Source organism: Sphingomonas radicis, assembly GCF_051400635.1.
Lineage (GTDB): Bacteria > Pseudomonadota > Alphaproteobacteria > Sphingomonadales > Sphingomonadaceae > Sphingomonas.
The window spans coordinates 173,777-229,195 of record NZ_JBLFFG010000006.1; the positions used below are offsets into that span (position 1 = coordinate 173,777).

Genomic DNA, 55,419 nt, shown 5'->3' on the forward strand with positions numbered 1-55,419 from the left:
AGCGCGACCTCGAGCTGCGCGGCGGCGGTGAGTTGCTCGGCACGCGGCAATCGGGCGAGCAGCAGTTCCGGCTGGCGACGCCCGAGATGATGCAGGCGCTGATCGTCGCGGCCAATGCCGATGCGCGGCTGCTGGTGGATCAGGATCGCAGCCTCAAGACTCCGCGGGGCCAGGCGGCTCGCACGGCGCTCTATCTGTTCGAACGCGACGCCGCCGTGGCGCTGCTGCGTTCGGGCTGAGCGCAGATCAGTCGCGGCAGGGAAGCATGAAGACGAAGCGCGCACCCAGCCCCGGGGCGCTGTCGACGATCAGCTCGCCGCCCATCGCACGCGCCAGGAGGCGAGCGATATAAAGCCCCAGGCCGCTGCCGCCGGTCTCGTCGGGATCGAGCCTGCTGAACTTGTCGAAGATATGGTCGTGGCTCTCGGGCGCGATGCCCTTGCCCTGGTCGGCGATGATCACGCAGCCCATCTGCCCGTTGCGCTCCACCCGGATCCACACCGTTCCGCCGGCTGGCGAATAGCGTACGGCATTGCTGATCAGGTTAACGAGCACCTGGAGCGAGCGGCGGGTTTCGCCGACGACGGGGAGCCTTTCTTCCGGGCCCGGAAGATCGATTCGCACGTTGGACTGGGCCGCACGCATGGCAAGCAGCCCCGCCGCGCGGCGGGCCACGTCGGCGAGATCGATGGCTTCGTGCTTCGGTGCGAAATCGGGGCGCTCGATTGCCTGGAGGTCGACGAGATCGTCGACGATCCCGAGCAGGTGGCGCCCCGCGCTCGCGATATCGCCGGCATATTCGGCATAGTCCGCGCGCAGCGGCCCGTCGGCCTGGGCGCTGATGCTGTCGGCATTGGCAATGATCCGGCCGAGCGGTTCACGAAGCGCGCGGTCGAGCCGCTGGCTGAACGAATCGGGGAAACCGCCGAACCAGGTGCCAGCTGCCAGCTGTTGCCCCGACACCTCCGCCGATACGTCGAGCATATACGCAGCGCCCGTGAAACCGGCGAAGCGGCCCTTGGCGTCGGTGCGCGGGCTCCCTTCCAGCCGAACTATTCGGCCTGTGCCGCGGACTTCGGCCTTCTGCCCCTCGAAGCGCGTCTGCCCTGCGATTGCGTTCAGGATCGCGAGCTCGCCGTGCTCGTCCTCCGCAAGGCTGAGCAGCCGGGTAAGCGGCTGACCAAGCATCGCCTCGGCATCGAAACCGAAGCGCGTGCCTGCCTCTACCGAGAGGAAGGTGATGCGCAGCGCAGCGTCAGTTTCCCATGTCCAGTCGGCGGCGGTGCGCTGGAAATCGCCGTCGTGATCGGGTCTTGCGGCGGCGGCCCGCCAAGTGGGGTATGCGCGCCACCCGCTGACTTCGAGCAGGACGCCGCCCTCCTCGGGCTCGGCGCGTACCGCCAGGTCGAGGTCATCCTCGCCGTCCGCGGCGATCACGTTGCGCGAGATGGTGATGCCCAGCCGCTGTGCGAGGCGAGCAACCGCAGCGATCGAGGGCACGGCAAAGGGCGCGCCGATCCGTCCGCCCGCGCGCGCATTGAGCTCCAGCAGCCGCGGCTCGGCCTCGATCAGCCTGCCCCGGCTGTCGAGCCTGCCCACCGCGGCGGGAAGTGCGGGTTCCACGGCGTTCACGCCGGTGTCCCGGCGCGCCGCAGCGCCAGTGCGGCAGTGCGATAGTGCGGATCGAGCCGGATTGGCTCCACGGCAGCCCGCGCTTCGGGCGTATCGATAGTCATCACGACATCGAGCATGTCGGCGAACTGTTCGAGATCGCGGCGCCTGTCCGCTTCGCAGAGCGCATAGCCGACCTGCGCAATCGTCTCGCGGCTGAGATCCAGGCTTCGCAGCGCAAGGCACAGCCGCTCGGCGGCCGGGTCGAGCACCAGTTCGCGCGCGGCCTCGTAGCTGGTGCCCAGCGCGTGTGCGAGCAGCGCCGCGAACACGGCAGCCCGCCGGTCGCCCAGCGATTCGACGAGCAGCCCGGCAAGCTCCTGCGGGCCCGCATCGAGCGCCGCGGCGAAACGAAGCGCAGCGGCCTCCAGCCGATCGCCTTCGTCATACGCAGCCAGGCTGCGCCGCGCGCCTTCGGCAAGCACGCGGTCGAGCAGGGATGAAGCTTCGTCCGGCACGACGGTTCGTTCGCGCAGCGCCGCAGTCACCCACCAGACCAGCCTGTGCTGGAGATCGGCCGACAGGTCGGCCCGCGAAAGCTGAATCGCATCCCCGCAGCGGCGGTTTTCAGCGATCAGCACCGCCGCAGCGCTGGCCGCGAGCAGGCGATCGGCATGCTGCGCGAAGCGGTTGATCAGGCTAGGCCCCTCGGTCGCCTGGACCGGCAGCCCGGCGCTCAGCACTTCGAGACGGACGCGCGCAATGAGCTCGCCCATAAGCGCGGGGTCGCGCAACAGCCCTGCCTGGGCGAGCCGCTCGACCAGCGAAGGCCCCGGCGCCGCGAGCGCATCGGCCAGCGCCGTCTCTCCGCGCCCGGTGAGCTGGCGCACGCCATATTCGCGGATCTCGGCTTCGATAGTGTCGACGAGTTGTCGAAGCATCGTCGCGAGCGCAGCGCGCGTGCGGTCGTCCAGCCGCTCGTCCGGCGGCAGGAAAAAGTCCTCCACCACCACGCGCATCGCCGATTCGACGCGCGCGCCGGCGCCTGCCGCACGCGCGAGCAGTTCCTTGGCGCCAACAGATGCGTCGAGGGGATCGTCCGACATGGGGCCCCGGTTAGCGGAAATCTCGTTAATTCGAGCCTAAGCTTTTTGCCGCGTTCCCTCGACTGCTCCAGCCAGCGTCGCGAAGGCGTAGATCGCCACCGCGGCCAGCCCGAAGGAGGCGTATCCGGCAAGCGCGAAAGGCGTGAGCAGCAGCAGATGCGCCGATGGGCTCGCCCACCAGCGCCGGTGGCGCGACGGCGCACGCTCGACCAGCAGCTGCGCCGCGACGCCGACCAGCGCCAGCACCGGCGGCGTCGCGGAAGCAAGTCGCGCCTGCTCGACCCAGCCGCAAGTGAGCGCGACGAGCGTGAACAGCATGAGGATCGCGATTTCCAGTCCGCGCGCGCGCCGCTCCTCGCCGCGCAGCGCGGCCATCGCTGCACCGGTAGCAAAGCTCGCGCACGAGACCAGCGCGCCGATCAGGCCGGCGCCTTCCCAGCCTTTCCATATCCCGGCGAGCCCGAGCAGGCCGAACACCCCCCCGCTCGCCATCAGCGCCCAACCGGGGACGCTGCGCCGCACCAGCTCGGGCAGCACCGCGCGGGCAATGCGCGTGAACACCCAGCGGTCGGCCCAGTCGTGACGGCGCTCGGTGAGCGCGGCGAGCACGCCGGTGTTACGCGATGCGAGTCCCTCGGCGGTGCGCTCCACGCCATGGCTGCTGCGCAATCGGCCCGCAGCGAGGGGCATATGTTCGGCGCCCGATTGCGCCGCGACCCGCAACAGCGCCGACTGGAAGTCGTAATCCTCGGGCATCTGCGCGATCTGCGCGAGCTGGGTCACCGAAATCCGTGCGATCCCCGCCCAGCAGTCGCGCATGTCGAGCCGCTCGATCGCGGCCGGAGATTGCGGGTCGTCGGTCACCAGCAGCGCCTCAGGCCCCTCGGCGGCCATGCGGTCGAGCACCGGATCGGTGGTGACGAGCCCGTCGGCGATCACCAGCACGCGCGCATCGGGCGGCATCTTCTCCGCGGCTTCCTCCGCCGAACGCACGATCTCGACTCGCGTCCGGCCGCTGCCGGCGCGGTTGACCGCCGCGAGCAGGGCAGGGGTCATCCTGCCGACCGCGATCAGCACCTGCTCGGCGCCTGCCGAGGCGAGCAGCCGCACCTGATATTCGAGCAGGGTCATGCCCCCGAACGGCAGCGTCGCGACGAGCGTCCCGGGTCGGTCGCTCGCCTCCTCGATTGCGAAAATCAGCCCCGCCAGCATGTTCGGGTGGTTAGGACCTGGCATCCGCGCGTGCAATCAATAGAGAAGATGGGGGCGTCGCGTTTCGAGCCATGCGGCCTCGTCCGGCAGCGTCAGCGCGTCGAGATCGCCGGGCACGGCTGCCGGATCGTCTACCCATTCGCGCAGCCCCGGGCCGCCGTTGATCACGTCGATCGCCAGCTTGTCGAATACGTATTCATACGGGAAATCGCGCCACAGCGCATAATCGGGATAGAGCCGCCGGATCGCCTTGAACCCCAGGGCCTGGAGCCGCCACGGCCGGAAGGCGTCGTGATCATAGCCCGGCCCCTCGGCATGGATGAACACGCCCGAGCAGAGCTGGCCGACATGCTTGTGGAAGGTCGGCTGGAACCACATGCTCCGCAGCGTGCACCCTGCGAGCCATTGCGGTGCGAGCCGGCGCATCTCGGCGATCACCGCGTCCGCGTCGATGTCGGGGGCGCCGAACAGCTCGAGCGGACGGGTGGTGCCGCGCCCTTCGGACAACATCGTCCCCTCGAGCATCACCGTGCCGGCATAGGCCCGCGCCATGTTGACGTTGGCAGCGTTGGGACTCGGGTTGATCCACGGCCGCTCAGGCGGCCAGCCGAAGCCCGGCGCCGCCTCCGGCTGCCAGCCTTCCATCTCGATCACGCGATAATCCACGTCGAGGCCGAAGCGATCGATGAACCAGTGCCCCATCTCGCCCAGCGTCATGCCGTGCCGCATCGGCATCGGCCCCGCACCGACGAAGCTCTCCCAGCCGGGAAGCAGGGTGAGCCCTTCCACTGGCCGCCCGGCCGGATTGGGACGATCGAGCACCCACACGCTCTTGCCGTGCTCCGCCGCGGCTTCGAGCACGTAGAGCAGGGTGGTGACGAAGGTGTAGATGCGGCAGCCCACGTCCTGCAGATCCACCAGCATCACATCGAACGTGCCCATCGACTGGCCGGTGGGGCGCCGCACTTCGCCGTAGAGGCTGAACACGGGCACGCCGTACTGGGGATCAGTGAAGTCCGGCGACTCCATCATATTGTCCTGCAGGTCGCCGCGCACGCCGTGCTGCGGCCCGAACACCGCCGAGACGTTGAGCCCGGCCGCCATCAGCGCGTCGAGCGAATGCGTGAGGTCCGCCGTCACCGAGGCGGGGTGCGCGAGCAGCGCGACGCGCTTGCCTTCCAGCGGGGCGCGGAGACTGGGGTCGGCGAGCAGCCGATCTATGCCGAATTTCATGCCTGCCTCGCTGCCGGGAGTTCCAGCGCGAAGCAAGCCTCGTGATGGAAATCCGGTTTTCCCGGCGGGTGGGCGAGCGCCCAATAGGATTTGGTGCCGTCGATCTCCTCGATCACCGCGGAGAGGGCGATGCGCCAGTTCCCGCCGGGCAAGCTTCCCAGATCGACGTGCACTCGAATCCCGTCCTCGATCGGCTCGATCAACGGCGCAGCGAGCGGCAATTCGGCCATGCCTTCGCGGTAGCCATCGAACCGATAGGCGGCCCATTGGGTCGAGGGCGAGAAATTGAATTCGAAATAGGCTTCGGCATTATCGGGCCTGACGAACAATTCGAAGCAGGTCGTCTTCCACAACCCATCGGTCCGTATGGATTCGGCATGCGCGGGAATCATCGGTGTGGCTCCCGTCACGCGGTAGGTCAGCAGCGTGGGTCCGCGGCGGATGTCGACGACCACTTCGATCTCGTGGATCGCCCGCGGCGGTGCGGACGGGTGCGAATTGAGTTCGGCCTTCATCTCTACTCCCGTTCGCGTCAGCTTGTCCAAAGGGCCCATCCATAATCCGTTCGTGCTGAGCTTGTCGAAGCGCGCTTTGGAACGGGTTTGTGTGTACCGGCACGCATGCTAAGCGCCGCCGCATCATGACCGAATACCAGTCCGATCTGCTCCGCCTTCTCTCGTCGCGCGGCTATATCCACCAGGTCACCGACCCGGAAGGGCTCGACGCGCTTGCGCAAAAGCAGGTCGTCCCCGGCTATATCGGCTTCGATCCAACCGCGCCGTCGCTGCACGTGGGTAGCCTCGTCCAGATCATGCTGCTGCGCCGGCTCCAGCAAAGCGGCCACAAGCCGATCGTCCTGATGGGCGGCGGCACGGGCAAGATCGGTGATCCGAGCTTCAAGGACGAAGCGCGCAAGCTCATGACCGACGAGGTGATCAAGGGCAACATCGCCTCGATCAAGACGGTCTTCCAGAATTTCCTCACTTTCGGCGATGGCCCCACCGATGCCGTGATGGTCGACAATGCCGATTGGCTCGACAAGCTCGAATACATCCCGTTCCTGCGCGACATCGGCCGGCATTTCTCGGTCAACCGGATGCTCAGCTTCGATTCGGTCAAGCTGCGGCTCGATCGCGAACAGTCGCTCAGCTTCCTCGAATTCAACTACATGATCCTCCAGGGCTATGACTTCCTGGAGCTGGCACGCCGCGCCGGCTGCCGCCTCCAGATGGGCGGATCGGACCAGTGGGGCAACATCGTCAACGGCATCGAGCTCGCGCGCCGCGTCGATGGTGCCGAGGTCTACGGTGTCACCACGCCGCTGATCACCACTGCCGACGGCGGCAAGATGGGCAAGACCATGTCGGGCGCGGTGTGGCTCAACCCCGATCAGCTCTCGCACTATGATTATTGGCAGTTCTGGCGAAACACCGACGATCGCGACGTGGGCCGTTTCCTGCGGCTGTTCACCGATCTGCCGCTCGACGAAGTGGCGCGGCTCGAGGCGCTGGAAGGCGCCGAGATCAACGAGGCCAAGAAGATACTGGCCAACGAGGCGACCGCGATGTGCCGGGGCCCCGAAGCCGCGGTGGAAGCCGCCGAAACCGCGCGCCGCACTTTCGAGGAAGGCGCTGCGGGTGAGGCGCTACCGAGCCTTGCCGTCCCCGGGGGCAGCATCGCGGTGGTGGATGCGCTTGTCGGGCTCGGGCTGTGCGCCTCCAAGGGAGAAGCCCGCCGGCTGATCAAGGGCGGTGGCGCGCGCGTCGACGGCGAGAAGGTGGAGGACGAGGCGCTGGTAGTGGCGGTGGCCCAGCCGGTGCGCCTCTCCGCCGGGCGCAAGCATCACGGAATCCTTAACCCCGCGTAAGCCTTTATCAGGCAGCTTTGTTCGCCTCACTTGGGGGGCCGGGCTAGTCCGGCCTTCTTATGCTTCGGGGGGAGCCGGGTATGAGCCTTGGGACGGAAAGTCTGGCGCGCGCCGATCCGAGGCGGGCCGAGCGCGAAGAGGTCGGCTATCGCACGAGTGCGATAGCGCTGGACGGCGGACATCACACGCTGCTGGTCGTCAATATTTCGCCCCACGGGCTGATGGCCCGCTGCGAAGAGCCGCTCGCAGCGGGGAACCGCATCCGGGTGCGCTTGCCGGAAGTCGGCGCGATCGAAGCGCAGGTTCGCTGGTCGCTCGGCGGCGGGCTGGGCTGCGAATTCCCCGAACCGATCGATCTCGCCCCCTATTATGACCTGCTCGCCGCGCTGGTTCGCGGAGAATAGAGCGGCCGTTCTCCGGCCAGCGGTAAGCTCAATTCCTGCTGTCGGGATGTGACGCCAGCAATCCGTGCTCGGATATGTTAGTAGGGGCTTGCAGAATAGGATTTCGCCTGCTTCGCTCGATCCGGGCTTGGCTACGCGCTCTTTGACATCGCAGGGCAATGCGCACGCGGCGCGTAATAAAGTTGCGAGATTGAGCGCGTTTCCGTGAAAAGAGTCAAATTAGCGTTTGGCCCGGTCGAACTGAAGGAGGCGATGCCCCGGCCTCGCCGGGGCACGCCGGATTGGTTCAGCGCTTCTCAACCGCGATGTAGTCGCGCTGCGTCGGGCCCGTGTAGAGCTGACGTGGGCGGCCGATCTTCTGCTCGGGGTCCGAGATCATCTCGTTCCACTGCGCAACCCAGCCGACGGTGCGGGCGAGCGCGAAGAGCACGGTGAACATCGTCGTCGGGAAGCCGATCGCCGAGAGGATCACGCCCGAATAGAAGTCGACGTTCGGGAACAGCTTCTTCTCGACGAAATAATCGTCCTTGAGCGCCATTTCCTCGAGCTGGAGCGCCACCTCGAACACCGGATCGTTGACCTTGAGCGCCGCGAACACCTCGCGCACCGTCTGCTGCATCACGGTCGCGCGCGGATCGTAGTTCTTGTAGACGCGGTGGCCGAAGCCCATCAAGCGGAACGGATCATTCTTGTCCTTGGCGCGCGCGATATACTCGGGAATGCGCTCGGGACGGCCGATCTCGTGGAGCATGTTGAGCGCCGCCTCGTTGGCGCCGCCATGTGCCGGGCCCCACAGGCAGGCGATGCCCGCCGCGATGCACGCGAAGGGGTTCGCGCCGGACGAACCGGCGAGCCGCACGGTCGAAGTCGAGGCGTTCTGCTCGTGGTCGGCGTGGAGGATGAAGATCCGGTCGAGCGCCTTCTCTACCACCGGGTTCACTTCATACTCCTCGGCGGGAACGCCGAAGGTCATGCGCAGGAAGTTGCCGGTATAGGACAGGCTGTTGTCGGGATAGAGGAACGGCTGGCCGATGCTGTACTTGTACGCCATCGCCGCAATCGTCGGCATCTTGGCGATCAGCCGATGGCTGGCGATCATCCGCTGCTGCGGGTCGGTGATGTCGGTCGAATCGTGGTAGAAGGCCGAAAGCGCGCCGACCACGCCGCACATCACCGCCATCGGGTGCGCGTCGCGGCGGAAGCCGCGGTAGAAGGTCGCGAGCTGCTCGTGCAGCATCGTGTGGCGGCTGATCGTGTAGATGAACTTGTCGAGCTCGTCCTTGCTCGGCAGCTCGTGGTTGAGCAGCAGATAGGCGACTTCCATGAAACTCGACTGCTCGGCGAGCTGGCCGATCGGATAGCCGCGGTGGAGCAGAACGCCTTCGTCGCCGTCGATATAGGTCAGGCCTGATTCGCACGACGCGGTGGAGGTGAAGCCGGGATCATAGGTGAAGAGCCCGGTCTGGCCATAGAGCTTGCGGATATCGACGACGTCCGGCCCGACGCTGCCTGAGAGGATCGGGTATTCAACATCCTTTCCCGGAACCTGCAGCTTTGCCGTGTCGCTCATAATCGTCGTCCTTGTTCCTGTGACCCTCAGGCGGTTTTCGTCATCTGGTCGGCGATACGCCCCAGGCTCTCCTCCCGTCCCAGCAACGCCAGAACGTCGAAGATGCCGGGAGAGGTACGCCGCCCGGTGAGTGCTGCGCGCAGGGGTTGCGCGACAGCCCCCAGTTTGACCCCCGCATTGTCCGCGACGGTGCGTACCGCCGCTTCGAGCGTCTCCGTATCCCAGCTTCCGCTCGCGTCAAGCGCAGCGTGGATCTGGGCCAGGAGGGCTCGCGCGTCGCCCTCTAGCAGAGCCGCCGCGCCTTCGTCCAATTCGAGTGGGCGAGTGCGAAAAAGGAACGTCGCTCCGTCGGCGAGTTCGAGGAGATTCGCGGCGCGCGGCTTCAGGAAAGCCATGCTGCGGCGCAGAAGTTCGCGCTGCGATTCGTTGATTCCGAAGCCGAGTCGCGCCGCCACCAAATCCGCGAGTCGATCGTCGTCGGCGATGCGGATATAATGACCATTCAGGTTCTGGAGCTTCTTCAGATCGAACCGGGATGGTGATTTCCCCACGCCCTCGAGCTCGAACCACTCGATTGCCTGCTCCCGGCTGATGATCTCGTCGTCGCCGTGGCCCCAGCCGAGGCGGAGGAGATAGTTGGACAGCGCTTCCGGCAGGATGCCGAGCTCGTCGCGATAGGCATCGACACCCAGCGCGCCGTGGCGCTTGGAGAGTTTGGCTCCATCCGCGCCGTGGATCAGCGGGATGTGGGCATACACCGGCTCGGGCCAGCCCATCGCGCGGTAGATCGGCAGCTGGCGGAAGGCGTTGTTGAGATGGTCGTCACCGCGGATGACGTGCGTCACGCCCATGTCGTGGTCGTCGACCACAACCGCCAGCATGTAGGTGGGTGTGCCGTCCGAGCGGAGCAGGACGAAATCGTCGAGCTCGGCATTGTTGACCGTGACGGGGCCCTGCACCCGGTCCTCGATCGTGACGCTGCCCTCGCGCGGCGCCTTGAGGCGGATGACGAAGGGCGCATTTTCGGGGACCTCGGAGGGGTCCCGATCGCGCCAGCGGCCGTCGTAACGAAGCGGCTGCTTGCTGGCGCGCTGCTCGGCGCGCATCGCCTCCAGCTCTTCCGCCGTGGCAAAACATTTGTAGGCGTGGCCGGCGGCGAGAAGCTGGCGTGCGACCTCGGCGTGGCGCGCCGCGCGGGCGAACTGGTAGGTGACCTCGCCGTCCCAATCCAGGCCGAGCCAGCGCATCCCGTCGAGGATCGCCTCGATCGCCGGCTGCGTCGAGCGGGCCCGATCGGTGTCCTCGATACGCAGCAGGAACTTGCCGCCATGGTGGCGTGCGAACAGCAGGTTGAACAGCGCGGTGCGCGCGCCGCCGATGTGCAGGAATCCCGTGGGGGAAGGCGCGAAGCGCGTGACGACAGCCTTGCCGGCGCCGGTATCAGATATTGCGCTCAACCGCGCGTGCTCCCAGAGTTGAAAATCGATGGCCAGCTCAGCCGCCGAGGCCCCTAGCACGGGCTCATCCTCCCTTCAAACTGGAGTCCGAAGTGCATTGCGGCAAGCCGCAACCACAACCGAACTCTGGTTAGAGGCAGAGCGCGAGCAACTGGTGCTGTGGCTGCCGGTGATGCTTGCAGCGGGGGTTGCAGCTTGGTTCCTGCTTCCGGATGCGCCGCGCTGGCTCGCGGCGATTTGTGCTGGAGCAGCGTTGGGACTGGCGGGCTTCGCTCTGCCCGGTTCCGGCCGGGCGTCCAGGGCGATCGCAACTGCGGCCTTGGCGCTGGCAGTCGGTTGCGCACTGGTCTGGTGGCGCGCCGAGCGCGTCGCGGCGCCCGTGCTCGCGCGACCTGCGCTGGTCACCTTCGAAGCGCAGGTGGAACGAGTCGAGGCTCTTCCAGCGCGCGATCTCGTGCGTCTCGTCCTGGTGCCACGCAACCGCCTCGATCTTCCGCCGCGGCTGCGGGTGAACCTGGCGCAGAAGGATGCGCCGGCAGGGCTCGCTCGGGGAGCCGTTATCCAGCTGCGCGCCCGTCTGGTGCCACCGCCGTCACCTGCGGTGCCCGGCGCCTATGATTTCGCCCGCGTCGCCTGGTTCGCGGGACTAGGCGCGACTGGGAAGACGTTAGGGGCCGTGGAGCTGGTGCAGGGTGGAAGCGCGCCGGGCAGCGATCTGCGTGCAAGGCTCTCCACGCACATTCAGTCGCGGATTGCCGGAAGCGGCGGCGGAATTGCGAGCGCGCTGGCAACCGGAGATCGCGGCGCAATCGCCGACGACGATGCCGAGGCGATGCAGCGCTCGGGCTTGGCGCATCTGCTGTCGGTGAGCGGGCTGCATGTGAGCGCCGTTACCGCTGCGACGATGCTGCTCGTGCTGCGGCTGCTGGCACTCAGCCCGACGCTCGCGCTTCGCTGGCGGTTACCGCTGGTAGCAGCGGGCGCTGCGGCGCTCGCGGCGATTGGGTACACGCTGCTCACAGGTGCGGAAGTGCCAACCGTCCGCTCGTGCATCGCCGCGCTGCTCGTGCTGCTGGCGCTCAGCCTGGGGCGCGAGGCGATCACGCTGCGACTCGTAGCAGCCGGAGCGATGCTGGTTTTGTTGTTTTGGCCCGAGGCGGCAGCAGGGCCCAGCTTCCAGCTCAGCTTCGCCGCAGTGACTGCGATCGTGGCACTGCACGAGAGCCCCAAGGTCCGCGGCTGGTTTGCGCGGCGGGAGGCGGAGTCGATCGGAATGCGGATCATGCGCGGCATCGGATCGCTGCTTCTCACCGGGATTGTGGTCGAGCTGGCGCTGATGCCGATCGCATTGTTCCACTTCCACCACGCGGGCATCTACGGCGCGCTCGCCAACATTGTCGCGATACCGCTCACCACCTTCGTTATCATGCCGCTGGAAGCGGGAGCGCTGCTGCTCGATACCTTGGGTGCCGGCGCGCCGCTGTGGTGGCTCGTCGCCCGCGCCCTCGATCTGCTGCTCTGGCTCGCGCACCGTACTGCCTCGGCACCGGGGGCGGTTGCCGCGCTGCCGGCGATGCCTACGGGTGCCTATGCGGCGATGCTCGCAGGGGGGCTGTGGATGGCGCTCTGGCGGACGCAGTTGCGTTGGGCCGGCGTCGCTCCGCTGACCTTGGGATTGGCATGGGCGCTCCTCACGCCCTCGCCCGATCTGCTCGTGACCGGCGACGGCAGGCACTTGGCGATCCGCACCAGCGACGGCGGCTTTGCGCTGCTTCGGGAGCGGGCGGGCGACTACACCCGCTCGATGCTCGGCGAGAACAGCGGGGCGGGGGATGCACTGGCCGAGCTGGCGACGAACCGCGATGCGCGATGCAGCCCCGATCTTTGCCTGATCGACTTCGCCGCAGAGGGCCGGAAGTGGCGGGTTGCGGCGACGCGGAGCAGCTATCTGGTGCCCTGGCAAGAGATGATGGCCGTGTGCCGGAACGCGGACATCGTCGTCAGCGACAGGCGGCTTCCGCCCGGCTGCGCCCCACGCTGGCTCAAGCTCGACCGGGAGACGCTGGCGCGCAGCGGTGGTGTCGCGATCAGCTTTGCGGGGCCCAGTCTCCGGACTGTCCGCGAGGGCGGTTCGCACCCCTGGATCGATCCGCCGAAGGTCCAGCCGGCGTCGCGCGAACGCTGAGCGCCGGCGAACCGATCAATATTTGCGCAGCAGTCCGGCGAGCCGGCCCTGCACGCGGATCTGGTCCGGACGGTAGCGCTGCGGATCATAAGCGCGGTTGGCCGGATCGAGTCGAACCATCGCGCCTTCCTTGCGGAAATATTTTAGCGTTGCCTCGGCATCCTCGATCAGCGCCACGACGATCTCGCCGTCACGTGCGACCTCGGTACGGCGGATGAGGGCATAGTCACCGTCGAGGATACCCGCTTCGACCATCGAATCGCCGGCCACTTCGAGCGCATAATGCTCGCCGGCGCCGAGCAGCGCGGCGGGCACCGGAAGCATCGTCGAGCCTTCGAGCGCTTCGATCGGCGTACCCGCGGCGATGCGGCCGTGGAGCGGAATCTCGACCACGTCATTGGCCGGCGACGGCAAAGTGGCGGGAGTGGGCTTCGATTCTTCCACTTTGGCGCTCGGCTTTTTCGCATCGCCACGTTCGGGGATGCGGAGCACTTCGAGCGCGCGGGCACGATTGGGCAAGCGGCGGATGAACTCGCGTTCTTCCAGCGCGCTGATCAGCCGGTGGACGCCGGACTTGGATTTGAGATCGAGCGCTTCCTTCATTTCCTCGAACGAAGGCGAGACACCTGTCTCATTCAGGCGATCGGCAATGAAGCAGATGAGCTCGTGCTGCTTGCGCGTGAGCATCCAGGTCCTCCTGTCTAGAACAGACTGGGAACGTTTACGCAATGTTCCCCACGCTTGTCAAGCGATGTCGAGGATTTCGACTGCCTGCCCCGGCGTAGCGGCCGGAGTGTGCGCGGGCCGGACGATCAGGCAGTCGGCGCGGGCGAGCGTGCCGAGCATTGCGCTGTCCTGAAGCGCGGCGGTGAAGACGCTGCCGTTGCGAAGTTCGGCGCGGAGATAATCGGTGCGGGGACCGTTCGCAGCCAGCGGCTCGCCGAGCCGGACCTCGCGTGTGCGGGGCAGGGGATCGGCCGCGCCGCCAAGATGCGCCGTCAGCGGGCGCACGAAGAGCAGCGTCGTGACGAAGGCGGAAACCGGATTGCCGGGCAGCCCGACGACGATCATTCTCCCCAGCTTGCCCGCCATCATCGGCTTTCCGGGTCGCAGGGCGATCCGCCAGAAGTCGATCGTTGCCCCCGCGGATTCGAGTGCAGGGCGAACGAGGTCGTGGTCCCCGACCGAGGCACCGCCGGTAGTGACGAGGAGATCGGCATCGACGCTGCGAAACGCCGCTTCGAGCATATCCTGCCGATCGGGCAGGATGCCGAGATCGATGATCTCGACAGGCAGGTCGGCGAGCTGCGCCGCGAGCATCAGGCGGTTGGTTTCGGGAAGTTGCGCCTCACCGATCGGTGCCCCGGGCGATACGAGTTCGTCGCCCGTCGCCGCCAGCGCAACCCTGACCTTCCGCCGTACAACCAGACTGCCATGGCCCGCTGCCCCGGCAAGGGCGAGCCGGGCGGGCGTCAGCCGCTCCCCCGTGGCGATCAGCGTGTCGCCTTCCAGGAAGTCGAGCCCGCGGCGGCGGACGTTGCGGCCCAGAGAGCCGGGTCCTTCGCCTTCGAGCGTAAGCTGCGTGCCTGCGCGACCCGCTTCTTCCTGGACCATCACCGTGTCCGTGCCGGGCGGCAGTGGGGCGCCGGTGAAGATCCTCACCGCTTCACCCGCGCCGACGCTGCCGGCAAAGCCGCGGCCGGCAGCGCTCTCGCCGATCACCTGCCACGGGCCGGGGAGATCGGCGAAGCGGATGGCATAGCCATCCATTGCCGAGATGTCCGCCGAGGGCTGGGTGCGGCGGGCGACCACGGGTTCGGCGGTCCAGCGGCCTGCGGCCTGCGCCAGCGGCACCGTCTCGGGCTCCACGGCGCCAGACAGGGCGAGCAGGCGCGACTGGGCTTCGGTGACCGGCAGCAGGGGTTCCATGACGAGGCGATTGGCGCCGCCAGAGGGATCAATGCAAGGATTTTCGTCTAGCTCGAACCGCGCCCGCCGGTGATCAGGCCCAGATCCGTCGGACGCAGCGGCAGGCGGAATTCACACAGGATGCGGCCGCCGCGCGTCTCGATCACATTGGCGGGGCCTCCACCGACGTTGGGCAGCGAGATCCAGAGCTGGGTGCCGGTCGTGACTGAAGCACGGGTGTCGAGCTCGATGAGGTGGGGCGTGAGTGCGCGGATGCGTGCGTTCCACCAGCGGACGCCTTCGCGGATGCGGGCAGGTGCATCGATCCGCACCGCATGCTTGTCCGGGATCAGCCCTTCCATTTCGATGCCGGTGGAGGCGCGGGCGCCGTTCTGCTGCAGCTGCCGCAGCCAGGGCATCAGCGTCTGCCAGGCAAGCTCCTCGCCGAAGCGCACCCCGGCAAGCCCGTCCTGGACCCAGCGCACGACGCCGTCGAGCGGGCGGAGCCCGTCGAAGGTGAGTTGCACCGCGTCGCCCGCGGCGAGCGCCAGCCGCGTCTCGATCCCGGCGCCGCCCTGCGAGATGTTGCGGCTCCGTGCCAGCTCGACCCTGCCATTGTGGCGGATCGAAACCGTCTGCTGCGTCTCGACCCGGGGAACGCGGCGGCGGTCGGCGGGGAGGCTGGCGAGGTTGCGGGCGAGCGCGCCGATGACGTCGATCGGCTGGTCGAAGACGAAGCCGACCTCGCGGTCGCGGTGCCAGGCTAGCCGCCCGTCCATGCTCTGGCCGTTGGCGAGTTCGAGGCGCATCGGAGCGTCCTGATGCAACGGACCGGCCGCCCGCAGCGTCGCGCCGAGGGCGCTGAGCTTGTGGAGCGAGCAGGGGTGGCGATCGGCCCCGTCGATCAGATGTGCGGCGTCGAATTCGGTGGGCGCCTCCGGATCGTGGACGAGCGAACGGGGCAGGTCACCGGCCAGGCTGAAGATGGTCGCGGACGCAACTAACTGTGACATTTCCATTTCCAGGCCGAATGGCCGCGACCTTGTGCGCCGCGCTTGACGAATCGGTTAACCGCGAAGGCTGTAGAAATCCCTAATCCCGATCGGGTGCGCCCAAGGGAAACAAGGGACGATAGGGCCGAGCTTCGTCGACCGCCCGGGCGAAGGATGGGCGGGCGAGCAGGCGGGCGCGATAGGCATGCAGGCTGGCACGCGCAGGCGCGATCGGATGCGCCCAATCGGCATAGAAGAGCGAAGGCGCCGCGGCGCAATCGGCGAGAGTGAAATGCTCGCCCGTCGCCCAAGGATGCGGGGCGAGTCGCTCGTCGAGCCAGGCATAGACGGTGTCGAGCATCCGCCGAGCCTCGGCGACGCCGAACGGGTCGCGTGCGTCTTCGGGACGGATTGCGTCGCCCACCAGCTTCTGCACTGGCGTCATGACGTAATTGTCGAACACCCGGTCCATCATCCGCGCAGTGATCGCGGCCTGAGGCGCATCGGGGATCAGCGGCACCGGGCCGCCATAGCGGTGCTGGAGGTGCTCGATGACGATGCTCGTCTCGAGAAAGGCCTCGCCCTCATCGACCAGCACCGGGAACTTCTTGAGCGGCCAGAGCGCCTCGAGCTCCTCCACCACGTCGCTGTTGTCGATGACGCGATATTCGAAATCGACGTCGTTCTCGTACAGCGCGACCAGCACCTTCTGGCAATAGGAGGAGAAGGGGTGGGCGTAGAGCGTCGGCTTCATTCTGCTTCTCCCCCCGGGGCGATCCAATCGCCGGACTTGCCGCCGGTCTTAGAAAGCAGGCGGACGCCGGAGATCACCATCGCCTTATCCAGCGCCTTGGCCATGTCGTAGAGCGTGAGCAGCGTGACGCTGGCTGCGGTGAGCGCTTCCATCTCGACGCCGGTCTTGCCCTCGGTCGCCGCGGTGGCGGTGACGGTCACGCCGGTTTCGTCGGGCACGAGATCGACCGCGACGCGGGTGAGGGGAAGCGGATGGCAGAGCGGGATCAACTCTGCGGTCTTCTTCGCGGCCATGATCCCGGCGATGCGCGCGGTGGCGAGAACGTCGCCCTTGGCCACGCTGCCTGCGCGGATCGCTGCGGCGGCTTCGGCGGACATGGCGATGCGGCCGGTGGCTACGGCTTCGCGGTGCGTGACCGCCTTGCCCGCGACATCGACCATGCGTGCAGCGCCGGTTTCGTCGAGATGGGTGAGACTCATATCTCCCTCTCCCCTTGTGGGAGAGGGAGGGAGCCGACGTAGTCGGCGGAAGGGTGAGGGGGCGTGAGCTGCATATCCCCCTCATCCTTCCCACGCCTTCGGCGCGGGCCCCTTCCTTCTCCCACAAGGGGAGAAGGAGTCTGGGTGCATAATTCCCTCACCCCACCAGCTCCCGCGTCGCCGCGGCGATGTCGGCCTGGCGCATCAGCGCTTCGCCGATCAGGAAGCAGCGCACGCCGTGCTCGGCCATCGCGTCGAGATCGGCGCGGGTGGTGAGGCCGCTTTCGGCGACGAAGGTGCAGCCCTGCGGGGCGAGGCGGACGAGCTCGTAAGTGTTGTTGAGATTGACCGTGAAGTCCTTGAGATTGCGGTTGTTCACACCAATCAGGCGCGATTTGAGGCGCAGCGCGCGTTCGAGCTCCTGCGCGTCGTGGACTTCGACGAGCACGTCCATGCCGAGTTCGATCGCCGCGGCTTCGATATCGGCCATCGCGCCGTCCTCGAGCGCGGCGACGATGATCAGGATCGCGTCGGCGCCGATCGCGCGGGCTTCCTCGACCTGCCAGGGATCGACCATGAAATCCTTGCGCAGCACGGGCAGATCGCAGGCGGCGCGAGCGGCGATCAGATACTGCTCGTCGCCCTGGAAATAGTCGCGGTCGGTGAGCACCGAGAGGCAGGCGGCGCCGCCGGCGGCATAGGCGCGGGCGTGCGCGGGGGGATCGAAGTCCGGGCGGATCAGCCCCTTGGAGGGGCTCGCCTTCTTGATCTCGGCGATCAGGCCATAGCCGCCCGTGGCCACGCGCGTGTCCAGCGCGGCCTTGAACCCGCGCGGCGCGGTGGCCTCGGGCCAGGCGTGCGGGTGCGCGCGGCGCTCGGCGATCTCGGCGCGCTTGGTTGCGAGGATACGATCGAGGACGTTGCTCATGCGCCAATACTCATGCGCCAAATACTCATGCGAACGCGATCCAGCAGTCGAGCAGCGTGTTGGCAAGCCCGTTGTCGAGGACTTCGGCGGCTTCCTCGGCGCCTTCGCGCAGGCTGGCGGCACGGCCGACGACCATCAGCGCAGCGGCGGCATTGAGCAGTACGGCGTCACGATAGGGGCCGTGCTCGCCCCGGAGCAGCCGGCGCAGCGCGAGGGCATTATGCTCGGGATCGCCGCCGCGGATCGCGGCGAGGGGGTGGCGCGGCAGGCCGGCGTCGTCAGGCGTGATCCGCGTGGGGAGCCCGGCGCAGCCGACGTTGACGATCACGCTCGCACCCTCGGTCGAGAGCTCGTCGAGCCCTTCCTCGCCCGAGACGACCGCGGCCGCCTCGGCGCCGAGCTGGACGAGCGCCTCGGCATAGATCGGCGCATAATCGGGGCGGGCGATGCCGATGAGCTGGCGCGTGACGTGCGCCGGATTGGCGAGCGGGCCCATCAGGTTGAAGATCGTGCGGCGGCCGATCCGGCGGCGCAGCGGCCCGATCCGCGCCATCGCCGGGTGGTGATGCTGGGCGAAAAGGAAGGCGATGCCGAGCTCGTGCAGGCTCTCCTCGGCGCGGGCGCCGGCGCGATCGAGGTTGAGGCCGAGCGCTTCGAGCGTGTCGGCCGCGCCCGATTTGGACGATGCGGCGCGGTTGCCGTGCTTGGCCACCGGGACGCCGGCCGCAGCCACCACGAGGCTGACTGCGGTGGAGACGTTGAGCGTGTGGTGCCCGTCACCGCCGGTGCCGCAGACGTCGATCGCGCCTGCCGGTGCGGTGATCGGGATCAGCCGCTCGCGCATCGCCCGGGCGGCCTCGGCGATCTCGATGCTCGTCTCGCCGCGGATCGAGAGCGCGATCAGGAAGCGCTCGATCGCTTCCTCGGCGACGCTGCCGTCGAGGATGTCGGCGAAGGCTTGCGCGGCATTCTCACGGCTGAGCGGCGAGGCGGGATCGGGGAGGGCGGTGTAGGTGGTCACCCTGCTTCTATCCCGGTGACGCGCGCCCGAGTCGAGCAAATCCTGCTGGCGCGAAGGCAAGCTGGGCTGCGGCGGGTGGTTGACTCCGCTTGACTCGATCTCGTGTTTTCGGCCGAAGCGACAGAGAAGCTACAGCGAAGCGGCAGCGAAGCTACACCTACGCTACAGTGACGCGCCACCGACGCTACACCCGCGCGGCGGCGACGCGGCAGCGATGCAGCACCCACGCTACAGCTACGCGCCACCGACGCGGCACGTACGCGGCGCCCACGCAGCAGCGACGCGGCGGCGGGGTGGAAGGTGGGGTTCTGCTGCTCGGCATGAATGAAACGAAAGCAGAACAAATCCTATTTTACTAGCCCAATCAGCGGTGCGCGGACCCTACGTTGCCAGCGGCTTCGCATATCGGCATGACTCGAGAACATGAGAATGATCGCAATTGCGCTTCAGTTGTTCTTTCCCGCGGCAGGAGCTTGGGCGCAATCGCAGCCGGCGCCCAAAGCCGGGGAAACGTTTGAAATCATCAGAAGCTATGAAACGTCCGAGGAAACGAGCGGGGGTTCCTCGGGGAGTTCGAGAGGTCACTCTACCCTCTACGAGCGGGTGATTGCGGTGCGCGACGGCGGGTTGGAGCTGGAGTATGACCTGGAAGAAGACGCGACCCCGGAAGAAAGGCGGCGTAACTGGCAATTGCCAGCCCGCGTGTTCAAGCCCTCAAGCGGACCGATGCAGTTGCTCAATGTCAGCGAACTGGAAATGCGCCTCGATGGCTGGCTGAAGGCCGGTGAATGGGATCGCTCGGTTTGCGGACGCTGGATCTTCACCTGGACTGCATTCCACATCGATTGTGACCCGCAGTCGATCATCGGAACCATAGAAGAAGTGGACCTGAGATCGCATGAGCTCCGCGAGGGCGCATTGTTCCACGACCCCATGGCTCGAAAGCCCGGAATCCTGACGGCCAAACCAGTTGAGCCCGACGGCATGCTTTTCACTACGCTGTTGGAAGTCGATCCGAACGCCATGCGACGTGAACGTGCCGAGGCGGATGTGATAACGGGAGAAATCCTGCAAAAGCCGACCACCTTGGATGCAGCGCTTGGTGAGCGGGCGAAGGAACAGGTTTCGGGAACGATTTCAGTGACGCTGGAAGCGGATGCGGCCGGTCAGGCATGGAAGCGGACGAAGGTGAGCAAGGTGCAAACAGCTCGGCCCGGTGGCGAGTCCGAAAATCGGACCGCCAAGGAGATAGTCGAGCGGCGGCGTATTCCTACCGTGCCCGTTCAGAAATGAAGTCTCGCTAGCGGCGCTCGCCGCCCTACGCCAGCGCCTTCGCCTCGATGCCCGCGATCCGCAGGAAGTTCGCCAGCATTGCGTGGCCGTGTTCGGTGGCGATGCTTTCGGGGTGGAACTGGACGCCGTGGATCGGCAGCGTGGCGTGGCGGACGCCCATTACCGAGGCGTCGGCGGCGGTGGCGTTGACGACCAGGTCCTGGGGGATGTCGGTCACGATCAGCGAGTGGTAGCGCGTCGCGGTGAAGGGGGAGGGAAGTCCCTGAAAGAGGCCGGTGCCGTCGTGCTCGACCGGGCTGGTCTTGCCGTGCATCAGCCCGCCGCGGACGACCTTGCCGCCGAAATGCTGGCCGATCGACTGGTGGCCGAGGCAGACGCCGAGCAGCGGCTTCTTCAGATCGGCGCAGGCGGCGACGAGATCGAGGCTGACACCGGCCTCGTTGGGGGTGCACGGGCCCGGGGAGATCAGGAACGCCTGGGCATTGGATGCGATCGCGTCGCGCGCGGTGAGCGCGTCGTTGCGCACGACCTGTACCTCGGCACCCAGCTCCATCAGATAATGGACGAGGTTCCAGGTGAAGCTGTCGTAATTGTCGATGACGAGGATCATGGAAGCGAACTAGGGGCTTTGCGGCGTTACGACAATCGTAACGAACGACCGTTCTGCCTTGGCGCCGCCACAGTGGCAGGCGACGGAAGGCGATCCGGCGCGTTGACCCGGGACGTTTATGGAGTTCGCATGATCGCAAATCTGCTCATCGCCGCCTCGCTGCTTGCCGTGCCCGCGGCGGCGCAGGACCAGTCGACCCCGCAGGCGCCGCCGAACCGGGTGCGATCGGTGATCCTCTATGGCGACGAGCAATGCCCGAAGCCCTCGGGCCCCGATGAAGTGGTGGTCTGCGCGAACGCAGGCGATTCGCCGTACCGCATTCCCAAGCAATTCCGCGACCAACCCGACGAGAGCTCGGCGGCGTCGGCGTGGACGCGGCGCGTGGAGACGGTGGAGGAAGTCAACCGCGCGGGGCTGCCGAACAGCTGCTCGCCGGTGGGCACCGGCGGCCAGACGGGCTGCTCGCGCCAGTTCCTCCAGCAATGGGCGCAGGACCGGCTCAACCGGCGAGTGAAGGAAGGGCAGGTGCCCTAAGCCAGGGCGACTTTCGACCGCTTCGATCAATCTCCGTTCGCCCTTCGACAGGCTCAGGGCGAACGGTGGCTCCTACTGCCCGAAGCCTGCCTCCGCCGCGCGGGCTACGGCTTCGCAGGCGGCGGCGAAGAGTGCGCCGGACTTGGCTTCGCATTCGCGCTGTTCATAGGCGGGGTCGCTGTCGGCGACGATGCCGGCGCCGGCCTGGACGTGCATGACGCCGTCCTTCACCAGTGCGGTGCGCAGGACGATGCAGCTGTCCATCGATCCGTCGGGTGAGAAATAGCCGACGCCGCCCGCATAGGGGCCGCGCGTCTCTGGCTCGAGCTCGGCGATGATCTCGCAGGCGCGGACCTTGGGCGCGCCGCTGACGGTGCCCGCCGGAAAGCCTGCGAACAGCGCGTCGAGCGCGTCGCTGCCGGGGGCGAGGCGGCCGACCACGTTCGAGACGATGTGCATGACATGGCTGTAGAATTCGACCGTGTAGCTGTCGGTGACGCGGACGCTGCCCGCCTCGGCGGCGCGGCCGACGTCGTTGCGGCCGAGATCGAGCAGCATCAGGTGCTCGGCGCGCTCCTTGGGGTCGGCGAGCAGGCTGGTGCGGTTGGCTTCATCCTCGGCGGCGGTCTTGCCGCGGGGCCGCGTGCCGGCGATCGGGCGGATCGTGATCTCGCCGTCGCGGGCGCGGACCAGGATCTCGGGGCTGGAGCCGGTGAGCGCGAAGCCGGGCAGATCGAGGTGATAGAGGAAGGGCGAGGGGTTCACGCGGCGGAGCGCGCGGTAGAGCTCGAACGGAGGCAGCGCGAAGGGCGCCGTGAAGCGCTGGGCCAGGACGACCTGAAAGATGTCGCCGGCGGAGATATAGTCCTTGGCGCGCGCGACCATCTCCGCATAGCGGCCGGGCGCCAGTACCGGCGTGGGCACCACCTCCAGCGGATCGGCGCGGACGGGGGCGGGGAGCGCGGCGGTGGCGAGGCGGGCGGCGACGGCGTCGATCCGCTCGGCGGCGACCTCCACCAGCGCTTCGGGGCTGCGGCCTTCGTCAGGCCAGACGGGGGCGACGAGGAAAAGCGTGTCGGCCAGCCGGTCGAAAATCAGCACCACGGTGGGGCGCACGAACATCATGTCGGGCACGCCGATCGGGTTCGCGGGCGGGCGCGGCAGCTTCTCGACCAGGCCGACGGTCTCGTAGCTGAAATAGCCGACGAGGCAGGCGAGTGCGCGCGGAAGCTCGGCGGGAACTTCCATCCGGCACTGGGCGACGAGCGCGCGGAGCGCGTCGAGCGCGGGATCGGCGCAGGGGGCGAAGGCTGCGCGGTCGCTGAGCCAGTGCGGATTGATCTCGGCTTCGCCTGCGGTCGCGCGGAAGACGAGGTCGGGGGCGAGGCCGATCAGGCTGTGGCGGCCGCGGACCGATCCACCCTCGACCGACTCCAGCAGGAAGTCGCCGCGCCCGGGCTCGACGAGCTTGAGCGCGGCGGCGACCGGCGTTTCGGTATCCGCGAGCTGGCGGCGCCACAGCAGCGCCGGCCGCCCCGCGGCGAGCGCCGCGCGCGCGGCTTCGACGCCCTCCGTCACCTCAGCGTGCCGCCGTGCCCTGGCGGCTCAGATCGGCGCGGAGTTGGGCGATTGCCTTGTCGTTGCGCGTGACCTTGAGGTGGTTGCGGATCGACATGATGAACTGGCGCGCCTGCTCGGCACCGACCTGCGGGGCGATTTCGCCCCGCACCCGTGCGATAGCGGCCTTGTCGCCCGCGGCGCTGTGCTCCTCCACCACGTCGAGCTGGACGATGTAATAGCCCATGCGATCGGGCCCCTCGACCAGCTTTGCGGTCTTGGGCGCCATGCTGAAGGCCATCTGGATGAACGGCGGCACCTGCCGGCCGACGACTTCGGAGCGCTTCATGTCGAAGGGCTTGGGCGGCGGGCCCTTGGTGACGCCGGCCTCGGCCAGCGCCTGCTGCATCGGCACGCCCTTCTGCACCTTCTGGACGATCGCCGTCGCGGCGGCGCGCGCCTTCTGCAGCGCCTTGTCCATCAGATAATCGCCCTTCACCCGATCGCGGATCTGCGCGAGCGGACGCGGCGCGGCCTGGACGATCTGGTCGAGCGCGACCAGCGCGAAGCTGCCGTCGGGCGCGACCGGGACCAGCTCGGGATCGCCGCCGGTCTGCTCGATCGCGAAGGCACCGCGCAGCACCGGCGCGAGCAGCGGATCGGGCTGGAAGGCGGGATCGTCCGGATTCTGGCCCTGCGCGGTGAGCGCGGGGGTGCGCGCGGCGGTGAGCTTGGCGTCGCGGACCGTCTCGTCGAAGGTCTTGCCGTCGGCGATGCCATCCTCGATCGTCTGGCGCGTGCGGGCGAGCGCCTCGGCGGTCTTGCGCTGGGTGATCTCGCTGGCGAGCTCGTCGCGGACCTGATCGAGGGTCCTGGCGGCGACCTTCTCGATCTTCTCGACCTGGAGCAGGTGCCAGCCGAGCGGGCTGCGGACCGGACCGACCACACCGCCCTGCGCAGCGGCGAAGGCGGCATCGGCGATCGCGGGCGAAGTCTGGCGTGCGAGCTCGGCCTTCTCGGCCCCATCGAAATTGGTCGGCTCGAGGCCGGCGGCGGCAGCCGCGGCGGCGATCGTCTTGCCGCCCTTCACTTCGGCGGCGATGCGGTTGGCCGCGGCCTGATCGAGCACCACGAGCTGGCGGACGCTGCGCTTCTCGGTGGCGGCATAGCGCGCGCCGGCCTTCTTGAAGGCGTCGGCGATCTCCGCATCGGTAGCAGCCATGGTGGCGCGGATCGCATCGGGCTTCACCAGCGCATAGCGGACGATCCGGCGCTGCGGGATCATGTAGCGGGCGCGGTTGCTGGTGTAATAGGCCGTCAGGGCCTTGTCGTCGGGATCGGGACCCGGGTCCATCGCGATCGACTGGACGAGGCCCACCACGCCGGTGCGGCGCTCGAGCATCAGCGAGGCATAGGGAAGCGCGACGCCCTCGGGCACCTGCGTGCCGATGCTCGCGCGGTTGATCAGCCAGTTGCCGTAGCGCTCCTCGGTCATGCCCTCGCGCAGCAGCGCGGGCGAGAGGCGGTTCTGCGAGAGCAGGTCCTCGAACGTCTTCTGGCTGAACTTGCCGTCGAGCCCGAAGAACGCCGGATTGCTGGCAATCTCACCGTCGATCAGCCGCTTGCTCACCTGCATGCCCGAATCCTTCGCGAATTCGGACAGGGCGGCGGCGTTGATCATCTCGTCGAGCGCAAGATCGAGTCCGCCCTGGGCAAGGAACTGCTCCATCGTGACATTCTGTCCGTCGCGCTGCGCGTTGCGGATGAAGCGATCGATCCGGTCACGCACCTGCGCATCGGTGATCTCGGTATCGCCCACCTTGGCGAGCACGCTTCCGCCGGAGCCGCTGCCCGTCGTGCGGATGCCGGTGATGTCGCCGGCGGCGAAGGCGAGTGCGATGATCGCGAGGAAGATGAACACCACGATCAAGCCGTAACGCGACTTGGTGAAGCTCCGGAAGAAACTGAGCATGAAGAGCCGTTCGTAAGAGGAAGTCCGGGGTGCTTTAGGGCGCTGGATCGCCGCCATCAAGCTTGTGCCGCGCGGCGGGATCGCTATCGCGGTGCACAAAGAGGGAGGACGGAATGCGGCGCAAGCTGGTGGCCGGGAACTGGAAGATGCACGGGCTCAAGGCGCAGCTCGGCGAGATCGAGGCGATCGCGGCGGCGGCACGGGCGCACCCGCAGGTGGACGTGGCGCTGTGCGTGCCGTTCACGCTGATCGAATCCGCAGTGCGCGTCGCAAACGGGCTGCCGATCGGTGCGCAGGACCTGCACGAGGCCGACAAGGGCGCGCATACCGGGTGTATCTCTGGCGAAATGCTGAAGGAGATCGGCGCGACTCTGACCATCGTCGGCCATTCGGAGCGCCGCGCGGACCAGCACGAGACCAGCCACGATGCCTGGGCCAAGGCTGCGGCGGCGCACCGGCACGGGCTGGAGGTGATCCTGTGCTGCGGCGAGACCGAGGCCGAGCACAATGCCGGGCGCGCCGAGCGCATCGTTCAGTCGCAGATCGAGAAGTCGCTTCCCGACGGAGCGGCGCCCGACTGGCTGACGCTCGCCTATGAGCCGCGCTGGGCGATCGGCACCGGCCGCACCCCGACGCTGGACCAGATCGAATCGATGCACGCCATCGCCCGTGCCAAGCTGAAGATGATGGTGGGTGACGCCGCCGAGGGGATCCGCATCCTCTATGGCGGATCGGTGACCGGCGCTAACGCAGAGGCGATCCTGGGTGTGGACAATGTCGACGGGGCGCTGGTGGGCGGCGCGAGCCTGACGGCGGAGAAGTTCGTGCCGATCATCGAGGCTGCGGCTCGGGTTTCGCGCTGATCTCGCCAAGCGTCAGATAGGCGATGACGCCCGAGAGCGCGGCGAGCACGGCGCACACGATCGCGGCGAAGTGGAAGGCTGTGATGAGCGCTGCGCCGGCGGTGGCTATGACGGCGCCGGCGATCGCCGTGGCAATGAGCCCGCCGGTGCGCGCGATTGCGCTGTTGAACCCCGAAGCGGTGCCGGCGTGGCGATCGTCGACTGAGGCGAGCACCGCAGTGGTGAGCGGCGCGGCGACGCACGACATGCCCACTGCGATCGCCACCGCGCCGGGAAAGACGGTGGTCCAGTAATTGCCCTGCTCGCGCAGCAGCAGCAACGCCAGGAACCCGCCCGCCACCACCAGCGATCCGATCGTGAGCGGCAGCCGTGGGCCGACGCGCTCGGTGAGGCCGCCCGTCAGCCGCGAGGCGATCGCCAGCCCGAGCGGCATCGGCAGCAGGGCAAGCCCGGCATCCAGCGCCGAATAGCCGCTCGCCTGGATCAGCACATAGGGTAGCAGCAGGAGCAGCCCGCCGAGCGCGCCGTAAAGCAGAAAGGTCAGCAGCGTGAGGCCCGCGAACGCGCGCGAGCCGAACATGGCCAGCGGCATCATCGCCTCGGCGCCGCGGCGATGCTCGATCCGCAGGAACAGCGCGGCGAGCAATGTTCCGACGGCCAGCCCGAGCGCGGTGGGCAGATCGAAGCGACCGCTGCTCGACCAGAGCGTGAGGCTCCAGGTGAGCGCGGCGAGCGCCAGCGTCGCGGCGGTCGCGCCCAGCCAGTCGAGCGGCTGCTCGCGCGTTGCGCTCTCATCGACGAAGCGCCAGGCGAGCAGGATCGCCGCGAGCGCGACGGGCAGGTTGACGAAGAAGATCGCGCGCCAACCGATCGCGTCGACGAGCCATCCGCCGAGCGGTGGACCGACTGCTCCGGCGACCGCCCCCGCCGCCGCCCAGGTGCCGATCGCACGACCGCGCGCTTCGCCTTCGAAGCTGTTGCCGAGCACCGCCAGGCTGTTGGGCAGGAGGATGGCGGCGCCCACACCCTGCACGGCGCGCGCGGTGAGCAAGAACGCCAGATCGGCGGCGGCGGCGCAGGCGAGCGACGCCAGCATGAACAGCGCCATCCCGCCGATCAGCAGCTTGCGGCGCCCGAAATGATCGCCCGCCGCGCCGCCGATCAGCAGCAGCGCCGAGAGCGGCAGCAGATAGGCATTGACTGTCCATTGCAACTCGGCGGGCGTGGCCGAAAGGTCGCGGCCGATCGCCGGAAGCGCGACGTTGGTGACCGAACCGTCGATGAAGGCCAGGCTGCTGGCAAGAATGCACGCCGCGAGCGCGAGCCGGGGATGTGCGGCGGCCATGCGTTCGACATAGCAGCCGCGCGGTGCCGATGCGAGGATCGCGGCGTGCTCTTTCTTCGCCCGCAAGCTGGCGCTTTGATATCCCCCGTTTGCCCTGAGCCAGTCGAAGGGCGGCCATCCACGGACCAACGCTCATCGCACCCTTCGACAAGCTCAGGGCGAACGGTTCAGTATCGCGCGCTCATGCTGCGTAGCGGTCCTTGAGCACCTTCCAGGTGGCGCGCAGGCTCACGGCCTCGGCGCCTTTGGGACGACCGGGCTTGGGCGAGCCGTTCCAGCAGAAGATGTCGAAGTGCGCCCACCCCGCCTTCTCGGGGACGAATTCCTTGAGGAACAGCGCTGCGGTGAGTGCGCCGCCGAAGGGTGCCTCGGCCGCGTTGACCATGTCTGCCACGTCGGACTTCAGCATTTCCTTGTACGGATCGTAGAGCGGCAGGCGCCACATCGGATCCGCCTCGCTCTCGGCGGCGGCGAGCAGTTCGGTGGCGAGGGTGTCGTCGTTCGCGAATAGCGCCTGGAGATCGGCGCCCAGCGCGACGCGGGCCGCGCCGGTGAGCGTGGCGAAGTCGAACACCAGCTCCGGATCTGCCTCTGCGGCCTTGGTGAGCGCGTCGGCGAGGATCAGCCGGCCCTCGGCATCGGTGTTGCTGTTCTCGACGCTGATCCCCTTGCGCGAGATCATCACGTCGCCCGGCCGCGTCGCCTCCCCCGATATCGAGTTCTCGACCGCGGGGACGAGCATGTGGAGCCGGATCGGCAGGCGATTGAGCATGACGAGCTCGGCGAGCGCGAGCGCGTGCGCGGCGCCACCCATGTCCTTCTTCATCAGCCGCATGCCGGAGGCGGGCTTGATGTCGAGCCCTCCCGAATCGAAGCACACGCCCTTGCCGATGATCGCGACGCGCGGGTGCTCGGGGTTGCCCCATTCGAGCTCGATCAGCCGTGGCTCGCGGCCTTCGCCGGCGGCCTTGCCGACCGCCCAGATCAGGCCATAGCCCTTGGCGATCTCGTTGCCCTTGGCCACGGCAAGCGTCGCGCCATGCGCCTTGGCGAGCTCCGCGGCGGCGGCTTCGAGATCGGCGGGACCCATGTCGTTGGCGCCGGTGTTGATCCGGTCGCGCAGCTTGAAGGTGACGTCGGCGAGGCGCAGCGCCTCTTCCATCTTCGCGGGATCCGACGTGAGCAGGACACGCGGGCCCTGCGCCTTGTCATCCTTCTTGCGATAGCGATCGAACTTATACTGGGCGGCGAGCCAGCCGTAGAGCGCCTTGCCGGGCTCGTGGCCCTCGACGCGATAGGTTCCTTCGGGAAGAGTCTCCGCGAGCTTGGCGAGGCACCAGGGAGTGAGCTTCTCGACATTGGCGACGACGGTCACGACCGACCAGTCCTCGGGTCCGTCGCCGGGGAGGATCGCGCTCGAATAGCCGCTGGGGGCGAGCTTCTGCGCCTGCGCGGCGGTGCGGTGGCGCGGAGGCTGGGCCGAGAGCCAGGCGTCAAAGCCCTTGGCGTCGATCAGGTGGATGGTGCGCGCGGGCTGGCCGCGGTCGGGCTGAATCAGCGAAGCGAGATCAGGCATAGGATGACGATCTAGGGTCCGATGCGGCGCAGGGCTAGACCGGGCACCCGTAGTTTTTCACGGCAGACGGCGAACGGCGGGCGCACACATGGCCAGCGCGCGGTCGATGATGTGGACGAGCCGGTCGCGGCTCTGCGCCAGCGCGGCGGGCTCTACACCGCGTTCGAGCGTCTCGAAATTGAGATAGTTGATGCCGTGGAGCACGGCGTAGTTGGACAGCGAACGATCGCTGGTGACGACCCGTTCGAACACCACGTTGAAGTCCGCCTGCATCATCTGCCTGCCGCAGAAGGCCGAATTGGGTCCGGCCGCAGGGCGATAGGGGGCGAAGGCGACGGTGTCCGGATCGTCCCACGGCCAGGCGCGCCTGCGCGACGGGCTGGGGGTCAGCACATCGTCGCAGTAGCGGATCGAGATCACGCCGTTGCCGGGCGGATCGGACCTGTTGCAGCGCGATTCGGAAGTGTCGAAGCCGCGGCCGTTGGTGTGGAGCGCGATCACCGGCATGCCGGGCCGCAGATCGGCGAGGATGCGACGGGCATAGCCGGGCAGCGCGGTGTCGAAATTGCGGTTGGGATCGACCGCGCGGCCGTAATCGACCGCGCGGTTCATGCGGATGCCGTCGTCGGCGACGCCGGCATCGACTGCAATGATCGTTCCGCCATAGCGGCGTACCGCGACCAGCGCGGCCTCGAATCCGGCATTCTCATTGTCGTGCGGCACGAACCAGAGCGGACCGCGGGGCTGGCCAATGCTGGCGATGCGCCAAAGCCGCCAGGCCGCGCGCTCCTCGCGGAACTCGAGCTGGCTGACCTTCAGCCCTTTCCACTCGGCTGCCGCGCGGTGGCGGGCGAAGTCATCGTCCTGCACCGTCAGCGGATCGATGGAGGTCGTGCCCGTGGCTTGCGGCGCCGCGCTCGCCGGAGAAAGCGCGGCGGGTGCGGCGAGCAGGAGCAGCGCGGCGCGCATCAGCTCGCCGGGGTGATCATGAACTGCTCGACCTTTCCGTCGCGGCCGGGCTCGGCATAGGTGATCAGCGTGAGCGAGCGGCCCGGATAGCCGATCCGGTAGTTGCGATTGACGAAGCCGCCGCGCAGCCGCGGGCCTCCCAGGGCCTCGAAGCTGGTGGGGACGCCTAGCGGGCCGAGGCTGTCGCGATAGTCGGCGAGCGTCTCGGCGGTGAAATAATAGTTGGCGTTCTCGGTCAGTCGCGACCGATCGAGCTCGCCGCGCTGGATCGCTGCGTAGACTTCGCGGGCGAGGGTGGCGCGGTATGCGTCGTCGTCGTTTGCCCTGGCGGCGGGGAGGACGACGTCGAGGATCTTGTTGGCTATGCTCGAATGCGCGTTGCCGAAATCGCCGTTGACCAGCGACACGACTGCGATCCGCGCGTCGGGGATCACGATGTTCGAGCTGAGGAAGCCGACCGCCGCGCCGCCATGGCTGACCTGCTTGTATTCGCCGCGCGTGCCGAGCGAGACGCCGAGGCCGTAGTTGGCGGGGCTGCCGTCCGCGAGGCGGATCATCTTCTCCTGCTCGATCCAGTCGTCGGCGGGGAGCAGTTTCCGGTCGATCCGGGCGATGTCCCATTTGGCGAGGTCGGTCGCCGACATCGCGAGCTCGCCGGTGGCGAACATCCAGTCGGGGGCGGGAACCTTGATCGGGCGCACGGGGCCGAGCGCATTGCGGCGATAGCCGGTGGGATAGCCCTTGCCGGTGGCGACGTCCTGATCGAGCGGCTTGATGCCGAGCGGCTTGAAGATGCGGCGGTCGAGGAAGGCGAGCAGCGGCTCGCCGGTCACCTTCTCGATGATCATGCCGGCCGCGACATAGCCGGTGTTGGAATATTGCCACTGGGTGCCGGGCGCGAAATCCAGCGGCTTCTTGCCCCAGCGGTCGAGGATCGCCTGCGGGGTCGCGGGCTGCTCCATCGCTGCAAAGCTGTAATCCTGCGGCCAATAATCCTGCAGCCCCGCAGTGTGGCTGAGCAGCTGGCGGATGGTGACGGTAGCGCCGCCCGAGACGCCGGGCAGATATTTGCCGATCGTGTCGTCGAGGCTCAGCTTGCCCTCATCCTCGAGCAGCAGCATCGCCGCGGCGGTGAACTGCTTGGAGATCGAGGCGATGTGGTAACGCGCGTCGGGCGTGGCGGCGGGGAGGGTCGGGCCCTGGTTCCCGTAAGCTCTGGCGAACACGATCCTGCCGTCGCGGACGATCGCGACCGATGCCGAGGGCACCTGGGTGGCGGCGAGCGCGTCAGCGACGATCTTGTCGACACTGGCGGTCTCGTCGGCGGTGAGCGGCTGGGCCGCGACCGGGGCGGCGAAGAGGAGGGCGGCGGTTAGAAAGAGGCTGCGCATGGCGTCTCCGGTGGCGTTCGGCTCGGGCGCACCCTAGCCTCTAAGCCACCGGAGTCGAGGCGGTTCAGCGGCCGAGAACGCGGGCCTTGCGGGCAGCGTAGCGCGCGTCGCGAAGTGCCTTGAGCTCGGTCGCGGTCGGCGGCGCCTTGGCCTTGCGCTCGGCTTCGAGGCGAGCCTTCTCCTCCTCGGCTGCTGCTTCGGCGGCCTCGGCGGCGGCGATCCTGGCGGCCTTTTCCTCCTCGATCGCGCGGCGCTTGGCTTCGCGCTTCTCGGCTTCGGCTGCTTCCTTGGCGGCGCGGCGGGCCTGACGCTCCGCGACCACCGCAGGATCGAGCGCAGGCTTGGCGCGCAGCTTCTCCAGCGCCTTCTTCTTGGCTTCGGCGCTGCTCTTCATCCGGTCTTGAAAGGTGCTGTTATAGCTCATGCAATCTCGCTGTGAGGGGTTAAGGAAACGCCGAACAAATCATGCTCGTCGGCGTCTTCGATGTGAACCTGGACGATGTCGCCCTGCTTCAGGTGGCCGGCATCGCGCAGGAAGACTTCGCCGTCGATCTCCGGGGCATCGGCCTGGCTGCGGCCGGTGGCGCCGCCTTCCTCGCCGACTTCGTCGATGAGGACTTCGAGCGTGCGACCGATCTTGGCCTGGAGCTTGGCGGCGGAGATCGCCGCGGTCTTCTCCATGATCCGGGCGTAGCGCTCTTCCTTGATTTCCTCGGGCACGGCGCCGGGGAGATCGTTGGCCGGGGCGCCTTCGACCGGCTCGAAGCGGAACGCGCCGACGCGGTCGAGCTGAGCTTCGTCGAGCCAGTCGAGGAGGTACTGGAAGTCCTCCTCGGTCTCGCCGGGAAAACCCACGACGAAGGTCGAGCGGATCGTGATGTCGGGGGCGATCGCGCGCCAGCCCTTGAGGCGCTCGAGCACCTTGGCTTCGTTAGCCGGGCGCTTCATCGCGCGCAGCACGCTGGGCGAGGCGTGCTGGAAGGGGATGTCGAGATAGGGGAGGATCAGCCCTTCGGCCATCAGCGGGATGACCTGGTCGACATGGGGGTAGGGGTAGACATAGTGGAGCCGCACCCAGGGCGCGATCTTGCCGAGCTCGCGGGCGAGATCGGTCATGTGGGGGACCACTTCCTGGCCTTTCCACATGCGCGGCTCCTTGCGGATGTCGACGCCATAGGCCGAGGTATCCTGGCTGATGACCAGTAGTTCCTTCGTCCCCGCCTCGACCAGCTTCTCGGCTTCGCGCAGGATCGCGTCGGGACGCCGGCTGACGAGATCGCCGCGCAGGCTCGGGATGATGCAGAAGGCGCAGCGGTGGTTGCAGCCCTCGGAGATCTTCAGATAGCTGTAGTGGCGCGGCGTGAGCTTGAGCCCAGCATCGGGGACGAGATTGACGAAGGGCGAGGGCGGCATCGGCGCCGCTTCGTGCACCGCGCCCACGACTTCCTCATATTGGTGCGCGCCGGTAACCGCGAGCACATTGGGGAAGCGCGCGCGGATGACCTCGGCTTCCTTGCCCATGCAGCCGGTGACGATGACGCGGCCGTTCTCGGCGATCGCCTCGCCGATCGCTTCCAACGACTCCTCCTTGGCCGAGTCGAGAAAGCCGCAGGTGTTGACCAGCACGACGTCCGCGCCGGCATAGTCGGGCGACATCGCATAGCCGTCGCTGCGCAATTTGGTGAGGATGCGTTCGCTGTCGACGAGGTTCTTCGGACAGCCGAGCGACACCATCCCTATGCGAGGGGACTCGGGGAGTTTGGTTGCCATGATTGGCGCGCGACATAGGGATTTTCGCGAAAATTGCTAGCGAATGTCGAAAGGCGTATCCTGCCGCCACCGTAACAAACGGGAGGGGAAAGCCGATGGGTACGGATATTCACTGGGTAGCGATCCTGGTCGCAGCCGTCACGGGGTTCGGCGTGGGCGCCGTCTGGTACAGCGTATTGTTCGGCAAGGCATGGATCGAGGCGCGCGGCCTCACCGAAGAGCAGATCAGGGCGGGCGGGGGCAACCCGGCGGTGTTGTTCGGGCTGACGTTCCTGCTCGATTTGCTGATGGCGTTCGTGCTCGATCATGTGCTCGGCACCTATGGCAGCACCAGCCTCGGCACCGCGACGATGGTGGCGGGCGGGATCGCGCTGGGCTTCGTCCTCCCCGCGATGGCGGTCAACTATCTCTTCCAGCAGGCGACGCTGAAGCATTTCCTGATCGACGCGGGCCATTGGTTCGCAGTGTTCCTGGTGATGGGCGTGGCGCTCCATCTGCTCAGCTGACGGGCGTGATCACGCGGGCGTTCGGAACAGGAACCACGCGCCCGCCGCGATCAGCGCGAAGCCGATCAGGTGGTTGGCGGTGATCTTCTGCCCCAGGTAGAGGATCGAGAAGACGGCGAACACGCTGAGCGTGATCACTTCCTGCATCCCCTTGAGCTGGGCTGCGGAATAGACGCTGCTGCCCCAGCGGTTGGCAGGTACGGCGAGGCAATATTCGATGAAGGCGATGCCCCAGCTCGCGACGATGACGAGCGCGAGCGGCGCGGCCTTGAACCGCAGATGGCCATACCAGGCGAAAGTCATGAAGATGTTCGAGCCGAGCAGGAGCGCGATCGGCAGCAGGCGTTCGGTCATCGCGCGACCATTGCCGGCCGCGCGGCGGCGTCAAGTGGCGGTGACGATCTCGATGATCGTGTCGTCTGCCGCCAGCGAGGCCGCTTCGGGATCGGCGAAGCTGTAGGGCTGGCCCTGGCGATAGATGCGGAGGCCGAGACCTGTCGCGATGGCGGACAGCGGCTTGCCCAGTTCATGCTCGCGCACCGGACGTTCGGTGAGCTGGACGCGGCCGTGGATCGAGGCGAGGTCCATCAGATAATCGGACAGATGCGTGCCGTGGCACGAGCTGGCGAGCAGCAGCCCGGCGAAGCTCACCGGATTCACCACCGTGGTGGCCCCGGCCGCGCGCGCGGGAAGCTCATTATCCTCGTTGCGGACGATCACGCTGATCGGAATCGCGGGGGCCAGATGCCGCGCGGTGAGGGTGATCAGGATCGAAGTGTCGTCGCGGCCCGCGCAGACGATCATCGATTGGGCGGTGCCGATGTGGACGTCGTTGAGCACCTGATCGCGAGTCGCATCCGCCTGGAGGACAATGCAGCCGCATGCCTGGGCGCGGGCGATGTGCTCCTCGTGGAGATCGATGACGACGATGTCACCCGGCGCGGTGCCGCGCGCGATCAGCTCGTCGACCGTTTCCGATCCCGTGGTGCCGAAGCCGGCGACGATGATATGTCCCGAAAGGGATCGCTGGATCAGAGCCATGCGCCATTTGTCCCAGGTTCGCTTGAGCACGAAATTATACGCCGTGCCGAGGAAGAGAAGCACCACGAACACGCGGATCGGGGTGACCACGAACGCGTCGAACATCCGCGCCGAATTGCTGACCGGAACGATGTCGCCATAGCCGGTGGTGGTGACCGAGATCGACGTGAAGTAGAGGATGTCGAGGAAGCTGACGTGCCCGTCGGCAGTGTCCTTGAGCCCGTCGCGCTCGATCCAGTGTACGCCCACCGCCAGCGCGAGCAGCCCCAGCACCGTGAGCACGCGCCAGGCGATCGAGACCCATACCGGCAGGCTGGACTTGCGCTTGAGCGTCGCGGGTGTGGTGATCGCCATGGCCTAGCGGGCAGGCGGCTTCGAAAGCGGATTGCCGGAAAGCGCGATCATCAGCCCCTCTTCATTGCCCGATTCCGCTCTACGGGCAACGGGCCGGCGTGACCAGAGATAGCCGTCGCTGCGAGCGTTCAGCCGTAAGCGGCCCGGAGCGTTTCGAGCGACGCGCGATGCGTGAGATCGAGGTGGAGCGGGGTGACCGTGACATAGCCCTGCTCGATCGCCTCCAGATCGGTGTCGGGCTCGGGAGAGTGGGGCAGGCGCGCCATCGCGAGCCAATAATAGGGAAAGCCGCGTGGATCGACGCGCTTGTCGAGCCCGACGCGGCCATAGTCGCGCAGCCCCTGCGACACCGCGCGGATACCCTTCACTTCGCCGGGATCGACGGGCGGAAAGTTGATGTTGACCAGCGTGCGCGGTGCCCAGTCGAGATCGAGCAGCGGACGCAGCACCCGCTCACCCCACGCCTCGGCAGTGTCGAACGAGACGCGGTCGCCCATGCCGGTCTGGGCGTAGCGCTGGCTGAGCGCGATCGAACGGATGCCGGCGAGCGCGCCTTCCATCGCCGCGGAGACGGTGCCCGAATAACTCACGTCCTCGGCGAGGTTGCCGCCGCGGTTGACGCCCGAGAGGACGAGATCGGGCTTGCCATCCTTCATCGCCTCGGCGAGCGCGAACATCACGCAATCGGTGGGCGTGCCGCGCACCGCGAAGCGCTTGTCGCCCAGGCGGCGGACGCGAAACGGCTCGGTGAGGGTGAGCGAGCGGCTCTTGCCCGATTGCTCTTCGGCCGGCGCGACGACGGTGACGTCGTCGGAGAAGGCGGCTGCGATCCGCTCGAGCACGGCGAGGCCGCGGGCGTGGATGCCGTCGTCGTTGGTGACGAGGATGCGCATCAGCGCGCGGGTTCGAGCCGGTTGAGCCCGCCGAGATAGGGCTGGAGCACCTCCGGCACCGCGATCGAGCCGTCCTCCTGCTGATAGTTCTCGATCACGGCGACCAGCGTGCGGCCGACTGCCAGCCCCGAGCCATTGAGCGTGTGGACGAAGCGGGTGCCCTTCTCGCCCTCGGGCCGGTAGCGCGCGTTCATGCGCCGCGCCTGGAAATCGGTGCAGGTCGAGCAGGACGAGATTTCGCGGTAGCGCGCCTGGCCGGGCAGCCAGACTTCGAGATCGTAGGTCCGCGCCGCGGAGAAGCCCATGTCGCCGGTGCAAAGCTTCATCCGGCGGAAGGCGAGGCCGAGCTTGGCGAGTATGTCCTCGGCGCAGCCGGTCATCCGCTCGTGCTCGGCGTCGGACTGGTCGGGAGGGACGATCGAGACCATCTCGACCTTCTCGAACTGGTGCTGGCGGATATAGCCCCGCGTATCGCGGCCCGCGGCGCCCGCCTCGGAGCGGAAGCAGGCGGTGAGCGCGGTCAGCCGGATCGGCAGCGCCTCCTCGCTCAGGATCTGCTCACGGACGCTGTTGGTGAGGCTCACTTCGGAGGTGGGGATCAGCCAGCGGCCGTCGGTGGTCTGGAAGCTGTCCTCGGCGAACTTGGGAAGCTGGCCGGTGCCGAACATCGCCTCCGAACGGACGAGCACGGGGGGCACCGCCTCCTCATAGCCGTGCTCGCGGGACAGCGTGTCGAGCATGAACTGGCCGAGCGCGCGATGGAGCCGGGCGGCATGGCCGCGCACGAAGGTGAAGCGCGAGCCGGAGAGCATCGCGCCGGTTTCGAAGTCGAGCCCGAGCGCAGGGCCGATCGCGTCGTGCTCCTTCGGTTCGAAGCCGAATTCCGGACGGGTGCCGCGCTCGTGAACCAGCGCATTGTCGTTCTCGTCGGCGCCTTCGGGCACGTCGGCGAGCGGCAGGTTGGGGAGGGCGGCAAGGCGCGATTCGAGATCCTCGCCGACTGCCTTTTCTTCCGCTTCCAGCGCGGGCAGGCGCTCCTTGAGCGCGGAGACTTCGACCATCAGCGAAGCCGCGGTCGCCTCGTCCTTCTGGGCCTTGGCCGCGCCGATCGCCTTCGAAGCCTCGTTGCGGCGCGCCTGGCCGGTCTGGATCCCGGTCACCAGCGCGCGGCGGCGCTCGTCCAGCGCGAGCAGCGTGGCGGCGAGCGGCTCGAGCCCACGCCTGGCGAGGCCGGCGTCGAAAGCCTCGGGATTCTCACGGATGGAGCGGATGTCGTGCATGGCGCCTGCCTATGACGGCGGGGCAGGGCCCGCGCAACCCTGAGCCGAACCGCGGCGTTCATGTCCTGCGAACGAGAAGAGGAGACGTGAAATGCAGGTTCCGCACGATGCCGTCGTGATGGTCGCGGATGGCCGGAAGATGCTGTTCCTGAGGAACGAGGGCGATGCCGAGTTTCCGAACCTGCAGGTCGAGAAGAAGGTGATCGACAAGCACAATCCCGATCACCACGAGCAGGCGACCGACCTTGCCGGCGGCGCGATGGGGACGCGGACCTCTGGCGCGCAATGGGGCGCGGGGAACATGGAGGAAGTCGACTTCCACCAGCTCGAAGAGGACCGGTTCGCCGCCGAAGCCGCGGAACTGCTCAAGGATCGCGCGCTGCGGGGCGAGTTCGAGTCGCTGATCATCGTCGCGCCGCCGCGCACGCTGGGCGAGCTCAGGAAACATTACCATGCGGAAGTCGCCGATCGGATCACCGCCGAGATCGACAAGAATCTAACCGGGCACACCGTGCCGCAGATCGAGGAAGCGCTGCTCAAGGCGGATTGAGCCCGGCGATTTGCGCCGGGAGCCAGGCGTCGGCCGCTGCTTGCGCTGTTCTTCGATCCTTTTCAGCCGCCCGCTCCGGAGCGCTCCGGAGCGGGCGTTTGTCTTTGTAGACAGGGGGTTTAGCACGACTCGAATATTGGCCGGCAACTTGCCCGTCCGCCGTAAAGCGGCCGCGATTGGTTCAGGAATCGTCAATATCCCTCTGAATATGGGGGATTTGGCGGAGTCGGTTGCAAATCCTGCGCTTGTTTACCGGCTCGCGCGAAAGTATAGGGCGCTCGGGCAGACAGGCGGTCATCTGGGGCTTGGCTACTGGGCGACCGGTGCGTGGAGAGTGGGGATGGCGACAGTTTTGGATCGTTTCGAGGAACCCAACAAATTTCCCGATGCGGCGAACGACGGTGACGACGGATACCGGCCGCACAACGACGAACCGTTCATGAACCCGCGGCAGCTCGAATATTTTCGCGCCAAGCTGCATGCCTGGAAGGATGCGATCTATCGCGAGGCAGCGGGAACGCTCAATCAGCTCCAGGCAGATTCGCTGCGCGAGGCCGACCTCACCGATCGCGCTTCGAGCGAGACCGACTGGTCGATCGAGCTGCGGACGCGCGATCGCCAGCGCAAGCTGATCTCCAAGATCGACGCAGCGCTCCGCCGTATCGACGAAGGCGAGTACGGCTATTGCGAAGTCACCGGTGAGCCGATTTCGCTGGCCCGCCTAGAGGCGCGGCCGATCGCCACGATGACGGTCGAGGCGCAGGAGCGCCACGAGCGCAACGAGAAGGTCTCGCGCGACGAATAGCGGGACCGGTCATGTTTGATCCGCATGCTCCTGCGGGAGCGGGTTAACGGATTGGGTAAGGATTGCAGGCCTATAGCCGGCGCGAGATAATTGCTTGCGGCGGCATCGATGGACCAGCGTGATCAGCACTTCACGGCGGCACTTTCGGCCGAGGATTTCGGCGAACAGCGCGCCGCTCCGCGCGCCAGCCTGCTGCTGGTCGCGCAGTTCCGAGTCGGCGAGAACCCGCCAGAGCAGGTGCGCGTGCGCAACCTTTCTGCCGGCGGGCTGATGGCCGAACACGCCGAGCCGCTCGCGCGCGGCACGGCCGTCGCGGTCGAAGTGCATGACGTCGGCTGGGTCAGCGGCCGCGTCGCCTGGTCCGCCGAGGGGCGAGTCGGCGTGGGATTCGATGACCCGATCGATCCGCTGCGGGCACGCAAACCCGCAAGCAGCGGCAAACGGGCTGCGGATTCCGCCGTCCCGGCCGCCAAACGCCGCTGAACAGCGGATTTTCGGCTCTCAGGGTGCGGCCTTGCGGCCACACCCCACCACAAAGCTGTGGGTAACCGCCTTAGCGGGCCAGCGCTTCCTTGACGCGCAGCTTCTGTTTCTTCAGCTCCGCCAACAGCATCTGGTCAGGAAGAGGTCGCTGCGATTCGCTGGCGATTCGCTGGTCCAGCATCGAATGCTTGGCATTGAGTGCTGACTGATGCGCGTTCTGCATGGAAGCAGTCCTCCTTCAGGGTTCGCTGGGGGAACGGATTAGACCACGATTCGCCGCGTTTGTCGCGAGTCGAATCTTGCCCCAATCGACGGTTTGCGGAAAAGGCGCGATGGCCCGTTGCGGAGGCCTTGTAGCTCGTGCACGAGAGCCGGTGAGGGGGATGTGCCATGGAAGAGGGCGAGATCCGGCGGAAGCTGGAAGCGCTGCGATCGGAGCACCGCGACCTCGATGTCGCGATCGATGCGCTGCTTGCCGGCAGCGGTGCGGATCAGCTCCGGATCGCGCGCCTCAAGAAGCGCAAGCTCAAGCTGCGCGACGAGATCGCCCTGCTGGAGGACCAGTTGATCCCGGACATCATCGCCTGATCCCGCGCCGCGGCGCGGCACGCCGCAATCGGCGAAATTAAGCATTTTGTTGCCTAGGCGCCTGTGGCACCTAGAGCGCGCCATGGACAGCAAGGCCGCATCTCGAATCCACCGCCGCCTGATCGACTCGCTCTATGTCGACGCGATGCTGCTTGCCGATGAGGCGCGCGGCTATTTCGACCAGCTGGGGCGCGACGATCGCGAGACGATGGACGGTCTCGGCCGGGTCGCCTTTTCGTGCGAGTCGCTCAAGGTCACCACGCGGCTGATGCACGTCATCGCCTGGCTGCTCACCCAGCGTGCGGTCGACGCGGGCGAGCTCGCACCGGGCGAAGCGCGTGCCCCCTCGCGCCGGCTGGGGACCGCGCCCGAGACCGACGAGGAGACGGTGGCGGCGATGCCCGATCAGGCGGCGAGCATCATCCGCACGAGCATTGAACTCCATCGCCGCGTCGCGCGGCTCGACCAATCCCTGGACGAGCCCGAACCCGTGTCGAGCCCGGCGCGCAGCATGTTCGAGCGGCTCGCCACTTCTTTCTGACCGCGATCCCCGGGCGGATCAGGCAAGCGCCGCGCGTGCGGCGGCATATTCGGCCTTGAGGCGCTCGATCCTAACCGCGGCGGGTTCGACGGCGTGGACGGCGCCGATGCCCTGGCCCGAGCCCCAGATGTCTTTCCATGCCTTGGCCCCGCCGAAGTTCATCGCGCTGGGATCGCTTTCGGGAAGCTTGTCCGGATCGAGCCCGGCGTTGAGGATCGACTGGCGAAGATAATTGCCGTGCACGCCGGTGAAGAGGTTCGAATAGACGATGTCCTCGGCAGTGCCGTCGACGATCGCCTGCTTGTAGGCGGGGATCGCATTGGCCTCTTCGGTGGCGATGAAGGGCGAGCCGATATAGGCCAGGTCGGCACCCGCGGCCTGCGCGGCAAGGATTGCGCGGCCCGTGGCGATCGCGCCCGAGAGAACCAGCGGCCCGTCGAACCACTCGCGAACTTCGTGGACGAAGGCAAAGGGATTGAGCCGCCCGGCATGGCCGCCTGCGCCCGCTGCGACCAGGATCAGCCCATCGGCGCCTTTCTCGATCGCCTTGTGGGCGAAGCGATTGTCGATCACGTCGTGGAGCGTGATGCCGCCCCAGCTGTGGACGGCGTCGTTGAGCTCGGGGCGGGCGCCGAGCGACGTGATCACGATCGGCACCTTCCACTTGGCGCAGACCGCGACGTCGTGCTCGAGCCGCGGGTTCGAGCGATGGACGATCTGATTGACGGCGAAGGGCGCGGCGGGCGTATCGGGATGTTCGCGGTCCCAGGCCGCCAGCTCCTCGGTGATCCGGTGGAGCCATTCGTCGAGCAGGCTTTCGGGGCGCGCGTTGAGCGCGGGGAAAGATCCGACGATCCCTGTCTTGCACTGGGCGATCACCAGATCGGGAACCGAGATGATGAACAGCGGCGAGCCGATCACGGGAAGCCGCAGGCGATCGAAGAGCGGAGGAAGAGCCATGCCGAAATGTGTAGCGGTGCGCGGACCGCTGTCGAGAGCGGCGAACGGGACGCTACGGCAGGCGGGCGATGCGACGCGGGGCAAATCGGCCGGAATGCCGGCTCCGGGCGAATCGGGTGCTCAATCGATTCGCTTGAGCCCCGCGGCATATTCGCGCTGCTTGGCGGCGTAGAGCGCAGCCGAGGCCTTGAGCAGCGCCTTCTGGGCGTCGTCGAGCGGCCGGACGGCACGGGCAGGGGCGCCGACGATCAGATGCCCGGGCGGGAAGACCTTGCCTTCGGTCACCAGCGCGCCGGCGCCGACCAGGCAATCTTCGCCTATCACAGCGTGGTTGAGCACGGTGGCGCCCATGCCGATCAGCACGCGATCACCGATCGTGCATCCGTGGAGGATCGCGTGGTGGCCGACGGTCACGTCCTCGCCCAGCGTGCACGGCGCGCCGGGATCGGAATGGAGCATCGCTCCTTCCTGGATATTGGTGCGCGCGCCGACTCGGATCGGCTGTTGTCGGCGCGGATAACGGCGCCGAACCAGACGCTGGCAAGCGCGGCGAGCTCGACCTCGCCGATCAGATCGGCGCTGGGCGCCACCCAGGCGTCCAAAGCGATCCGGGGCGTTTTTCCGCCGATTTCGTAAAGCGGCACGGGGCCTTAGAAGATCGGCGCTTCGAAGCCCGCCGGGAGCTGCATATGCATCCCCATCGCAAGCGCCAGCGCCACGGCGCCCAGCAGCAACGCCAGCGTCGAGGAAAGCGAGAATAGGCCCCAGCCGACCATCGTCACCATCGGCGAGTTCGGGCGCTGCTCGCGCTTGTTGCGCTGCATCGCGAAGATCACGAACATCGCCAGCAGCGCGTAGACGAAAATAAAGAACTCGGCCATCTACTCCCACCCCGATCGGCTTGCCCCGATGGCGTGGTAACCAGCCCGGCTTCGCGGTTCAATGCAGGGAAACTGCGGATCGTCGCAGTGCAGCATCAGCCCGCCGAGAGCTAAGGCCAAGCGGATCAGGAATGGAGCCGCTAGCAGCGCCCATCTGTGTGCCGTTGGTCGTAAACGCCGGCCGGTGCGGGTTTTCATCCCGGCCCAAATGGGCCAGAGGCATTCCGTGCCTGCGAAAGAACTCCTCGCTCCGCCGCCGCCTGCCGATCTGCTCGATGGCGCCAGTCTCTTCCTCGATTTCGATGGCACGCTCGTCGAAATAGCCGAGCGCCCGGATGCGGTCGCCGTAGACGCACGGCTTCGCGCGCTGATGCGCCGGCTGATCGAGCGCCTCGACGGCCGTGTCGCGCTGATCAGCGGCCGCCCGGCCGGGGAGCTGGTCGCGTTCTTCGGCGAGCCGATCGTCAATGTGGTGGGAAGCCATGGCATGGAATACCGCTGGATCGACGGGCGCAGCGCCCCCGTCGAGCGCCCCCCCGGACTCGATGCGGTGCTCGACGCGATGCGCCGCCTCGCTGCGGAGCGGCCCGGATTGCTGGTGGAGGAAAAGCCGCTCGGCGTGGCGCTCCACTTCCGCGAAGCGCCGCACGAGGAAGGCGCTTCGCAGGCGCTTGCCGAGGCGCTCGCACGTGCGCACGGCCTGCATCTCCAACCGGGCAAAATGATGGTCGAGGTCCGGGCATCGGGAGGTGACAAAGGCACGGCGATCCGCACACTCATGACGGAACCGAAACTGGCCTCCACGCGTCCGGTCTTCATGGGCGACGATCTTACGGACGAACCAGGCTTCGCAGCCGCCGAAGCGCTGGGCGGGGCCGGAATTCTCGTCGGGCCTGCGCGCCCGACTGCCGCGCGCTATCGGCTCGACAGCGTAGAGGCGACGCTTGGCTGGCTCGAGGCTGCCTGCGGCAAGGCGGCGTGACCGATCTCGATCTTTGGCCGATCGGCAATTGCCAGGTCAGCGCCCTCGTCGATCGTGCCGGCCGCTTCGTGTGGGGCTGCGTGCCGCGCGTCGATGGCGATCCGCTCTTTTCCGCACTGGTGGGCGGCGTCGAACCGACGGCGGATGAGGCGACGGGTTTTTGGGCGATCGAGCTCGAAGGCTGCGTGAGTGTCGAGCAGAGCTATCGCCGCAACACGCCGATCCTGGTCAGCCGCCATACCGACGGCGACGGCAATGCGATCGAAGTGATCGACTTCTGCCCCTATTTCCGCCGCAAGGGACGGACCTACCGGCCGGTGGCCTATGCCCGTATCGTCCGGCCGCTCGCCGGCAGCCCCCGCATTCGGGTGCGGCTGCGGCCCACCTGCGGCTGGGGCGGGGGCTGCGGACAGCGGATCGGCGGGTCCAACCATATCCGTTACCAGCTCGCCCAAATGACGATGCGCCTCACCACCACCGCGCCGGTGGGTATGGTGCACGAGGAGCGCGCGTTCCGGATCGAGCGGCCGCTGCATTTCTTCCTGGGCCCCGACGAGAGCTTCGACAGCGACATCGCCGCAACGCTCGATGCGATGCTGACCGAGACCGACGGCGAATGGCGCGAGTGGGTGCGCGGCCTCGCTATCCCGCTCGAATGGCAGGAAGTGGTGATCCGCTGCGCGATCAGCCTCAAGCTCTGCCAGCACGAGGAGACCGGTGCGATCGTCGCCGCGCTCACCACGTCGATCCCCGAGCACGCCGGCTCGCAGCGCAACTGGGATTATCGCTACTGCTGGATTCGCGACGCCTATTACACGGTGCAGGCGCTCAACCGATTGGGCGCGCTCGACGTGCTCGAAGGCTATCTGGTCTATTTGCGCAACATCGTGGACGGCGCCCGCGGCGGACACATCCAGCCGCTATACGGGGTGCTGGGCGAAGCAGTGCTCGAGGAGCGGTTCGCCGAGGCGCTGACGGGGTATCGCGGCATGGGGCCGGTCCGCGTCGGCAACCAGGCCTATGAGCAGGTCCAGCACGATGCCTATGGGCAGATCGTGCTCTCCAACACCCAGGCGTTCTTCGATCAGCGGCTGTTCCGCATGGCGGGGGTCGAAGATTTCGAAGCGCTGGAGAAGGTCGGCGAGCGGGCCTGGGAATATCACAACCAGCCCGACGCGGGCCTGTGGGAGTTGCGGACGCGGCAGAGCGTCCACACCTATTCGGCGGCGATGTGCTGGGCGGCGTGCGACCGGCTGGCCAACGCGGCGCAGGCACTGGGAATCGAGGCGCGTCGTGCCTTCTGGCAGGACCGCGCCGATCTGATCCGGGTGCGGATCGAGAAGGAGGCGTGGCGCGAAGGCACGCGGCGCATGTCGGCAACCTTCGCGGGCGACGATCTCGACGCGAGCCTGATCCAGCTTCTCGACCTGCGCTTCTTCTCGCCCGACGACCCGCGGTTCGTGGGAACGCTGGAGGCAGTCGAAGCGGGGCTGCGCCGCGGCTCGCATATGCTGCGCTATGCGACCGAGGACGACTTCGGCCTGCCCGAGACTGCGTTCAACGTCTGCACCTTCTGGCTGATCGAGGCGCTGCACTTCACCGGCCGTAGCGCCGACGCCCGTGCGTTGTTCGAGGAGATGCTGAGCCGGCGGACCGCGGCCGGGCTGCTGTCGGAGGATATCGACCCCCTAACCGGGGAACTATGGGGCAACTATCCCCAGACCTATTCGCTCGTGGGCATGATCAATTGCGCGGTCCTGCTGAGTAAACCGTGGAGTTCGATCCGTTGAGCCGTCTGATCGTCATATCCAATCGCGTCAGCGCGCCGCAGGGTTCGCACTCGGGTGCCCAGGGCGGCCTGGCGGTCGCGCTCCAGGCGGCGCTGCACGAGATGGGGGGCATCTGGTTCGGCTGGTCGGGGGAGCAGACCGAGAGCTTCAACGGCCACGTCAACCTGCAGCGCGGCGACGGCTACACCACCGCAACCGTCGATCTCGAAGAGCAGGACATCGACGAATATTACAACGGCTATGCCAATCGCACGCTGTGGCCGCTGTTCCACTACCGGATCGACCTGGCCGAATATGAGCGGGGCTTCGCGGGTGGCTACCAGCGCGTCAACGAGCGCTTCGCCGAGACAGTGCGCCCGCTGATCGAGGCCGAGGACGCAGTGTGGATCCAAGATTACCATATGATCCCGCTGGGGCAGGAGCTGCGCAACCGCGGCTGCCGCAACCGCATCGGGTTCTTCCTCCACACGCCCTGGCCGCCGCGGCGGCTGCTCGCCACGCTTCCCGAGGCGAACGAGCTCGTCGAGACGCTGTTCGCCTATGACGTGATCGGCTTCCATACCGACGAATGGCTCCAGTCCTTCTGCGACTTCGCCAGGCTGGAGATGGGCGCCGAGGAGGAAGACGGCGTGATCCGCTACCGCGGCCGGAGCGTGCGCGTGATCACCTGCCCGATCGGAATCGACGCGACCGAGTTCCGCGCGCTCTCGCACAGCGATACCGCGCAGCGCACTTTCGAAGACATGCAGCGAAGCGCGGTGGGCCGTGCGATGATCGTCGGGGTCGACCGACTGGACTATTCGAAGGGACTGGAGGAGCGGTTCCTGGGGTATGAGCGCTTCCTGCTGGAGCATCCCGAGACTCGCAAGGAAGTCTTCCTGCTCCAGATCGCGCCGCCGTCGCGCGCGTCGGTCCAGAGCTACCAGCAGATCCGCAACACGCTGGAGGGGCTCTCCGGCCGGATCAACGGCGCGCACGCCGATCTCGACTGGGTGCCGATCCGCTACGTCAACCAGGGCTATGCGCGCGACGTGCTCGCAGGCGTGTTCCGTGCGTCCAAGATCGGACTGGTGACTCCGCTGCGCGACGGGATGAACCTGGTCGCCAAGGAATATGTCGCCGCGCAGGATCCCGAGGACCCGGGCGTGCTGATCCTCTCGCGCTTCGCCGGCGCCGCCGAGCAGATGCAGGAAGCGGTGCTGGTTAATCCCTATAGCGCGGAGGAGATCAGCGACGCGATCCTTCAGGCGCTCCGCATGCCGCGCGAGGAACGCATCCGGCGATGGCGGGCAATGATGGATGGCGTGGAGCGCGAGGACGTGATGTGGTGGCGCAAGCGCTTCACCGACGCGCTGATGGCCGCGCCCGCGATGGCGGAATAGGCGGATCGCCATTCCCCTCCCTGCACGCAGGGAGGGGAGGTAGACATGCGCGTCAGAAGCGGAAACGGCCGCCGAGCGACAGCACCACGGCGCTCGCGTTGGTTAGCTGGCCCGAGGTGATGATCGGAGTCTGAGCTGGGGTGCCGGCGAAGGCGGCGGTGGGGCGATCGATCGGGGCATTGTCGAAGCTGACATAGTTGACGCCCGCGTCGATCGCGAATTTGGGCGTGATGTTGTAGGTCGCACCCGCGCCGAAATTCCAGCGGTCGGAATCGGGGACGCGGGCGTCGCGCTCGCCGTCCTGGGTGGGTGTGAGCGCGCGCTGGACGCCTACCCGCACGGTCAGCTTGGACGAAGCCGCATAGTCGATGCCGCCCGCCACGCTGAAGCTGTTGCGGTAGTTTTCCGGGATCGCGGTGTTGAGCGGCTCGCCGATGCGGATCGCGTCGAAGTCCGCCCAGGTGTAGCGCACCGCCTGGGCGTTGAGGGTCAACTTCGGCGTGGCGCGGACGCGCGCGCCGACGATGATCTGCGCCGGGGTGCTGAAAGTCGCTTCGACGCCCGAGAGCTGGGTGTTCGAAGCGGCAAGCGGGCCGACGAGGCCGCTGATCTCCAGGTCGCCCTTGAGCGTGTGCTTGATGCCCGACTTATAGGCGACGCCCACGGTCAGGAAATCATTGTGCATCTGGAAACCCGCGGTCCAGCCGAAATCCCAGCCATTGCCTTTCAGCGTCTGCTGGCCATCCGGCAACGTCGCGAGCACGTTCGGAAGCGCATTGCTCAGGCTCGCGTCGGTATATTCGACGTTGAGCGCGGCGCCGACGCGCAGCCAGTCGGTGAGCGCCACGGCGACCGAGGGCTGGATGTCGACGGTGAGCAGCTTGGTGCGGTCCGCAGTGTAGCGCGCCCAGCTGGTCGAGTCGTAATCGGTGGTGAAGCTGTAGGGCGAGGTGATCGCGAGGCCCACGGCGATACGATCGTTCAGAGGCACGGCGATGGCGCCCGAGGGCAGCACGCCGTTGTTAATCGGATTGCGCGCGATCGCGTCACCGCCGACCGGCGCAAAGGGCTGGCCGGGCCGGCGGATCAGCGTGCCGGTGTCGACCACGTCGCCCCGCGGCAGGATCGCCGCGGCGGCGATCGCGGCTTCGCCCTCGGTTGTGCCTGCGATCGCGGCGGGGTTCCACCAGAGCGACTGCGCGCCGGTGTCGGCAGCTTCACCCGAGAAGGCCCGGCCGGCACCGCGCGCGGACTGTTCCTGAAGGTAGAAGGCCTGGGCGTTCGCGGTGCCCGAGAAGGCGAACAGCGAAGCGAGGGTGGAAGCGGCAGCGAGCGAAGCCTTGCGATACGACATGATACTATCCTGTAAGCAGTTACTGAAAGCGGGTACGGGCGGCGCGCTCAGCGCACGCGGGTCCAGGTCTGGGTCTTGCAGAAGGGCTTGAACACGCAGCCGCGCAGCTTGAGCTGGTTGGCGCCGGCGAGCGTCACTTCGGCGTTGTAGGTCTTGCCGTCCTCGGCATTGTAGATCTTGCCGCCGTACCAGCCATCGCCCTGCTGCTTGAAGCCGCTGAGGATCTGGAGGCCGCGGAGCGGGCGGTCGCGGAGCGCCGCGTTGCTGTTCTTGGCGTCCTTGAGATTGGGGTTGGCGCGCAGCCCGTCCGACGAGAGGATGCGCCCGCAGATCGAGGGGCCGCAGCGCTGGATCTCGATGATCCCGCCCCGCGTCTCGGTCTTCCATTGGCCGACGGCGGCGTCAGCCTGCGGGGGAGCGGCCGCGAGGGCAAGCCCGGCCAGAAGCAGCATCATGATTATGTCCTCTCCTTGTCACACGGGCCGACGGGTACATCGCCCGCCGGGTCTCCTGCGCGTCGTTTGTGTCTCCAATTCGTCAAAAATCGAACGCAAAGAGCCGAAATGTGACGTATGCGGTATGTGCCGTGCCTCGCGATCTGCGAAGCGCGTCAGAAGGCGTCTGGTTCCAGGGCCATCACCGATCGCTTGCCGGACTTGATCGCGACGAACAGCGCCGTCGCCTGCGGCAGCACCCGATCGAAGAAGAAGGCGGCGGTGGCGAGCTTCGCCTGGTAGAAGCCTGATTCCTGGGTGCCCGCTTCGAGCTTGGCCTTGGCGATGCGCGCGGCCTTGAGGAAGGTGAAGCCCATGCCCACGAGCCCGAGCATCCGCAGATATTCGGTCGCCGCCGCGCCGGCTTCCTCCGGGTCCTTCATCGCCTTCTGCGCGATCGTCGCGGTGGTGAGCTGGAGCGCGCCGAAGCTCTGGTAAAGTCCCGCTGTGAAGGCGGCGAGCTGCTTGTCGGTGCTGCCGGTCATCTCCTCGCACAGGCCGGAGACGGCGTGGAAGAAGGGGCGGAGCGCGCGGCCCATGTTCGCTGCCATCTTGCGGCCGACCAGGTCGAGCGCCTGAACGCCGTTGGTGCCCTCGTAGATCTGGGTGATGCGCGCGTCGCGCACGAACTGCTCGACGCCGTGCTCGCGGATATAGCCGTGGCCGCCATAGGTCTGGACCGCGAGATTTGCAGCTTCGGAGGCGAGATCGGTGAAGAGCGCCTTCACCACCGGAGTCATCAGCGCGACGAAGTCCGCGGCGCGGGCCTTCTCGGCGGGGTCGATCGCATGCTTCTCGGCGTCGAGCGCGCGTGAGACCCATTGGCCGAGCGCGCGGCAGCCCTCGGCATAGACGCGCATCGTCATCAGCATCCGGCGGACGTCGGGATGGACGATGATCGGATCGGCGGGGAGATCGGGGCGGGCAGGGCCGGCAAGCGCGCGGCCCTGGAGCCGCTCGCGGGCATAGGCGACTGCCGACTGGTAGGCGATCTCGTTCACGCCCAGCCCCTGGATGCCCACCGAGACGCGCTCTGTGTTCATCATCGTGAACATCGCCGCGAGGCCCTTGTTGGGCTCGCCGACGAGCCAGCCGGTCGCGTCGTCGAACGCAAGCTGGCAGGTGGCCGAGGCCTTGAGGCCCATCTTGTGCTCGATCCCCGCGACCGAGACGCCGTTGCGCGGCCCCGGCGTGTCGTCTGCATTGGGCAGGAACTTGGGGACGAGGAACAGGCTGATGCCCTTCACGCCAGCAGGCGCGTCGGGGAGGCGCGCCAACACGAGGTGGACGACGTTGTCGGTCAGGTCGTGGTCCCCGGCCGAAATGAAGATCTTGGATCCACTGATCTTGTAGCTGCCGTCTTCCTGCGGCACCGCCTTGGTCCGCAGCAGGCCGAGATCGGTGCCGCAATGCGCCTCGGTGAGGCACATGGTGCCCGACCATTCGCCGCTGACCATCTTGGGCAGATAGGCGCGCTTGAGGTCCTCGGCGCCATGACCCTCGATCGCCGTCGTCGCGCCATGGGTGAGGCCGGGATAGAGGCTGAACGACAGATTCGCCGCGCAGATCATCTCCTCAACGAGCTTGTTGACGCTTTCGGGCAGGCCCTGGCCGCCCCATTCAGGATCGGAGGCGAGTGCTGCCCAGCCGCCTTCGCGGAACCGGTCATAGGCAGCCTTGAAGCCCTGCGGCGTGCGGACGACGCCATTCTCCAGCGTGCACCCTTCGATGTCACCACTGGCGTTGAGCGGCAGCAGGACTTCCTGCGCCATCCGCGCGGCTTCCTCCAGCACGGCGTCCACAAGGTCGGGGGTGAATTCGGCAAACGCCTCGATCCCGCCGAACTCGCGCTCGTCGAACAGCTCGTGCAGCACGAAGCGCATGTCGCGCAGCGGGGCGGTATAGACTTGCATTTAACTCTCCAAATCGCGCCTGACGCCATCCACCGTTGGTGCTGAGCTTGTCGAAGCACCGCCCTTCGACAAGCCCAGGGCGAACGGTGGATGGGCAGGCGCCATCATTCTCAGTTGCGCAGCGGCTTGCCGGTTTCGAGCATGTGCTCGACCCGCGCCTGGGTGCGGCTGTCTTTGACGCTGGCCATGAAGGCCTGGCGCTCGAGCTTGAGGATCTGGTCCTCGGTGACGGTGTCGACCAGATCGGCCTCGCCGCCGGTGAGCACTTCGGCGAGCCGGCTCGCGACGACTTCGTCATAGGGCGTGGCTACCCCCTTCATGCGGAAGTCGTGCACCACGCCGGCAACCGCAGTGCGGCCGCTTTCGCCCGGCAGGCGGAACACCGGCTTCTCGGGCGGCGCATAGCCATCGACCAGCGCGAGCGCCTTGGCCTTGGCATCGGCGAGCAGCCGGTCGCGGTTCATCGTGATACCGTCGTTGGCGCGCAGGAAGAGCATCTCCTTCGCTTCGGCGGCCGACTTGGAGACCTGCGCGGTCGAGACCATCTCGAACACCTTGGCCACCGCCGGCATCGGCCCCCTGGGCATCATCGGCGCCTTGGCGTAGCGATCGAGCATCTCGCCGTTGCCGCCCCAGCCGGGGATCAGGCCCACGCCGGTCTCGACGAGACCGATATAGCTCTCGGCATGCGCCTGAATGGCATCCGAGTGGAGCAGGATCTCGCAGCCGCCGCCCAGCGCCATTCCTGCAGGCGCGGCGACGACAGGGAACGGCGCGTACTTCAGCGCCTTGTAGGCCTGCTGTCCCGCGGCGATCAGCTTGTCGATCTCGCTCCAGGCGGCGATGTTCACCGCGAACATCGCGAGGCCGAGGTTGGCGCCGGCCGAGAAGTTCGAGCCTTCGTTGTAGACCACCAACGCCTTGAACTGTGCCTTCACCAGCGGGATCGCCTGCTGGATGAGCTTCATCACCTCTTCGTCGAGCGCGTTCATCTTGGCAGTGAACTCGATGCAGGCGACGCCGTCGCCCACGTCCCAAAGGGCAGCGGACGCAGTCTTCGCGAGCGGCTGGCTGGCGAGCTTGACGTCTTCGAGCAGCAGCACGCCGTCGGGACGCACCACGTCGCGATATTCGCCCGCGGCGGTGAGATATTGCCGCTTGCCGTTCTCGACGCGGTAGAAGGGACGATCGCCCGCAGTCTCGAGAATCGCGGGCACGGGGCGGCCCTCGGCCTCGAGCCGCTCGGCGAGCTTGCCGGGCCCGAGCCGGTCGATCAGCTCGAACGGGCCGAACTTCCAATTGTAGCCGAGCTTCATCGCGTCATCGATCGCGACCACATCGTCCGCGGCTTCGCCGACCAGCTTGGCGGCATAGGAGAGGACGTTGCCGATGATCGTCCAGGCATAAGTGCCGGTCTTGCCCGGCGCGCTCACCAATGCGGCAAGGTCCTTCTCGGCAGCGGAGGGAAGCCGCTCTGGCTTCTGCTCGGGGCGATACTCGCCGGTGGCGAGGTCGAGCGACAGTTTGGCGCGAGTACCGTCGGGCTTTTTGTCGAGCCGGTAGAAGCCGCCCTTGCCCTTGCGACCGGTGAACCCCTCGGCGATCATCTTGTCGACCAGCGGCATCGGCCGGACGGTATCGAAATAGGGATCGCCCGCCGGGAGCGTCGAGGAAAGGCTCTTCGAAAGCAAAGGCATCAGATCGACGCCGACCAGGTCGACCAGCCCGAAGATGCCGGTCTTGGGAACGCCCATCGGGCGGCCGCCGATCTGGTCGGCCTCCTCGACGGTGAGCCCCTGGTCCATCGCCGCGTTGATCGCGACGGCGAGCCAATAGGTGCCGATGCGGTTTGCGATGAACCCCGGCGTGTCCTTTGCCCGGACGATGCGCTTGCCCATCATCCGATCAACGAAATCCTCGACTTTCTCCGACACTGCAGCGTCCGTGTCGGCGCCGCGGACGATCTCGATCAGCCGCATGTAGCGCGGCGGATTGAAGAAGTGCGTGATCAGGAAGTCGCGCTTGAACTGGTCCGAGCGACCCTCGACCAAGTTGCCGAGCGGGATGGTCGAGGTGTTGGACGAGACCGCCGTGCCGGGCCGCTTGAGCGTCTCCAGCCGGGCGTAGAGCGCCTGCTTGATGTCGAGCCGCTCGACCACGGCCTCTACGATCCAGTCGCACTCGGCGACACGATCGAGATGGTCGTCGATGTTGCCCGTCTCGACCAGCTTGGCCGCGGCCTTCGACATGAAGGGGGCGGGATCGGTCTTGAGCATTTTCGCGACCGCGCCCTTGGCGATCGCATCGCGGTCACCGCCTTCCTTGGGCACGATGTCCAGCAGCAGCACCGGCACGCCGGCATTCGCCACCTGCGCGGCGATCCCGGCGCCCATCACGCCGGCGCCGATCACGCACACTTTCTTGATAGACTCGGGCTTGGCGCCCTCCGGCTTGATCGGCTCAACCATCATGCGCGCTCCAGCACCGTGGCGATGCCCTGGCCCCCGCCGATGCACTGCGTGGCGAGCGCATATTTGCCGCCCTCGCGCGCGAGCAGCGCCGCGGCCTTGCCGACGATGCGCGCGCCGGTGGCGCCCAGCGGGTGTCCGATCGCGATCGCGCCGCCGTCGAGGTTGATGGTGTCTTCCTCGAGGCCAAGGTCGCGGATGCAGGCGATTGCCTGGCTGGCGAAGGCTTCGTTGATCTCGACCACATCTAGGTCCGAAGCCTTGAGCCCCGCGCGCTCGAGCGCCTTGGTCGAGGCTGCGATCGGGCCAAGGCCCATCGTCTCTGGCGCGCAGCCGGAAACCGCGACCGACTTGATCCGCGCCAGGATCGTGAGGCCGTGCTTGTTGGCGAATTCCTCGGAGGTCACGAGCACCGCGCTTGCACCGTCGGTGAGCGGCGAGGAAGTGCCGGCAGTGACGGTGCCTTCCTGGCTGAACGCGGGCTTGAGGCCGGCGAGGACTTCGGCGGTGGTCTCGGGGCGGATCGTGCCGTCCTCGGTAACGGTGCCGGTCTTGGTCTTGATCGGGATGATCTCGTCGGCGAGCTTGCCAGCGGCGCGCGCGGCGCCGGCCTTCTGCTGGCTCTTCACCGCAAAGGCTTCCTGCTCGGCGCGGGTGATCTGGTACTTGGTCGCGACATTCTCGGCCGTCTCGCCCATTCCCATATACGCGCCGGCATTCTTCTTCGCGAGCACGGGGTTGGGGAGGGGGTTGTAACCGCCCATCGGGATGCGGCTCATCGACTCGAGCCCAGCGCAAATGAAGGCTTCGCCTGCGCCGATCTGGATCTGGCCGGCGGCGATGTGGATCGAGCTCATCGACGAGCCGCAGAAGCGGTTCACGGTCATGCCGCCCACTGAAAGCGGCAGGTCCGCCAGTAAACCGATCAGGCGCGCGACGTTGAGACCCTGTTCGCCTTCGGGGAAAGCGCAGCCGAGAATGATGTCCTCGATCGCGGCGGGATCGACCTTGGTCTTTTCCAGCAGCCCGCGAATCACCTGCGCGGCGAGATCGTCGGGGCGGACCCGGGCGAGATCGCCCTTGCCGGCGAGGTGGAACGGCGAACGGGCGTAGCCCGCGATCACGACATTGGTCATGTTTTCCTCTCAGTCGATACCAGCCAGGGCTTGCTGCATCACCTAAAGGTGCGCTACCTGACGTTTACGTCAACGGTATAGGGCGGCGCATCGGGAGGGGCAACGGGGCGCCGCACAAAAATTGGAAGGATGGCCGCCGAAATGCAGATCGCACGCGCCGAAGGTGAGTCGCTCCACTCGCCGCCCAGGCTGCTGACCGACATGTTCGAAGACACGGTCGCGCGGCAGGGTTCCCGGCCCGCGATCGATTTCATGGGGCGCATCACCCGATATGATGCGCTGGCGCAGATGGTGGATCGCGCAGCCGCGGGGCTCCAGGCTTTGGGTGTCGAACCGGGGACGCGCGTCGCACTGTGCCTACCGAACATCACCCATTATCCCGTGCTCTTCCTCGCCACGCTGAAGGCAGGCGGAATCGTCGTCAACGTCAATCCGCTCTATGTCGAACGCGAGCTGGCGCATCTGCTCGAAGACTCGGGCGCCGAGATCATCGCCACCTGCGACCTGCCGGAGATCCATGCGCGAGTCTCCGCGGTGGCGCAGCGGATGGGCGTGCGGCATGTGATCACCTGCCCGGTCGCCGACGCACTGCCGCCGCTCAAGGGGCTGGCCTATCGGCTGCTCAAGCGCCGCGAGATTGCGCGCATCCCGGCCGATCCGCGGCACCTTGCCTTCGCCGAGCTGCTCAAGCAGGGCAGCGCGCCACGCGCCGTATCTGTCACACCCGATGCCACGGCAGTGCTCCAATATACCGGCGGCACCACGGGCGAACCAAAGGCGGCGATGCTGAGCCACGCCAATCTGGTCGCCAATGCCGATGCCACCGTCCAGCATGCCGGCGGCGAGCGGGACGAGCAGGACCGCGTACTGGGCGTGCTTCCGCTGTTCCACGTCTTCGCGCTCACCACCGTGCTCGGCTTCGGCATCCGCACCGGTGCCGAGATGATCCTCCTGCCGCGCTTCCAGCTCGATCAGGTGCTGAAGACGATCGCGCGGACGCGGCCGAGCTATTTCCCCGCCGTGCCCACCATCTATGGCGCGATTGCCAAGGCTGCGGCGGAGCGACGGGTGGACCTCTCGCAGATACGCGCGTGCATCTCGGGCGGCGCGCCGCTGCCAGAGGAGGTCCGCCTCGCCTTCGAGCGCACCACCGGCGCGACGGTGGTGGAGGGCTATGGCCTGTCCGAAGCCTCGCCGATCATCTCGTGCAATCCAATCGGCGGCGTCAACAAGCGCGGTTCGGCCGGCCGGCCCTATCCGGGCACGATCATCGAGATCCGTGACCGCGACGACCCGGCGCGCATCGTCGAGCCGGGGCAGGTGGGAGAGGTCTGCGCGCGCGGGCCGCAGGTGATGCAGGGCTATTGGAGCCGGCCCGAAGCCACGGCCGAGATCTTCGTAGAGGGTGCGCTGCGCACCGGCGACGTCGGCTATCTCGATGCCGAGGGCTATCTGTTCATCGTTGACCGGATCAAGGACGTGATCCTGTGCGGCGGCTACAACGTCTATCCGCGCGTGATCGAGGAGGCGCTCTACGAGCATCCCGCGGTCGCCGAGGCGATCGTGATCGGCGTGGCAGACGCCTATCGCGGCCAGGCACCCAAGGCCTTCGTCACGCTCGCCCCCGGCGGCACCGCCACGCCCGAGGGGCTGCGCGCGTTCCTGAAGGATAAGGTGAGCAAGATTGAGCTTCCCCGCGAGATCGAAATTCGCGAAACACTCCCCAAGACGCTGATCGGCAAGCTCTCCAGGAAGGAGCTGGTCGAGGAGGAACAAGCCAAAGCGTCGAAAAGGGAGGTCGGGGGTTGAACGAGGGCGAGCAGGAGCTTCGCGGAATTCAGGAAGTCGCGGACAGCCTGGGCATCACGCCGCGCACCTTGCGTTTTTATGAGGACAAGGGGCTGATCGAGCCGCGGCGCGTGGGCAACGCGCGTATCTACACCAGGCGCGAGACGGCGCGGATGCAGCTCATCCTGCGCGGCAAGCGGCTGGGCTTCTCGCTGCGAGACATCCAGGAGTTCCTCGATCTCTACGATGCCGACCCGCAGCATCTGGAACAGATGCGCGCGCTCGCCGCGCGCTGCCGCGAGCGGATGAAGGAACTCGAAGCGCAGCGCGACGCGCTCGATCAGACGCTCGCCGAGCTTGCCGCGATCGAGCGCGAGGCGCTGGAACGCGTTGAAAAGGTGCCCCGCGCGCGCTGAGCGCCGCGAACTCAGGCGATCACGCGGCGCACAATCCGGCTGCGCTGCGCTTCGGCTTCGGCTTCGGCGCGCTGGAGGAGGTCCAGCTTGGTGGCTTCGAGCAGGTCCTCGGTTACGCGTGACAGGTGCGCGCGCATCGCCTCTCGCGCGCGCTGGGGATCGCGGGCTCTGAGCGCCTCGACGATCAGCCGGTGCTCGTCGGCGCGC

The 55,419-nt window shown here is 67.3% G+C and carries 54 protein-coding genes and 1 pseudogene (2 of these 55 only partly in view); 18 read left to right on the top strand and 37 right to left on the bottom strand.

Going from position 1 to position 55,419, the window contains the following annotated elements:
* Positions 1-239 carry the 3' end of an ATP-dependent DNA helicase RecG gene (gene recG / locus ACMGDH_RS17765; RefSeq protein WP_436829308.1) on the top strand. Its footprint begins 1,825 nt before the window's first position, so 239 of the gene's 2,064 nt are visible here — the last part of the coding sequence; its start codon lies beyond the left edge, outside the window; it ends in the stop codon at positions 237-239.
* Between the two features lie 7 nt (positions 240-246).
* Here recG and ACMGDH_RS17770 read toward each other — a convergent pair whose 3' ends face one another.
* From ACMGDH_RS17770 to ACMGDH_RS17790, 5 genes are read right to left on the bottom strand one after another with little or no spacing between them, the layout of a single operon-like run.
* Positions 247-1,632, bottom strand: coding sequence for a sensor histidine kinase (locus tag ACMGDH_RS17770; protein ID WP_436829309.1), 1,386 nt, complete (start codon positions 1,630-1,632; stop codon positions 247-249).
* Positions 1,629-2,717 (bottom strand): DUF2336 domain-containing protein, encoded by a 1,089-nt coding sequence (locus tag ACMGDH_RS17775; RefSeq protein ID WP_436829310.1) that lies wholly within the window; start codon positions 2,715-2,717, stop codon positions 1,629-1,631. The genes ACMGDH_RS17770 and ACMGDH_RS17775 overlap by 4 nt, the downstream gene beginning before the upstream one ends.
* A gap of 36 nt (positions 2,718-2,753) precedes the next feature.
* Entirely contained in the window at positions 2,754-3,953 is a 1,200-nt protein-coding gene (locus tag ACMGDH_RS17780; protein WP_436829311.1) for a hypothetical protein, read from the bottom strand.
* Positions 3,954-3,965: 12 nt separating this feature from the next.
* Entirely contained in the window at positions 3,966-5,162 is a 1,197-nt protein-coding gene (locus ACMGDH_RS17785; protein ID WP_436829312.1) for an exo-beta-N-acetylmuramidase NamZ family protein, read from the bottom strand.
* The gene (locus tag ACMGDH_RS17790; RefSeq protein ID WP_436829313.1) at positions 5,159-5,677 is read right to left on the bottom strand and encodes a DOMON-like domain-containing protein; all 519 of its coding nucleotides are present in this window, start codon (positions 5,675-5,677) and stop codon (positions 5,159-5,161) included. Before ACMGDH_RS17790 ends, ACMGDH_RS17785 begins: the two co-directional genes overlap by 4 nt.
* A gap of 125 nt (positions 5,678-5,802) precedes the next feature.
* On the opposite strand from ACMGDH_RS17790, the gene tyrS reads away from it, so the two are divergent.
* Positions 5,803-7,029, top strand: a complete 1,227-nt coding sequence (gene tyrS, locus ACMGDH_RS17795) for a tyrosine--tRNA ligase (RefSeq protein ID WP_436829314.1) — start codon at positions 5,803-5,805, stop codon at positions 7,027-7,029.
* An 80-nt stretch (positions 7,030-7,109) separates the two neighbouring features.
* Complete coding sequence (locus tag ACMGDH_RS17800) at positions 7,110-7,433, top strand: PilZ domain-containing protein (RefSeq protein ID WP_436829315.1); 324 nt, start codon at positions 7,110-7,112, stop codon at positions 7,431-7,433.
* Between the two features lie 286 nt (positions 7,434-7,719).
* Here ACMGDH_RS17800 and ACMGDH_RS17805 read toward each other — a convergent pair whose 3' ends face one another.
* Both ACMGDH_RS17805 and gltX read right to left on the bottom strand, forming a co-directional pair.
* Positions 7,720-9,003 carry a citrate synthase gene (locus ACMGDH_RS17805; RefSeq protein ID WP_436829316.1) on the bottom strand — a complete coding sequence of 428 codons (1,284 nt, stop codon included), beginning with the start codon at positions 9,001-9,003 and terminating at the stop codon, positions 7,720-7,722.
* Positions 9,004-9,029: 26 nt separating this feature from the next.
* Entirely contained in the window at positions 9,030-10,460 is a 1,431-nt protein-coding gene (gltX, locus tag ACMGDH_RS17810; RefSeq protein WP_436829317.1) for a glutamate--tRNA ligase, read from the bottom strand.
* Positions 10,461-10,488: 28 nt separating this feature from the next.
* Between gltX and ACMGDH_RS17815 the strand changes: the two genes are divergently transcribed.
* Positions 10,489-12,645 (top strand): ComEC/Rec2 family competence protein, encoded by a 2,157-nt coding sequence (locus tag ACMGDH_RS17815; protein ID WP_436829318.1) that lies wholly within the window; start codon positions 10,489-10,491, stop codon positions 12,643-12,645.
* A 15-nt stretch (positions 12,646-12,660) separates the two neighbouring features.
* Here the strand turns inward: ACMGDH_RS17815 and lexA are convergent, their stop codons facing one another.
* The 7 genes from lexA to trpD form a co-directional block, all read right to left on the bottom strand.
* Positions 12,661-13,332 (bottom strand): transcriptional repressor LexA, encoded by a 672-nt coding sequence (gene lexA / locus ACMGDH_RS17820; RefSeq protein ID WP_436829319.1) that lies wholly within the window; start codon positions 13,330-13,332, stop codon positions 12,661-12,663.
* A 57-nt stretch (positions 13,333-13,389) separates the two neighbouring features.
* A complete protein-coding gene (locus ACMGDH_RS17825) occupies positions 13,390-14,574 on the bottom strand; it encodes a molybdopterin molybdotransferase MoeA (protein WP_436829320.1) in 1,185 nt (394 codons plus the stop codon).
* A 47-nt stretch (positions 14,575-14,621) separates the two neighbouring features.
* The gene (locus ACMGDH_RS17830) at positions 14,622-15,566 is read right to left on the bottom strand and encodes a PilZ domain-containing protein (protein WP_436829321.1); all 945 of its coding nucleotides are present in this window, start codon (positions 15,564-15,566) and stop codon (positions 14,622-14,624) included.
* 79 nt (positions 15,567-15,645) lie between these two features.
* Positions 15,646-16,299 (bottom strand): glutathione S-transferase family protein, encoded by a 654-nt coding sequence (locus ACMGDH_RS17835; RefSeq protein WP_436829322.1) that lies wholly within the window; start codon positions 16,297-16,299, stop codon positions 15,646-15,648.
* The gene (moaC, locus tag ACMGDH_RS17840; RefSeq protein WP_436829323.1) at positions 16,296-16,778 is read right to left on the bottom strand and encodes a cyclic pyranopterin monophosphate synthase MoaC; all 483 of its coding nucleotides are present in this window, start codon (positions 16,776-16,778) and stop codon (positions 16,296-16,298) included. Before moaC ends, ACMGDH_RS17835 begins: the two co-directional genes overlap by 4 nt.
* Before the next feature lie 157 nt (positions 16,779-16,935).
* Positions 16,936-17,706 (bottom strand): indole-3-glycerol phosphate synthase TrpC, encoded by a 771-nt coding sequence (trpC, locus tag ACMGDH_RS17845; protein ID WP_436829324.1) that lies wholly within the window; start codon positions 17,704-17,706, stop codon positions 16,936-16,938.
* 25 nt (positions 17,707-17,731) lie between these two features.
* The gene (gene trpD / locus ACMGDH_RS17850; protein ID WP_436829325.1) at positions 17,732-18,727 is read right to left on the bottom strand and encodes an anthranilate phosphoribosyltransferase; all 996 of its coding nucleotides are present in this window, start codon (positions 18,725-18,727) and stop codon (positions 17,732-17,734) included.
* A 429-nt stretch (positions 18,728-19,156) separates the two neighbouring features.
* On the opposite strand from trpD, the gene ACMGDH_RS17855 reads away from it, so the two are divergent.
* Complete coding sequence (locus tag ACMGDH_RS17855) at positions 19,157-20,020, top strand: hypothetical protein (protein ID WP_436829326.1); 864 nt, start codon at positions 19,157-19,159, stop codon at positions 20,018-20,020.
* Between the two features lie 25 nt (positions 20,021-20,045).
* Here ACMGDH_RS17855 and ACMGDH_RS17860 read toward each other — a convergent pair whose 3' ends face one another.
* Positions 20,046-20,630, bottom strand: coding sequence for an anthranilate synthase component II (locus ACMGDH_RS17860; protein WP_436829327.1), 585 nt, complete (start codon positions 20,628-20,630; stop codon positions 20,046-20,048).
* 129 nt (positions 20,631-20,759) lie between these two features.
* Here ACMGDH_RS17860 and ACMGDH_RS17865 point away from each other — a divergent pair, with 129 nt between their 5' ends.
* Positions 20,760-21,164 (top strand): hypothetical protein, encoded by a 405-nt coding sequence (locus ACMGDH_RS17865; protein WP_436829328.1) that lies wholly within the window; start codon positions 20,760-20,762, stop codon positions 21,162-21,164.
* Positions 21,165-21,236: 72 nt separating this feature from the next.
* On the opposite strand, the gene trpE is transcribed toward ACMGDH_RS17865, so the two are convergent.
* Both trpE and ACMGDH_RS17875 read right to left on the bottom strand, forming a co-directional pair.
* Positions 21,237-22,742 (bottom strand): anthranilate synthase component I, encoded by a 1,506-nt coding sequence (trpE, locus tag ACMGDH_RS17870; protein WP_436829329.1) that lies wholly within the window; start codon positions 22,740-22,742, stop codon positions 21,237-21,239.
* A gap of 1 nt (position 22,743) precedes the next feature.
* Entirely contained in the window at positions 22,744-24,693 is a 1,950-nt protein-coding gene (locus ACMGDH_RS17875; RefSeq protein WP_436829330.1) for a peptidylprolyl isomerase, read from the bottom strand.
* A gap of 113 nt (positions 24,694-24,806) precedes the next feature.
* On the opposite strand from ACMGDH_RS17875, the gene tpiA reads away from it, so the two are divergent.
* Positions 24,807-25,556, top strand: coding sequence for a triose-phosphate isomerase (gene tpiA, locus ACMGDH_RS17880; RefSeq protein WP_436829331.1), 750 nt, complete (start codon positions 24,807-24,809; stop codon positions 25,554-25,556).
* On the opposite strand, the gene ACMGDH_RS17885 is transcribed toward tpiA, so the two are convergent.
* The 6 genes from ACMGDH_RS17885 to rimO all read right to left on the bottom strand — a co-directional run bounded on the left by ACMGDH_RS17885 (position 25,525) and on the right by rimO (position 32,607).
* Positions 25,525-26,967, bottom strand: a complete 1,443-nt coding sequence (locus ACMGDH_RS17885) for an MFS transporter (protein WP_436829332.1) — start codon at positions 26,965-26,967, stop codon at positions 25,525-25,527. The two genes, tpiA and ACMGDH_RS17885, sit on opposite strands and share 32 nt — an antisense overlap.
* A 115-nt stretch (positions 26,968-27,082) precedes the next feature.
* Complete coding sequence (locus tag ACMGDH_RS17890; protein ID WP_436829333.1) at positions 27,083-28,477, bottom strand: leucyl aminopeptidase family protein; 1,395 nt, start codon at positions 28,475-28,477, stop codon at positions 27,083-27,085.
* Positions 28,478-28,534: 57 nt separating this feature from the next.
* Positions 28,535-29,446, bottom strand: coding sequence for a hypothetical protein (locus ACMGDH_RS17895; protein WP_436829334.1), 912 nt, complete (start codon positions 29,444-29,446; stop codon positions 28,535-28,537).
* Entirely contained in the window at positions 29,446-30,837 is a 1,392-nt protein-coding gene (locus ACMGDH_RS17900; RefSeq protein ID WP_436829335.1) for a serine hydrolase domain-containing protein, read from the bottom strand. The genes ACMGDH_RS17895 and ACMGDH_RS17900 overlap by 1 nt, the downstream gene beginning before the upstream one ends.
* A gap of 64 nt (positions 30,838-30,901) precedes the next feature.
* Complete coding sequence (locus tag ACMGDH_RS17905) at positions 30,902-31,261, bottom strand: DUF6481 family protein (RefSeq protein WP_436829336.1); 360 nt, start codon at positions 31,259-31,261, stop codon at positions 30,902-30,904.
* Complete coding sequence (gene rimO / locus ACMGDH_RS17910) at positions 31,258-32,607, bottom strand: 30S ribosomal protein S12 methylthiotransferase RimO (protein WP_436829337.1); 1,350 nt, start codon at positions 32,605-32,607, stop codon at positions 31,258-31,260. The genes ACMGDH_RS17905 and rimO overlap by 4 nt, the downstream gene beginning before the upstream one ends.
* A 95-nt stretch (positions 32,608-32,702) precedes the next feature.
* On the opposite strand from rimO, the gene ACMGDH_RS17915 reads away from it, so the two are divergent.
* Complete coding sequence (locus ACMGDH_RS17915; RefSeq protein WP_436829338.1) at positions 32,703-33,113, top strand: DUF1761 domain-containing protein; 411 nt, start codon at positions 32,703-32,705, stop codon at positions 33,111-33,113.
* Positions 33,114-33,122: 9 nt separating this feature from the next.
* Here the strand turns inward: ACMGDH_RS17915 and ACMGDH_RS17920 are convergent, their stop codons facing one another.
* The 4 genes from ACMGDH_RS17920 to serS form a co-directional block, all read right to left on the bottom strand.
* Positions 33,123-33,467 (bottom strand): DMT family protein, encoded by a 345-nt coding sequence (locus ACMGDH_RS17920; protein WP_436829339.1) that lies wholly within the window; start codon positions 33,465-33,467, stop codon positions 33,123-33,125.
* Between the two features lie 30 nt (positions 33,468-33,497).
* A complete protein-coding gene (locus ACMGDH_RS17925; RefSeq protein ID WP_436829340.1) occupies positions 33,498-34,508 on the bottom strand; it encodes a potassium channel family protein in 1,011 nt (336 codons plus the stop codon).
* 128 nt (positions 34,509-34,636) lie between these two features.
* Entirely contained in the window at positions 34,637-35,401 is a 765-nt protein-coding gene (gene surE / locus ACMGDH_RS17930) for a 5'/3'-nucleotidase SurE (protein ID WP_436829341.1), read from the bottom strand.
* The gene (gene serS / locus ACMGDH_RS17935) at positions 35,401-36,681 is read right to left on the bottom strand and encodes a serine--tRNA ligase (protein WP_436829342.1); all 1,281 of its coding nucleotides are present in this window, start codon (positions 36,679-36,681) and stop codon (positions 35,401-35,403) included. The genes surE and serS overlap by 1 nt, the downstream gene beginning before the upstream one ends.
* A gap of 91 nt (positions 36,682-36,772) precedes the next feature.
* Between serS and ACMGDH_RS17940 the strand changes: the two genes are divergently transcribed.
* The 3 genes from ACMGDH_RS17940 (at position 36,773) to ACMGDH_RS17950 (ending at position 38,519) form a co-directional block, all read left to right on the top strand.
* Positions 36,773-37,231, top strand: coding sequence for a host attachment family protein (locus ACMGDH_RS17940; protein WP_436829343.1), 459 nt, complete (start codon positions 36,773-36,775; stop codon positions 37,229-37,231).
* 340 nt (positions 37,232-37,571) lie between these two features.
* Positions 37,572-38,036, top strand: coding sequence for an RNA polymerase-binding protein DksA (gene dksA, locus ACMGDH_RS17945; RefSeq protein ID WP_436829344.1), 465 nt, complete (start codon positions 37,572-37,574; stop codon positions 38,034-38,036).
* Between the two features lie 108 nt (positions 38,037-38,144).
* A complete protein-coding gene (locus ACMGDH_RS17950; RefSeq protein WP_436829345.1) occupies positions 38,145-38,519 on the top strand; it encodes a PilZ domain-containing protein in 375 nt (124 codons plus the stop codon).
* Positions 38,520-38,589: 70 nt separating this feature from the next.
* Here the strand turns inward: ACMGDH_RS17950 and ACMGDH_RS17955 are convergent, their stop codons facing one another.
* The gene (locus ACMGDH_RS17955) at positions 38,590-38,742 is read right to left on the bottom strand and encodes a YdcH family protein (RefSeq protein ID WP_436829346.1); all 153 of its coding nucleotides are present in this window, start codon (positions 38,740-38,742) and stop codon (positions 38,590-38,592) included.
* Positions 38,743-38,909: 167 nt separating this feature from the next.
* Here ACMGDH_RS17955 and ACMGDH_RS17960 point away from each other — a divergent pair, with 167 nt between their 5' ends.
* Positions 38,910-39,107 (top strand): YdcH family protein, encoded by a 198-nt coding sequence (locus tag ACMGDH_RS17960; RefSeq protein WP_436829347.1) that lies wholly within the window; start codon positions 38,910-38,912, stop codon positions 39,105-39,107.
* An 82-nt stretch (positions 39,108-39,189) separates the two neighbouring features.
* Entirely contained in the window at positions 39,190-39,648 is a 459-nt protein-coding gene (locus ACMGDH_RS17965; protein WP_436829348.1) for a DUF1465 family protein, read from the top strand.
* A gap of 18 nt (positions 39,649-39,666) precedes the next feature.
* Here the strand turns inward: ACMGDH_RS17965 and ACMGDH_RS17970 are convergent, their stop codons facing one another.
* The 3 genes and pseudogenes from ACMGDH_RS17970 to ACMGDH_RS17980 all read right to left on the bottom strand — a co-directional run bounded on the left by ACMGDH_RS17970 (position 39,667) and on the right by ACMGDH_RS17980 (position 41,489).
* Entirely contained in the window at positions 39,667-40,608 is a 942-nt protein-coding gene (locus ACMGDH_RS17970) for an NAD(P)H-dependent flavin oxidoreductase (protein WP_436829349.1), read from the bottom strand.
* A 120-nt stretch (positions 40,609-40,728) separates the two neighbouring features.
* A pseudogene (locus ACMGDH_RS17975) lies at positions 40,729-41,252 on the bottom strand (gamma carbonic anhydrase family protein).
* A gap of 6 nt (positions 41,253-41,258) precedes the next feature.
* A complete protein-coding gene (locus ACMGDH_RS17980; RefSeq protein WP_436829350.1) occupies positions 41,259-41,489 on the bottom strand; it encodes a hypothetical protein in 231 nt (76 codons plus the stop codon).
* A 226-nt stretch (positions 41,490-41,715) separates the two neighbouring features.
* On the opposite strand from ACMGDH_RS17980, the gene otsB reads away from it, so the two are divergent.
* Genes otsB through ACMGDH_RS17995 form a run of 3 tightly spaced genes read left to right on the top strand, consistent with a single transcriptional unit; the run spans position 41,716 to position 45,643 of the window.
* Positions 41,716-42,471, top strand: coding sequence for a trehalose-phosphatase (gene otsB / locus ACMGDH_RS17985; protein WP_436829351.1), 756 nt, complete (start codon positions 41,716-41,718; stop codon positions 42,469-42,471).
* Positions 42,468-44,261, top strand: a complete 1,794-nt coding sequence (locus tag ACMGDH_RS17990) for a glycoside hydrolase family 15 protein (protein ID WP_436829352.1) — start codon at positions 42,468-42,470, stop codon at positions 44,259-44,261. Before otsB ends, ACMGDH_RS17990 begins: the two co-directional genes overlap by 4 nt.
* The gene (locus ACMGDH_RS17995; RefSeq protein WP_436829353.1) at positions 44,258-45,643 is read left to right on the top strand and encodes an alpha,alpha-trehalose-phosphate synthase (UDP-forming); all 1,386 of its coding nucleotides are present in this window, start codon (positions 44,258-44,260) and stop codon (positions 45,641-45,643) included. Before ACMGDH_RS17990 ends, ACMGDH_RS17995 begins: the two co-directional genes overlap by 4 nt.
* Before the next feature lie 52 nt (positions 45,644-45,695).
* Here the strand turns inward: ACMGDH_RS17995 and ACMGDH_RS18000 are convergent, their stop codons facing one another.
* The 5 genes from ACMGDH_RS18000 to ACMGDH_RS18020 form a co-directional block, all read right to left on the bottom strand.
* Positions 45,696-46,997, bottom strand: a complete 1,302-nt coding sequence (locus tag ACMGDH_RS18000; protein WP_436829354.1) for an OmpP1/FadL family transporter — start codon at positions 46,995-46,997, stop codon at positions 45,696-45,698.
* A gap of 47 nt (positions 46,998-47,044) precedes the next feature.
* Positions 47,045-47,452: a DUF2147 domain-containing protein gene (locus ACMGDH_RS18005; RefSeq protein WP_436829355.1), complete on the bottom strand. Its 408-nt coding sequence runs from the start codon at positions 47,450-47,452 to the stop codon at positions 47,045-47,047.
* 155 nt (positions 47,453-47,607) lie between these two features.
* Entirely contained in the window at positions 47,608-49,404 is a 1,797-nt protein-coding gene (locus ACMGDH_RS18010) for an acyl-CoA dehydrogenase C-terminal domain-containing protein (protein ID WP_436829356.1), read from the bottom strand.
* Between the two features lie 110 nt (positions 49,405-49,514).
* Positions 49,515-51,875: a 3-hydroxyacyl-CoA dehydrogenase/enoyl-CoA hydratase family protein gene (locus ACMGDH_RS18015; RefSeq protein WP_436829357.1), complete on the bottom strand. Its 2,361-nt coding sequence runs from the start codon at positions 51,873-51,875 to the stop codon at positions 49,515-49,517.
* Complete coding sequence (locus tag ACMGDH_RS18020; protein WP_436829358.1) at positions 51,872-53,008, bottom strand: thiolase family protein; 1,137 nt, start codon at positions 53,006-53,008, stop codon at positions 51,872-51,874. The genes ACMGDH_RS18015 and ACMGDH_RS18020 overlap by 4 nt, the downstream gene beginning before the upstream one ends.
* A 141-nt stretch (positions 53,009-53,149) precedes the next feature.
* Between ACMGDH_RS18020 and ACMGDH_RS18025 the strand changes: the two genes are divergently transcribed.
* The gene (locus tag ACMGDH_RS18025) at positions 53,150-54,817 is read left to right on the top strand and encodes a long-chain-fatty-acid--CoA ligase (protein ID WP_436829359.1); all 1,668 of its coding nucleotides are present in this window, start codon (positions 53,150-53,152) and stop codon (positions 54,815-54,817) included.
* Positions 54,814-55,212: a MerR family transcriptional regulator gene (locus tag ACMGDH_RS18030; RefSeq protein WP_436829360.1), complete on the top strand. Its 399-nt coding sequence runs from the start codon at positions 54,814-54,816 to the stop codon at positions 55,210-55,212. The genes ACMGDH_RS18025 and ACMGDH_RS18030 overlap by 4 nt, the downstream gene beginning before the upstream one ends.
* Before the next feature lie 11 nt (positions 55,213-55,223).
* Here ACMGDH_RS18030 and ACMGDH_RS18035 read toward each other — a convergent pair whose 3' ends face one another.
* A protein-coding gene (locus ACMGDH_RS18035; protein WP_436829361.1) for a FadR/GntR family transcriptional regulator crosses the window boundary here: on the bottom strand, positions 55,224-55,419 show its end. It continues 551 nt past the right edge of the window; the window shows 196 of its 747 coding nt (coding positions 552-747); its start codon lies beyond the right edge, outside the window — the gene reads right to left on this strand; its stop codon occupies positions 55,224-55,226.

Excerpts from the sequence above, each read along its gene's own strand:
- ACMGDH_RS17775 (WP_436829310.1), bottom strand. The coding sequence starts at position 2,717 with ATGTCGGACGATCCCCTCGACGCATCTGTTGGCGCCAAGGAACTGCTC.
- ACMGDH_RS17780 (WP_436829311.1), bottom strand. The coding sequence starts at position 3,953 with ATGCCAGGTCCTAACCACCCGAACATGCTGGCGGGGCTGATTTTCGCA.
- ACMGDH_RS17785 (WP_436829312.1), bottom strand. The coding sequence starts at position 5,162 with ATGAAATTCGGCATAGATCGGCTGCTCGCCGACCCCAGTCTCCGCGCC.
- ACMGDH_RS17790 (WP_436829313.1), bottom strand. The coding sequence starts at position 5,677 with ATGAAGGCCGAACTCAATTCGCACCCGTCCGCACCGCCGCGGGCGATC.
- tyrS (WP_436829314.1), top strand. The coding sequence starts at position 5,803 with ATGACCGAATACCAGTCCGATCTGCTCCGCCTTCTCTCGTCGCGCGGC.
- ACMGDH_RS17800 (WP_436829315.1), top strand. The coding sequence starts at position 7,110 with ATGAGCCTTGGGACGGAAAGTCTGGCGCGCGCCGATCCGAGGCGGGCC.
- ACMGDH_RS17805 (WP_436829316.1), bottom strand. The coding sequence starts at position 9,003 with ATGAGCGACACGGCAAAGCTGCAGGTTCCGGGAAAGGATGTTGAATAC.
- ACMGDH_RS17815 (WP_436829318.1), top strand. The coding sequence starts at position 10,489 with ATGGCCAGCTCAGCCGCCGAGGCCCCTAGCACGGGCTCATCCTCCCTT.
- lexA (WP_436829319.1), bottom strand. The coding sequence starts at position 13,332 with ATGCTCACGCGCAAGCAGCACGAGCTCATCTGCTTCATTGCCGATCGC.
- ACMGDH_RS17825 (WP_436829320.1), bottom strand. The coding sequence starts at position 14,574 with ATGGAACCCCTGCTGCCGGTCACCGAAGCCCAGTCGCGCCTGCTCGCC.
- ACMGDH_RS17830 (WP_436829321.1), bottom strand. The coding sequence starts at position 15,566 with ATGTCACAGTTAGTTGCGTCCGCGACCATCTTCAGCCTGGCCGGTGAC.
- ACMGDH_RS17835 (WP_436829322.1), bottom strand. The coding sequence starts at position 16,299 with ATGAAGCCGACGCTCTACGCCCACCCCTTCTCCTCCTATTGCCAGAAG.
- moaC (WP_436829323.1), bottom strand. The coding sequence starts at position 16,778 with ATGAGTCTCACCCATCTCGACGAAACCGGCGCTGCACGCATGGTCGAT.
- trpC (WP_436829324.1), bottom strand. The coding sequence starts at position 17,706 with ATGAGCAACGTCCTCGATCGTATCCTCGCAACCAAGCGCGCCGAGATC.
- ACMGDH_RS17855 (WP_436829326.1), top strand. The coding sequence starts at position 19,157 with ATGATCGCAATTGCGCTTCAGTTGTTCTTTCCCGCGGCAGGAGCTTGG.
- ACMGDH_RS17860 (WP_436829327.1), bottom strand. The coding sequence starts at position 20,630 with ATGATCCTCGTCATCGACAATTACGACAGCTTCACCTGGAACCTCGTC.
- ACMGDH_RS17865 (WP_436829328.1), top strand. The coding sequence starts at position 20,760 with ATGATCGCAAATCTGCTCATCGCCGCCTCGCTGCTTGCCGTGCCCGCG.
- ACMGDH_RS17875 (WP_436829330.1), bottom strand. The coding sequence starts at position 24,693 with ATGCTCAGTTTCTTCCGGAGCTTCACCAAGTCGCGTTACGGCTTGATC.
- tpiA (WP_436829331.1), top strand. The coding sequence starts at position 24,807 with ATGCGGCGCAAGCTGGTGGCCGGGAACTGGAAGATGCACGGGCTCAAG.
- ACMGDH_RS17890 (WP_436829333.1), bottom strand. The coding sequence starts at position 28,477 with ATGCCTGATCTCGCTTCGCTGATTCAGCCCGACCGCGGCCAGCCCGCG.
- ACMGDH_RS17895 (WP_436829334.1), bottom strand. The coding sequence starts at position 29,446 with ATGCGCGCCGCGCTGCTCCTGCTCGCCGCACCCGCCGCGCTTTCTCCG.
- ACMGDH_RS17900 (WP_436829335.1), bottom strand. The coding sequence starts at position 30,837 with ATGCGCAGCCTCTTTCTAACCGCCGCCCTCCTCTTCGCCGCCCCGGTC.
- ACMGDH_RS17905 (WP_436829336.1), bottom strand. The coding sequence starts at position 31,261 with ATGAGCTATAACAGCACCTTTCAAGACCGGATGAAGAGCAGCGCCGAA.
- rimO (WP_436829337.1), bottom strand. The coding sequence starts at position 32,607 with ATGGCAACCAAACTCCCCGAGTCCCCTCGCATAGGGATGGTGTCGCTC.
- ACMGDH_RS17915 (WP_436829338.1), top strand. The coding sequence starts at position 32,703 with ATGGGTACGGATATTCACTGGGTAGCGATCCTGGTCGCAGCCGTCACG.
- ACMGDH_RS17920 (WP_436829339.1), bottom strand. The coding sequence starts at position 33,467 with ATGACCGAACGCCTGCTGCCGATCGCGCTCCTGCTCGGCTCGAACATC.
- ACMGDH_RS17925 (WP_436829340.1), bottom strand. The coding sequence starts at position 34,508 with ATGGCGATCACCACACCCGCGACGCTCAAGCGCAAGTCCAGCCTGCCG.
- surE (WP_436829341.1), bottom strand. The coding sequence starts at position 35,401 with ATGCGCATCCTCGTCACCAACGACGACGGCATCCACGCCCGCGGCCTC.
- serS (WP_436829342.1), bottom strand. The coding sequence starts at position 36,681 with ATGCACGACATCCGCTCCATCCGTGAGAATCCCGAGGCTTTCGACGCC.
- ACMGDH_RS17940 (WP_436829343.1), top strand. The coding sequence starts at position 36,773 with ATGCAGGTTCCGCACGATGCCGTCGTGATGGTCGCGGATGGCCGGAAG.
- dksA (WP_436829344.1), top strand. The coding sequence starts at position 37,572 with ATGGCGACAGTTTTGGATCGTTTCGAGGAACCCAACAAATTTCCCGAT.
- ACMGDH_RS17950 (WP_436829345.1), top strand. The coding sequence starts at position 38,145 with ATGGACCAGCGTGATCAGCACTTCACGGCGGCACTTTCGGCCGAGGAT.
- ACMGDH_RS17955 (WP_436829346.1), bottom strand. The coding sequence starts at position 38,742 with ATGCAGAACGCGCATCAGTCAGCACTCAATGCCAAGCATTCGATGCTG.
- ACMGDH_RS17960 (WP_436829347.1), top strand. The coding sequence starts at position 38,910 with ATGGAAGAGGGCGAGATCCGGCGGAAGCTGGAAGCGCTGCGATCGGAG.
- ACMGDH_RS17965 (WP_436829348.1), top strand. The coding sequence starts at position 39,190 with ATGGACAGCAAGGCCGCATCTCGAATCCACCGCCGCCTGATCGACTCG.
- ACMGDH_RS17970 (WP_436829349.1), bottom strand. The coding sequence starts at position 40,608 with ATGGCTCTTCCTCCGCTCTTCGATCGCCTGCGGCTTCCCGTGATCGGC.
- ACMGDH_RS17980 (WP_436829350.1), bottom strand. The coding sequence starts at position 41,489 with ATGGCCGAGTTCTTTATTTTCGTCTACGCGCTGCTGGCGATGTTCGTG.
- ACMGDH_RS18000 (WP_436829354.1), bottom strand. The coding sequence starts at position 46,997 with ATGTCGTATCGCAAGGCTTCGCTCGCTGCCGCTTCCACCCTCGCTTCG.
- ACMGDH_RS18005 (WP_436829355.1), bottom strand. The coding sequence starts at position 47,452 with ATGATGCTGCTTCTGGCCGGGCTTGCCCTCGCGGCCGCTCCCCCGCAG.
- ACMGDH_RS18010 (WP_436829356.1), bottom strand. The coding sequence starts at position 49,404 with ATGCAAGTCTATACCGCCCCGCTGCGCGACATGCGCTTCGTGCTGCAC.
- ACMGDH_RS18015 (WP_436829357.1), bottom strand. The coding sequence starts at position 51,875 with ATGATGGTTGAGCCGATCAAGCCGGAGGGCGCCAAGCCCGAGTCTATC.
- ACMGDH_RS18020 (WP_436829358.1), bottom strand. The coding sequence starts at position 53,008 with ATGACCAATGTCGTGATCGCGGGCTACGCCCGTTCGCCGTTCCACCTC.
- ACMGDH_RS18025 (WP_436829359.1), top strand. The coding sequence starts at position 53,150 with ATGCAGATCGCACGCGCCGAAGGTGAGTCGCTCCACTCGCCGCCCAGG.